Genomic DNA, 56,335 nt, shown 5'->3' with positions numbered 1-56,335 from the left:
TGCGCTGGTCGGTGGCGCTGCATAATTGATCCTCGCAAGCTGCGGTTTTCCTCCGGCAAAGCCTATTTTTATGCTGCACCGCAGCGCGTCTTGCGCTATGGAAACGGCAAAAGAATTCCGCGCGGATCGATCCCAAGCGATCCTCGCAAAACGCCAGAACAGGAGACAAGACATGCTCGGCAAAAAAGTGCCCGCCGTAACCTTCCGCACGCGCGTTCGCGATGAGGCCGTCGGTGGCCCCAACCCGTTCCGTTGGCAGGACATGACCTCCGACGATTATTTCAAGGGCAGGAAGGTCGTTCTGTTTTCGCTGCCCGGCGCCTTCACGCCGACCTGCTCGACCTACCAGCTTCCCGATTTCGAAAAGCTGGCGGGCGAGTTCCGCGCGCTCGGCGTCGATGACATCTATTGCCTGTCGGTCAACGATGCTTTCGTCATGAATGCCTGGGCAAAGGGCCAGAACCTCGAAAACGTCAAGGTCATTCCGGATGGTTCGGGTGAGTTCACCCGCAAGATGGGCATGCTGGTCGCCAAGGACAATCTCGGTTTCGGCATGCGCTCCTGGCGTTACGCCGCCGTCGTCAACGATGGCGTCGTCGAGCAGTGGTTCGAGGAAGAGGGCTATTCGGACAATTGCGAATCCGACCCCTATGGCGTTTCCGCGCCGCAGAACATTCTGGAAAACCTGAAGGCACGCGCTGCGGCCTGATTTTGGTTTTGCGATTTTACGAAGGCCCGGCCGCAATGCCGGGCTTTTTTCGTTTTTTGGGACGTGATTGTCTTTCGCGGTGCCGCCTCATCCGCACACCGTCATCCCGGACTACTCTCACGGCGCAGACGCGCCGTGGCTGGATGCCGGATCCAGTCCGGCATGACGGAGGAGAAGTTGCCGGACGCCTCAAGTCTTTCTGCCTGCAATGCCGGCCTTTTTCATGCCTTGCATTCATTCACCTTGAAATCACCCCGCCTATCCGGCAAAAATCGGACCCCCAAGACTGTTTCTGAAACGGATCATCCCATGCTGCGCGTCACCTCCTATCATCCGGCCGGAACTCCTGCCGACGAAGCTTCCGGTTATGTCACCCTGGCGCATGACCAGCGGCATCTGCGCCGCAAGCTGCTGCATCTGCAAAATGACGAGATGGTGATGCTGGACCTGAAGGAAGCCGTGCTGTTTGCCCATGGCGATCTTCTGGTGGTGGAGAACGGCGACTTGATCGAGGTCCGTGCGGCGGATGAAAAGCTGTTCGAAATCAAGGCGAAGGACCGCCTTCACCTGATCGAGCTTGCCTGGCATCTGGGCAACCGGCATCTTTCCGCGCAGATCGAGGAAGAGCGTATTCTCATTTTGCGCGACCATGTCATTCGCGCCATGCTGGAAGGTCTGGGCGCCACCGTGCGTGAGGTGGAAGAGCCATTCCAGCCGGCGCGCGGCGCTTACCACGCCCATGGCGGCCATTCCCATGGTCATGACCACGGGCATCACCATCACGATCACGGCTGAGCCGTGAGCGAAGATCGCGGCGTCGCCGCGTTGCTACGGCTGATGGCCTGGATGTCGCCGGCTTTTCCCGTCGGCGGTTTTTCCTATTCCGGCGGGCTTGAAAAGGCGGTGGAGGATCGGCGCGTCGGCGATGCGGCAGCCCTGCGCGACTGGCTCGAAACGCTGCTGCGCCACGGCAGCCTGTGGAACGATGCGGTGTTTCTGGCGCATGCCTGGCGCAGCGCCGGGAACGCGGCCGTCTTGAGCGAAACGGCCGATCTGGCGCGGGCGCTGGCCGGTTCGGCGGAGCGATACCGCGAGACGGTGCTTCTGGGCGATGCTTTCGTTTCTGCCGCCGGGGCATGGCCGCATGCGGTTCTGGACCTGCTGCCGAAAGACGTTCCCTATCCCATCGCCGTCGGCGCGGTCGCTTCCGGCCATGCGGTGCCGCTCAGGGAAACGATTGCCGCCTTTTTGCATGCCGGGGCCTCGCAGATCGTTTCAGCGGGCATCCGCCTCGGGGTCGCGGGACAGAAGGATGGCGTTACCATTCTGGCCGCAAGCGAGGCGATCATCACGGCGATGGCGGCGCGGGCGATGCAATCCACGCTCGACGATCTCGGCAGCGCGACGATCATCGCCGATACGGCAGCCATGCGCCATGAAACGCAGGGCACGCGGCTTTTCCGCTCCTGATCGCGCTGCATGACGATCGTATTGAACGAGCGGATGCCGCTTGTTTCTTCTCCCCGCCGGGGAGAAGAAACTCGCGGCACGATCCTTGCATATATTGAAGCGTCCCGCTGAGGGACTATGTGAGACAATAGCAAAGCATATCGAAGGGAACAGAGTGATGAAATCGGGTAATGGGCCGCTGCGCGTCGGCATTGGCGGGCCGGTCGGTTCTGGCAAGACGGCGCTGACGGAGAAGCTCTGCAAGGCGATGAGCGCCGATTATTCCGTCGCGGTCGTCACCAACGATATCTACACTAAGGAAGATGCCGAGGCGCTGGTGCGCATGCAGGCACTGCCGTCCGAGCGTATCGTCGGGGTCGAGACGGGCGGTTGCCCGCATACGGCCATTCGTGAGGATGCGACGATCAATCTGCAGGCGATTGCCGGGCTCAATGCGCGCTTTCCCGATCTCGACGTGGTCTTCATCGAATCCGGCGGCGACAATCTCGCGGCGACCTTTTCGCCCGATCTGGCCGATATCACCATCTATGTCATCTCCGTTTGCCAGGGTGAGGAAATTCCGCGCAAGGGCGGGCCGGGCATCACCCGCTCGGACCTTCTGGTCATCAACAAGAAGGACCTTGCGCCCTATGTCGGCGCTGACCTCACCGTCATGGACAGCGACGCGACCCGCATGCGCAACGCCATGCCCTTCGTTTTCACCGATATGAAACGCGGCGACGGCGTGGATCGCATCGTCGGTTTCCTGAAAGAGCAGGGCGGTCTCTGACATATGGCTATCTCCCGCCGTTTCGGCGCTTATGAGGTTTCCCGTTTTGTCGACGGTGTCTACAAGGCGCCCGTCGGCCATCTCATCCATCGTCAGGGCGCTGAAGCGCTGGCTGCGGCCCTTGCCGGCCATCAGGGCGAAACGGTGGACATGGATGTCAACTGCTTTGCGCTGTCCGGGCCTGACGGCATCTGGCTGATCGATGCCGGTTGCGGCACAGCCTGGGGTGCAGCCTATGGCCATGCCCGCGCGGCGATGATTGCCGCCGGGATTCAGCCGGCCGATGTGAGGCGTGTCATCCTCACCCATATTCATGGCGACCATGCGCTTGGCCTCATCGATGGTGACCAGCCTTATTTTCCCGATGCCGACATATGGGTGCCCGAGGCCGATCTCGGCTTTTTCAGCAGCGCGGAGGCGCGCAAGAACCTGCCGCCCGCCCGGCAGGGCGGTTTCGACCTTGCCGCGCGGCTGCTCGACATTTGCAGCCCGATGCTGCGGCCGATCCCCATGGGCGTGGTTGCCGAGGGTATCGAGGCAGTCGCCATGCCCGGCCATACGCCGGGGCATACCGGTTATCTGATCGGCAGTGGCGATGAGCGGCTGTTATTATGGGGCGACGTGCTGCATGTCAGCGCGTTGCAGGTGAAAGATCCCGGCGTCGGTTTCGTCTACGATATCGATTCCGCGCTTGCTTATGAAACACGCCTCAAGGCGCTGGCCGAGGCCGCCGATCATGGCTGGCTGGTTTCCGGCGGTCATCTCGGCGGATTTTTCCGTGTCGAGCAGCAGGGTGACAGCTTCCGCTTCGTGCCGCAGCCGGACTGATTTTCCGATTTCGGACATGCAGAAGGGCGGAATGACTGATGGCATCCCGCCCTTTCTCCTCTCCCGGTATTTTCAGATCTGCTTCAGCGCGGCGACGTCATTGACCTGCACGATGCGTCCGCGCACGGTAACGCCAGCCTTTTTCAGCGCCGAAAAGGCGCGCGACAGCGCTTCCGGCGCGAGGCCGAGTTTGCCGGCGAGCAGGCTTTTCTGGAATGGCAGCCGCAGCGAAAAGGATGTCGCATCGCGCGGGCCCTGATTGATGAGGTAATGGGCGACACGTTGCGGCGCCGTCTGCAGCCGGTCGTTGGCAATGCAATCCATGGTGGCCAGCAGGCTGTTGGACAGGCAGCGCATGACGGCCTTGGCGATCGCCGGCTCCTGATCGATCAGGCTGCGGATTCTCGCAAGTTCGAACCGCGCCACGGTGCAGCTTTCCGCCGCCTGCGCGCTGTAGCGATAGGTATCGCTGCCGAAAATCAGGCATTCGTTGAAGGTATCGCCGGGGCCGCTGACGCGCACATCCGCCTCGCGCCCGTGCCGGTCCAGCCGGTAAAGCCTGATATAACCCGACAGCACGCAGTAAAAATGCTGCGCCGCTTCGCCTTCCTTGAAGAGCACATGGCGGGCGTTCACATTGGTGATGGCCGCCGCCTCCATCAGCTTCAACGCTGCCGCATCATCCGCTATCCCGATCAAGGGTGCACGCAGCAGAATATTCCTGTCCCTGTTGCTCAGCTTCACGGTCTTGTTCACGTCCATCCGGCTCCCGCTCATACCTTTTGCCGGGCTGTCCGAAGCGATACGAAACCGGGGATGTTCGTGTTCCCGCACGCCTATCTGAAAAGAGCTCATCGCATTATCCTTCGACCGGCAATTCCCGATGCGAGGGAGATTAGCAGTTCACCTGGAAAGCGAATTGATTTCGATCAAACAGGATTGCAGTCGTTACGGGGAGGAAATGACTGGGCCATTCGTGCTTCAAAGCACGGTGGAGCAGATGGAGCGGGCGAGTGCCACATATTTCTTCTCCCCGAGGGGGAGAAGGTCGCGGCAGCGGGATGAGGGGGCGAGGGTTGAGATGTTCGGAGAAGGTACCCCCTCATCCGACCCTTCGGGCCACCTTCTCCCCCTCGGGGAGAAGAAACAGGCGGCGACGTTTTGCCCTTTAAGCATCCCCCAAAAGAAAACGCCGGGCACAGGGCCCGGCGTTTCAATCGTTATTCTGCAAGCTTCACTCCGCAGCGAGCGGCGGTAGCCGTAATATGTTGCTGCCCTTGTCCGCGGCCTTGTCGCCGGTGCCCTTTTCCATGCTGGCGACGCGTACCTCCAGCGAGGAGAGCGCCAGGCTGTTTTCGCGGGCGATCTCCGAGAGTTTCTCGTTGGAGAGGGCCTCTTCCTCCTCTTCCTTCTTGCCGACGAAGCGGCCGAAGAGGTGGGCGAGCAGGCGCGACAGGTCGTCCATGATGAGGAAGAAGGCCGGCACCACGATGAGCGACAGCACCGTCGAGACGATGATGCCGCCGATCACCGCAATCGCCATCGGCGCGCGGAACGAACCGCCTTCGCCGACGCCGAGCGCGGAGGGCAACATGCCCGCCGACATGGCGATGGAGGTCATGATGATCGGGCGGGCGCGCTTGCGGCCGGCCTCGACCATGGCATGTACCCGTTCCATGCCGTGACGGCGCATTTCGATGGCGAAATCCACCAGCAGGATGGCGTTCTTCGTCACGATGCCCATCAGCATCAGGATGCCGATGAGAACGGGCATGGACAGCGCGTTCTGCGTGATGATGAGCGCGACCGCCACGCCGCCGATGGCAAGCGGCAGCGAGAACAGGATGGTGAAGGGCTGGATGACATCCTTGAACAGCAGGATGAGCACGACCAGCACCAGCATCAGACCGAGCAGCATGGCGTTGACGAAGCCCTGCTGCATTTCGCCCTGCACCTTGGCGTCGCCGCTTTCGGCAAGGCGAACGCTTGCCGGCAGGTCGGTTTCCGACACGATGCGCTTGAACTCGGCCGTCGAGGTATCGAGCGCCGTGCCGAAGGGAACGTCGGAGCCGATGGAGACCACGCGGTTGCGGTCGTTGCGCTTGATCGAGCTTGGACCTTCCGAATAGTCGATATCGGCAACGCTGTAGAGCGGTACCAGCGACCCGGAGGCGGTCTTGATCTTCAGCGCGCGGATGGTGGCGAGATCGCGGCGGGTATCGAGCGAGGCCTGCACGCGGATCGGAATCTGCCGGTCATCCAGCGAAATCTTCGTCAGCTGCGCATCGATATCGCCGATGGTGGCGACACGCACGGTCTGCGAAATCTGCTGCGGCGTGATGCCGAGACGGGCGATTTCATCCTTGCGCGGGCGGATTTGCAGTTCGGGGCGGGGCAGGGCACCTTCCGAGCTGACATTGGCAAGGATGGGCGAGGCGCGCAGGCGGCTCTCGAGAATACCGACGGCGTCGTTCAGATCCTTCTCGTTCGTCGAGAGGAAGTTGAAGGAGAGCTCGCGTTCCGCACGGTCGTTCAGCTTGATGATGCGGACATCCGGAATGCCGCGCACCTGCGCGAAAATATCCCGTTCCACATCCCATTGCGGACGTATGCGGCCCTTTTCCTCCACCTTCGGCAGATATTGGCCGATGAGCGGAATGGAGCCCAGCCCCTTGTTGACCACCAGCTTGAGCAGCGAATGATCGATGTGCTGGAGGATGACGTTGACGGTGGCGCGGCGAAGCTCCAGATCGCCCTTGGGCGAAGCGCCGCCGAGGATGAAGACGCTTTCGACGCCGTTGATGTCACGCAGGGCATGATAAATCTGGGTCGTCGTGCGGTCGGTTTCGTCGAGCGTCGCATTGGGCGGCAGTTCCACCGAAAGCGTCACGCGCGAGGCGTCGTCCGGCGGCAGGAAGCTGCCCGGAACGCCGGCAAGCAGAATGACGGAAGCGACGAGGAAGCCGATGGCGCCGAGCAGTGTCAGATAGCGCGCCCACCATTTGCGGGTGGTGGCGGTCACCATGCGCGTATAGGCCTTCATCAGCCGGCTGTCATTGTCGTGGTGATCGTCCATCGCATCTTCGGCGCGCATCAGATAGGCCGCCATCAAGGGTGTGATGAGACGGGCCACGGCGAGCGAGAAGAACACCGAGAAGGCGACGGTGAGGCCGAACTGGATGAAGTACTGGCCGGGAATGCCGGGCATGAACGACACCGGCACGAAGACGGCGATGATGGTGAAGCTGGTGGCGATGACGGCAAGGCCGATTTCATCTGCCGCTTCGAGTGCCGCCCGATAGGGCGTCTTGCCCATCTTGATATGGCGGGCGATGTTCTCGATTTCCACGATGGCGTCGTCCACGAGAATACCCGTGGCGAGCGTGAGCGCCAGGAAGCTGACGAGGTTGAGCGAGAAGCCCATAATATCCATGATCCAGAAGGTCGGGATCGCGGAAAGCGGCAGCGCCACGGCGGCAATCAGGGTTGCGCGCCAGTTGCGCAGGAAGAGCAGGACGACGATGACGGCGAGGATCGCGCCTTCGATCAGCGTGTCGAGCGCGGCCTTGTAGTTGCCATAGGTGAAATAGACGGCGTCATCGACCATTTCAATCGACACATCCGGATGATTCTTGCGCACCTCATCGAGGCTTGCCGCCACGGTTTCGGCGACCGATACCTCGCTCGCACCCTTGGAACGGAACACCGCGAAGGTGACGGCGGGGTTGCCGTTGAAGCGCGAGAAGGATTTCTGTTCCTGATAGGTGTCGGTGACCGTGCCGAGCTCGGAGAGCTTGACGAAGCGGCCGTTGGAAAGCGCAATCGTGGTGTTGGCGAGCTGGCTCACATCGCGCGTGTCGCCGAGCGTGCGGATGGTCTGCTCGTTGCCGCCGACCTGGCCGCGGCCGGAACCGAGATCGATATTGGTGCCGCGCAGCTGGCTGTTCACCTCGGTTGCGGTGATGCCATAGGCGTCGAGCTTTTCGGGGCTCAGCGATACGCGCACCTCGCGGTCCGCGCCGCCGTAGCGGTCGACCTTGCCGATGCCGGACTGGCCCTGGAGCGAACGCTTGATCGTGTCATCCACGAACCAGGACAGTTCTTCCAGCGTCATGTTGGGCGAAGAGACGGCGAAGGTCTGGATCGCCTGTCCCTCGACGTCGATCTTGCTGACGACGGGCACTTCGATATCGGCGGGCAGATCGCTGCGGATCTTGTCGATGGCGTCCTTGGTGTCCTGAACCGCTTCTTCCGTCGGCTTTTCGATGCGGAAGACAACCGTTGTCGTCGACTGTCCGTCGACCACGGTGGACTGGATTTCGTCGACGCCGCTGATGGCGGCGACGGCGTCCTCGATCTCCTTCGTCACCTGCATTTCCAGCTCGGACGGCGAAGCGCCGCTCTGGGTGACCGTGACGGCCACGACGGGAACGTCGATGTTCGGAAAACGGGTGATGGGCAGGGTGTTGAACGCCTGCATGCCGAGGATCATCAAAAGCGCGAAGCCGAGCAGCGGCGCAATCGGGTTACGGATTGACCATGCGGAAAAGTTCATCTCATTCCCTCAGTCAGTTGGACGCAGCCGTCTGGGCTTCCACCGGTCTTATCCGGTCACCATCACGCACGAATGCTCCAGCTTTCTCGACAACCTTGTCTCCAGCGGCAAGACCGCTGACAATCTCGATAAAACCGCCGTCTTCGATGCCGGTCTCGATCTTCACCTGCTTGACGACGTCGCCTTCCACCTTGCGGGTGGTCGAGCCTTCACGCCCGGAGGTGACGGCCGACAGCGGCAAAGCGAGCGCATTCGTCTCCTCGACGATGATCGCCGCGCTGGCATACATGCCGGAACGCGCCGGGCTGTCGGTCGGCAGAACCACATGCACGGAGCCGAGGCGCGTCGTCGGGTCGACGGTGGGTGAAACGAGGCGCACCTTGCCCTCTATTTTCTCAGCTCCGCCGGCAACCGTCAAATAGGCTTTCTGGCCTGCCTTGACCTTCTGGATATCGGTCTCGGAGAGATCGGCGACGAGTTCTATCGCGCCGTCCTTGATGACGGTGAACAGCGGATTTCCCGCACCGCTGGCGATTGCGCCAACCTTGGCGTTCTTGGCGGATACGATGCCGGCGACCGGGGTTTTCACGCCGGTGCGCGTCAGCTTCAGATCGATGTCATCGATCTGCGCGTCGACGACCTTGATGTCGGCTTCGCCGGCGGAAACGGCCTGTTTGGCCGCATCGAGGCGGGCCTGCGCCACCTGAGCGGCCGCTTCGGTCTTTTCCGTCTCGGAGACGGAGCCGGAGCCGCTCTGGCCGAGCTTGGCGGCGCGGTCGCGCTGGCGAAGGGCGTCATTGAGATTGGCCTGCGCTTCCAGCACCTGCGCCTTCGACTGGGTGACGGAGGCTTCGGCCTTGGCCTTGTTGGCCTCAAGCTGGCTCTTTTGCAGCACGAGGCTGTCGGAGGACAGCACGGCCAGAACCGCATTCGCTTCCACCCGGTCGCCGATATCGGCGTTCAGCGTGTCGATCGACAGGCCGTCGACCAGCGGCTGGACGTAGATCTCGTCCACGGGGCGGATCGTGCCGGTGGCGATGATGCGGTCCACGAGATCGCGTTTTGCCGCATGGGCGACGATGATGGAAGGCAGGTTCTGCTGTTTGACCGGCGCCTGCGCCTCTCCCTCGGCGGCTGCGGAGAGGGGAAGCGCCGTTGCGGAAAGAAGAAGGAATACAAAGCGGTTAAACGTGACTTTATGCTGCATGTGTCTTGGCTCGCGCAATATCCGATCGCATGTCCTGCAGCCCCAGGGCTCATTTTTAAAAGGTCATGCGATAGCGAATGTGAAACAAGGGATCACAATACTTCCTTTTCGATCCTCCCGATTCAAACGCCCCTCAACGCGAATCTTAAGCACCTTTGCCCTGTGCTTATTTTACAAGATCAAATTTGGCAGTCTTGTGGGCGGGACTGTAATTCTTGTTGTCGTACAAATCAATCCGCATAGCCGCGATGGTTGATATACATTTTTGTATAGGTCGGGATATTGTAATTCGTCAAATGGGTTACCAGTGGAGTGCATGTTCGCATTGTTCGTAAAGTTTCGCAAAATCTGTGCGTTTTGGCAAAACGTATCATCCGCATACCGTCACCCCGGACTAGATCCGGGGTCCAGCGCGATCAAGTCCTTGATCGCGAGAGACTCTTTTCACGGCGCAGACGCGCCGTGGCTGGATGCCGGATCTAGTCCGGCATGACGGAGGAGAGGTCTTAAATTTTCTTCGTGAATCCGAACGCGCGGAAATACCGCGCGTTCGGTGATTTGGCGGTCGGTCCGACTATTTCAGCGCCGCATCGGTGATTTCGGTGGTGAAGGCGCCAGTCGGTTCCTTGGTGATGACCGGATCGGAACCGCCGCCCAGCAGCGTCTTGACGGTACGGTCATAGTCCGCCTTGTCGAGTGCGCCCTTCGAGCCGGCGGTGAGTTTTGCCACTTCGCCCATCATGCGCTTCTGGTGTTTTTCGGTCTGGGCGCCGGAGGCGTCGTTTTCCAGCACGATGCCGGCGGCATCGTCCGGGTTTTCTTCCGCCCATTTCCAGCCCTTCATCGAAGCGCGGACGAATTTGACCATGTCTTCCTTGAACTTGGCGTCCTTCAGCTTGTCTTCCAGAACGTAAAGCCCGTCTTCCAGCGTCGCCACGCCTTCCGCCTCGTATTTGAAGGTGACGAGTTCCTCCGGCTTGATGCCGGCATCGATGACCTGCCAATATTCATTATAGGTCATGGTGGAAATGCAGGCGGCCTGTTTCTGCAGCAGTGGATCGACATTGAAGCCCTGTTTCAGAACGGTCACGCCGTCCGCCCCACCGGTGGTCGGGATTTTCAGGTGCGCCATCCACGACAGGAACGGATATTCATTGCCGAAGAACCAGACGCCCAGCGTCTTGCCCTTGAAATCCTCCGGCTTGGTGATGCCGGTTTCTTTCAGGCAGGTCAGCATCATGCCTGACGATTTGAACGGTTGGGCGATATTGACCAGCGGCACGCCCTTTTCGCGGGTGGCGAGTGCGGATGGCATCCAGTCGACGATGACGTCAGCACCGCCGCCGGCCAGAACCTGCGCCGGTGCAATGTCCGGGCCGCCGGGCTTGATGTCGACATCGAGGCCTTCGGCTTCGTAAAAACCCTTGTCCTTGGCCACGTAATATCCGGCGAACTGCGCCTGGGTGACCCATTTCAGCTGCAGGGTGATCTTGTCGGCGGCCTGCGCTCCGAAAGCGGTCAGGAGTGATGCGCCGGCAAGAAGCATGGATGCAAGTTTCATTTTCATCGCTGTTCCCTTTTTCATTATTACGTTCGTCCCCCACGGACGGACGGATGCCAGAAGGTGACGGCCCGCTCCGCGAGCGCCACGAGACCATAAAAGCCGGAGCCGGCGAGCGCGGCGACCGCGATTTCGGCCCAGACCATATCGACATTGCTACGGCCCATTTCCGCCGAGATGCGGAAACCCATGCCGACGATGGGCGTGCCGAAAAACTCCGCGACGATGGCGCCGATCAGCGCCAGCGTGGAATTGATCTTCAGCGCGTTGAAGATGAAGGGCCAGGCGGCGGGCAGGCGCAGCTTCACCAATGTCTGCCACCAGCCGGCGGCATAGGTGCGCATCAGGTCGCGCTCCATGTGGCTGGAAGCGGCAAGCCCCTGCACCGTGTTCACCAGCATGGGGAAGAAGGTCATGATGACGACGACGGCGACTTTCGACTGCCAGTCGAAGCCGAACCACATGACCATGATCGGTGCTACGCCGACGACCGGCAGAGCCGAGACGAAATTGCCGATGGGCAGCAGCCCGCGCTGCAGGAAAGGCGAGCGGTCGATGAGAATGGCGACGAGGAAACCGAGGCCGCAGCCCAGCACATAACCCGTCAGCACCGATTTGATGAAGGTCTGGCGGAAATCGGCCCAGAGGATCGGCAGGGAGCCGGCGAGCCGTGCGAGGATGGCGCTTGGGGCCGGCAGCAGGATGGGCGGCACGGAGAAACCGCGCACCACGCCTTCCCAGAGTGCGAGGATCGCCAGTCCGAAGAGGAGCGGCACGGCGATGCGGCCGATACGTTTTGCCGCTGGTGTGGAGAAACGGCGGCGCACCAGCCATTCGTTGAAGGCCCAGGCGGCAAGCCAGAACAGGATCGCGCCGAAAAACCAGCCGGGATGGGTCATGGCCGGGCTCCCATTCTCTTGAGGACGGCGGCATGGGCGATGCCGATGATGGACACCAGAAGGGCAGCCACACCGGCGGCCATGAACAGCGCCGCCCATATCTGCACCGTCTGGCCGTAATAGGAGCCGGAAAGCAGGCGCGCGCCGAGCCCGGCAACGGCGCCTGTCGGCAATTCACCGACGATGGCGCCGACCAGCGCGATGGCGACGGCGATCTTCAGCGAGGTGAAGAGATAGGGCAGGGCTGCGGGCCAGCGCAGCTTCCAGAATATCTGGCCGGGCGAGGCATTATAGGTGTGCATCAGGTCGAGCTGGATCGTCTCCGGGCTTCTGAGGCCCTTCACCATGCCGACGACGATGGGGAAGAAGGAAAGATAGGTGGAGATCAGCGCCTTCGGCAGCAGCCCGGAAATGCCGATGGAATTCAGGACGACGATGATCATCGGCGCGACGGCGAGGATCGGAATGGTCTGGCTGGCGATGATCCACGGCATGACGGAGCGGTCCATGGCGCGGTTATGCACGATGGCGACGGCAAGCAGGATGCCGAGCGCCGCACCGATGGCGAAACCGAGTAGCGTGGCCGAAAGCGTGACGCCGGCGTGATAGATGAGGCTGCGTTTGGAGGTGATGGCCTTGTTGACCGTGGTGTCCCACAGTTCGGCGGCAATCTGGTGCGGGGCGGGGAGAACCGGGCGTTCCTGGGCGAAGGTTTGCGGCAGGAGTTCGAAGAAGCCCGGCGTTTGACCGGCGCGGGTGGCCTGGTCGCGGGCGAATGGCATGTTGAGGTAGACGACCGCGAGGTGCCAGAGGATGAGGATGGCGAGGAGGACGGTGAGGATGGGGAGGATGCGGTGGCGGAGGAGGGTCATTGCGGTGCCCTCGGTGGGTGGGGGTTACGTTTGCTCCGAGGGTGCGGTTTACCCCCCTCTGTCCTGCCGGACATCTCCCCCACAAGGGGGGAGATCAGCAGGAGGCTCGCTCGCCGTTTTGCCCTCAAGCCTCGAGATGGGCGATACCTCGCCGCAGGTCGATCTCCCCCCTTGTGGGGGAGATGCCCGGCAGGGCAGAGGGGGGTAACGCTTGCCGCAACGGCGTCTTTTCCAGCCTCACCCCTCATAGCTATGCCCCGCCTTCAACCCCTCACGCACCCGATGCGCAATCGCCAGAAATTCCGGTGTCTCGCGAATCTCGAGCGGCCTTTCCCGTGGCAGCGTCGATGTGATCACATCCGTCACCCGGCCCGGCCGGGGCGACATGACGACGATCTTGGTCGAGAGATAGACCGCTTCGGGAATGGAATGGGTGACGAAGCAGATGGTCTTGCCGGTCGTATCCCAGAGTTTCAGAAGCTGTTCGTTGAGGTGATCGCGAACGATCTCGTCCAGCGCGCCGAAGGGCTCGTCCATCAACAGCAGGTCGGCATCGAAGGCGAGTGCGCGGGCGATGGAGGCGCGCTGCTGCATGCCGCCGGACAGTTGCCATGGATATTTCTTGCCGAAACCGTTGAGGTTGACGAGATCGAGCGTGCGCTCGATGCGCTCGCGCTGCTCGGCCTTGGTATAGCCCATGATTTCGAGCGGTAGCGCAATGTTCTTTTCGATGCTGCGCCAGGGATAAAGGGCGGCGGCCTGAAAAACGTAACCGTAAGAGCGGTCCCGGCGGGCGTTTTCCGGCGTCGTGCCGTTGACGGTGATGTCGCCGGATGTGTGCTTTTCCAGATCGGCGATGACCCGCAGAAAGGTGGTCTTGCCGCAGCCGGAAGGGCCGATGAAGGAGACGAAATCGCCCTTGCCGACCTCCAGGTCGACATTGGAGAGTGCGTGCACCGGGCCATCGCCCGTTTCAAAGGTGAGGCCGAGATTTCTGGCTGAAACGACGGAATAGGGGGAGGCCTGGTTCATCTGGGCTTGGTTTCGCTTTCCGTCAGGGCCGCGCGCGCCAGCGGCAGCATTTGGGTTTCCGTAAGCCTTGCGATCGTTATGCCGGTGTGGCGGTCGAGATCGAGCCAGCGCACTTCCTCTATTTCCGCCTGCGGGGCGACCTCTGTCTGAAGTTTGGCGATGAATGTATGGGCGACAACGTCGGCCCCCGTCTCATTGGCGGCCTCCTCGCGAAAGACGCCTTCATAACGGGCGGCATTTTCGGGAAGTGTCAGGCCGATTTCCTCGGCAAGTTCGCGGTGAAGTGCCTGTTCCGGCGTTTCGCCCGGATCGATCTTGCCGCCCGGCTGCATGAATTGCGTGGTGCCGCGCTTGCGCACGACAAGCATCTGCCGTCGCTCATTGAGGAGAACGGCTGCGGCGATGACGATTTCGCGTTTCGGCCCGGCGCTCACGGTCATACACCCGATGCCGGGATGCCGCTGCGCTCCACCTTGCGCGGCGCGACGAGTTCCTTCCAGGTGGAAAGCGCCCGGCTGACGGCCGGATAAGGATCGCGGGCGATGAACTGGCCGTGGCCCGGCTGCGTTTCGATGGTGGCCTCCTCGATGCTGACGAGACCGCGCGACAGGGTGTAGCGCGGCAGGCCTTTGACCTTCTGCCCTTCGAACACGTTGTAATCGATGGCCGATTGCTGGCTCGCCGCGCTGATGGTCTTTTCCAGCGCCGGATCCCAGACGACGATATCGGCATCGCTGCCGACGAGGATCGCGCCCTTTCTGGGATAGATGTTGAGAATCTTGGCGATGTTGGTGGAGGTGACGGCGACGAATTCGTTCATCGTCAGCCGGCCGGTCGCCACGCCATGGGTCCAGAGCAGCGGCATGCGATCTTCCAGCCCGCCGGTGCCGTTCGGAATCCTGCGGAAATCGCCAAGGCCGAAACGTTTCTGCTCGGTGGTGAAGGCGCAATGGTCGGTCGCCACGCATTGCAGCGAACCGGAGGCGAGGCCCGCCCAGAGGCTGTCCTGATGCTGCCGGTTGCGAAAGGGCGGCGACATCACCCGGCGGGCGGCGTGATCCCAGTCGGCATTGGCATATTCGCTTTCATCGAGGATCAGGTGCTGGATCAGCGGTTCGCCATAGACCCGCATGCCGTTTTGCCGGGCGCGGCGGATCGCCTCATGCGCCTGTTCGCAGGAGGTGTGGACGACATAAAGTGGTGCGCCGGCCATATCGGCGATGATGATGGCGCGGTTGGTGGCCTCGCCTTCCACCGAGGGCGGGCGGGAATAGGCATGCGCCTCCGGCCCGACATTGCCTTCCGCCATCAGTTTTTCCTGCATCTGTGCGACGATATCGCCGTTTTCCGCATGCACGAAGGGGATGGCGCCAAGCTCGGCGCAGCGCGAGAAGGAGGCGAACATCTCGTCGTCATTCACCATCAGCGCGCCCTTATAGGCCATGAAGTGCTTGAAGGAGTTGATGCCCTTTTCCCGAACCACCGTCTTCATCTCGTTGAAGACCTGCTCGCCCCACCAGGTGACGGCCATGTGGAAGGAATAATCGCAATTGGCGCGCGTCGCTTTGTTGTCCCATCGCTGCAGGGCATCAAGAAGCGACTGGCCGGGCTCCGGCAGGCAGAAATCCACCACCATGGTGGTGCCGCCGGCAAGCGCCGCGCGCGTGCCGCTCTCGAAGTCATCGGCGGAATAGGTGCCCATGAAGGGCATTTCCAGATGCACATGCGGATCGATGCCGCCGGGCATGACATAACATCCGGTGGCATCGAGTACCGTGCCGCCCGTCAGATCGGGCCCGATCTCGGTGATCCTGCCGCCTTCGATCTTCACATCGGCCTTATAGGTGAGGTCGGCGGTGACGATGGTGCCGTTCTTGATGATGGTGGCGGTCATTCCACGATCTCCGCAGTCTCCAGCACCGCATGCAGCAGCACGTCGCAGCCGGCAGCAGCCCATTCCGGCGAAATCTCCTCGGCCTCATTGTGGGAAAGCCCGTCCACGCAGGGGCAGAAGATCATGGTGGAGGGGGCGACCCGTGCCGTCCAGCAGGCATCGTGGCCGGCGCCGGAGATGATGTCCATGTGGCTGTAGCCGAGTTTTTCGGCGGCAGAGCGCACGCGGCCCACTAGAACCGGATCGAAGGTGACGGGATCGAAATGGCCGATGGCCTCGATCGAGCAGCCGACGCCGAGTTCTTCGGCGATCTGCGGCACCTCGCGTTCGAAGATGGCGCGCATGCTGTCGAGTTTCGCCTGTGAGGGGGTTCTGAGGTCGATGGTGAAGACCACCTTGCCAGGCAGCACGTTGCGGGAATTAGGCGTTAAGATCATCTGGCCGACGCCGGCGACGGCGCCCGGCTGGTGGGCCATGGCCACTTCCTGCACCTTTTCGAGAATGCGGGCGGCAGCTAAGCCGGCATTGACGCGCATGGCCATCGGGGTGGAGCCGGTATGGGCTTCCTTGCCGGTTAGCGTCACTTCCAGCCACCACAGGCCCTGGCAATGGGTGACGACGCCGATCTGTTTGCTTTCCGCTTCCAGGATCGGCCCCTGTTCGATGTGATATTCGAAATAGGCGTGCATTTTGCGCGCGCCCACCTCTTCCTCGCCCAGCCAGCCGATGCGTTTCAGCTCTTCGCCATAGGTCTTGCCGTCGGTATCGGTACGGCTGTAGGCATAATCGAGATCGTGAATGCCGGCGAAGACGCCGGAGGCCAGCATGGCCGGCGCGAAGCGCGCGCCTTCCTCGTTTGACCAGTTGGTGACCGTGATCGGGTGTTTGGTTTTGATGTTGAGGTCGTTCAGGCTGCGCACCACCTCCAGCCCGGCCAGCACGCCGAGCACGCCATCGAACTTGCCGCCGGTCGGCTGTGTGTCGAGATGGCTGCCGATATAAACGGGAAGCGCGTCCGGGTCCTCGCCGGGGCGGGTGGCGAACATGGTGCCCATGCGGTCGACGCCCATCGTCAGCCCGGCCGCTTCACACCAGCGCTGGAACAGGCGGCGGCCTTCCGCATCCTCATCCGTCAGCGTGCGGCGATTATTGCCGCCGGCAATGCCGGGGCCAATCTTCGCCATATCCATCAGACTGTCCCACAGACGGTCGCCATTGACCGTCAAGTTCTTACCCGCCGCCATGAAGTGTCGTCCTCACCTGTTTTGTTTTTATCGAAGCAAAGCTTGTGCCGTTCCCTTTTTTGCCGGTTAAGATAACAGCCATTGCCTTGTGATGGCGATGGGGGATAAATTGACCGGCTGGTAAACATTGCAAATTCGCGGTGGCGTCAGCAAGGGATTTTCGTGACGAATCGCAGTAATTTTGCCTAAACTGTACGCGTAGATTATTTTTTAAGCATACTGTAACGGCAATTGCATGGAAAAGAAACAGAGAGCTGAGAATGGCCATACCGCGCGCAGCGAAAACACAGAAGCGGACCCGTATTCAGGAAGAAAAGCAGGAAGCGATTCTTGAAGCCGCGCTCAGTGTTTTTTCCACAAACGGGTTTCGCGGCTCCACCATCGATCAGATTGCCGAGGCGGCCGGCATGTCGAAACCGAACGTGCTTTATTATTTCCGCACCAAGGAGGCGATGCATCGCGCGCTGATCGAGCGGGTGCTGGACACATGGCTCGACCCGCTGCGCGCTTTCGATGCCGAGGGAAATCCTGAAAGCGAGATTCGCTCCTATATTCGTCGCAAGCTGGAAATGTCGCGCGATTTCCCGCGTGAAAGCCGCCTATTCGCTAATGAGATCCTACAGGGCGCGCCGCATATCGAAGATGAGCTGAAAGGGCCGCTGAAACAACTGGTGGATGAAAAGGCCGAGGTCATCCGCGCTTGGGTGAAGGCGGGGCGAATGGCCAAATGCGATCCCTATCACCTGATTTTCTCAATCTGGTCGACTACCCAGCATTATGCGGATTTCGATGTGCAGGTGCGGGCGGTGCTGGGTGAGAAGAATGGTGGCGAGGGTCGTTTTGAGGATGCGGCCCGGCATCTGGAGCAGCTTTTCATGGGCGGATTGCGGATAAACGGCTGAACGGAACCGTTCTCGCGAATATGTGATCGATTCTTTATGTCAAAACATGAGGAAAATTATCACCTTTATACTTTACTCCAAAACTCATCTTTATTATGGTGCCGGCATCCCGAACGTCCGGGGCATTGAAAAATCAACCGGCAGGTGAGGGAATGGCACGCAAGGAAAAGAAGAAGGCCGAACGCGGCGGCAAGCAGGGCAAGGGCGCGCCACAGACCGAAAAGGACGTGGCCGAACAGCAGCTTTCCGGTCCGAAAAGCTTTCTTTATGTCGGCGGCCGTGACTGTCAGGTTGCGCATCTTCGCCAGATCGCCAGCAATTTCGGCGCCGAGCTCATTCATCACGATGGCGGCCTGCGTGAGGCCGTCTCGCGCATCGATACCGTGCTTCCCTCCGTCGACTGCGTTTTCTGCCCGATCGACTGTATCAGCCACGATGCGTGTCTGCGGGTGAAGTCCGGTTGCAAGAAATTCGGCAAGACGTTCATTCCGCTGCGCAACGGCAGCAAATCCAGTCTGGAGCGGGCGCTGCAGACGATGAATGAACGGACCTCCAGCGATGAGCGACGAGCGCAATAATTTTAAGGGTGAAGAGCCGGCGGCGGAAGCCTGCCGTGTGGAACTGCACAAGATGGCCGAGCAGGCTGCCGATCCGGCCCTGACGGATATCTATGAAATCATCGGTGAACGCGAAAGGCGCAACCGCCTTGCCAGAAGCGGCGGCAATGTCGTGACCTTTCCCTATCTGCGCACCCGCCAGCCCGGTGAAACGCCGTCCTTCGAAATCGGCGCGGCGGCCGAAGAGGGCCGCAATATCCTCTCGTTTCGCTGGACGCGGCGTAAGGGCTAAAGCTGAAGCATTTCCAGTCAAAGTGCGACGCGGTTTTACGTCCGGAAAATGCGTAAAACAGAGAGGTAGGGCACGTCCGACGGTTCGGTTTAAACCGGACGCGCTCTAGCCCTTCGGCTTCAGAAATGCCCCGGCGCACAGTACCAGCCATCCGGCGATCATGCCGAGGCCGCCCGTGGGTGCGGCGTAGGGAAACAGGCTGTGGCCGGAAAAATGCCGGGTGACGAGATCGCCGACAAAGACCGCGGTGCCGAGGCCGAGGATCAGGCCCGCGGGAATGGCGGTTCTGATACGATCCGCGCCGATATGAAGCGCCACCAGCACCGGCGCATGCGCCAGCGCCATGGCCGAGGCATTGCCGAGCATATAGGTTTCGCCGGTATGGGTGGCGGCGGCAGCAAGCATGACGCCCGCAGCACCCAGCAGGCCGCCCAGCAACAGAATGAAGGCCCGCAATCTTTCGCGCGGCAGGCTTGCGATGGTCGCGCTCTGCGTGGTCATTGGCTGTCCGCCTCCTGGTTCTGCATGTGAAAGGCCAGCCGCTCCACCGGCGTCCAGATGATCTCGCGCAGCTTCGGATTTTCGATGGTCTCGTCCATGGCGCGGCGGAAGCAGAGCAGCCATTCATCCCGCTCGGCGGGGCCGATGGGGGCGACGAAGTGGCGCCGCCGCAACATCGGATGGCCGTGTTTCTCGACATAAACGGGCGGTCCGCCAAGATATCCCGTCAGATAATCGTAAAACTTCGCCTCGCTGCCGGAAAGATCGGCGGGATGGATGGCGCGGCAATGCGCCGCTTCGGGCAGGGTGTCCATCAATTCATAGAAACGCCGGGTCAGCGCCCTGACGGTCGCATCGCCACCTATCGCTTCATAAAGGGTAATGGTCTCGCCGCTCATAATCCGCCTCTCGTGGCCCTCCGGTCCTTATCGCTCCGTGGAGCCGGAAGAGCAACAGGGCACGGGCGGGGTGCGACATTTGGGACAAGTCAAGGAGGACAGATGCCGGGCAAGCCCGGCATCGCGCAAAGCGTCACCCAAAATTACGGATGAGATCGAGTCCCTTGTTCAGAAGCGTTTCGGCCTCATCCTGATTGGCGGCTTCGACGTAGCAGCGCATTTCGGGAGCATTGCCGGAAGGGCGGAAATGGATGGTGCTCCCATCGGTAAGCGCCACGCGCAGGCCGTCGATGTCGCTCAGCGCCTTCACGGTGCCGACCGGTGCGAGAAATGCCTCGAGATTGCTGCGCGAAGCGCGCAGATGCGTCATCAGGGCGGCGCTCTTTTCCTGTGCGAAATTTTCCAGGCGGTCGGCGGCGGCGACCGGCAGGTTATAGGCGGCGGCGATCTGCGACAGCGGCTTTTTCTGTTCTGCCGAGAGAAGCAGCACGGCGAGAACCGGCAGGAAGCTGTCACGCGTCGGCAGCGGCGAAAGCGCCCGGCCGTTAAGTGTGAAGGCGGAGGCCGTCAGCAGGCCGCCATTGGCCTCGAAGCCCATGACGCCGTTCTTGCCGGCGGCGAGCGCTTCAGCCATGCCCGCGATCACAAAAGGGGAGCCGACTTTGGTGCGGACGACGTCGAACGAACCGCTCGCCTCGATGCCGGAATTGGAGGTGACGGGGGTCACGACCACGCCGGCGCCGAGGAAATTGGCGGTGATCAGGCCGATGAGGTCTCCGCGCAGCGGCACGCCGTTTTCATCGGTCAGCAGGGGACGGTCGCCGTCGCCATCGGCAGAAACGATGGCGTCGAGACCGTGCTCCGGCGACCATTTTTTAAGAAGGGCCAGCGTTTCCGGCGAGACCGCTTCGGTATCGACAGGGATGAAGGTTTCGGAGCGGCCGAGCGGAACGACATCCGCACCGTAATGGGCAAGCACGTCGACAAAGAGATCGCGCGCCACGGTGCTGTGCTGGTAAACGCCGATCTTGAGGCCGGAGAGCGCCTTTTCCGGCAGCAGCGCGATGTTGCGTTCGTAGAAAAGTTCGGCTGCGGTGGCGGAATGGTCCTCGGCGGTCGCCGCCTCGTCACTGATGCCTTCCGCTTCGATTTCGGCGGCAAGAGCGGCAATCGCCGTCTCGTCCTGCTTGTCGATTTCGCCGTCCGGGCGGTAGAACTTGATGCCGTTGCGGTCGGCCGGGATATGCGAGCCGGTGATCATCAGCGCGCCGGCCTTGAGCGACAGGCCGTAAAGCGCCAGCGCCGGTGTCGGCACCGTGCCGCAATCGAACGGGGTCAGGCCGGCTTTTTTGAGCGCGGCGATGCAGGTGGCGGAAACATCCGGGCTCGAATCGCGGAAATCGCGGCCGACGAGAATGGGATCGCCCGCCTTTGCCTGGCCCGATGTGAGAAGGTGCCTCGCAAATGCCGTGGCATAAACGGCCGAGGCTTTTCCTTTCAGATCGACGGAGAGGCCGCGAAGGCCGCTCGTTCCAAATTTCAGGCTCATTCCAAACTCCGTTTCGATAAAATCTTTGAGGGTCAAATGGATAATGCAAAAATATAACGGTTGAAAGAACCGTATCGATCCATTCGAGTCAATCATCCCTTTCAACGCGGACGCGAATAGGCGATGATGGCGGGACTGATGCGGGTAACCTAAAATTCACCCGTCATATTTAAACTTGTCCGTCGATAGCGGCTCTGGCGACGATGGGAACCCTCTGTTGCCGGCCTTTTTGTGGTTCGTTCGAGTTGGATTGGCTGATGTACAGGCTTCAAAAGGCGGGACATAAGCAGGTACGTCCGCTCGATGAAAAAACGGCGCCTGCCGCGAGAACCCATGGTTCCCTGCTGGACGATCTGGTGGATGAGGACGAAGTTTTCGAGCGCACGGTGCTGAAGGAGCATCTGGAGCCGAAACCGGCGAAGACCGTCGCCGAGCCGGCTGCGGCCGAGACGCCGGTGAAGGCGGCTTCGCCGAGCGGCAGTCTCGCGGCTGCGCTGCCGGGCCTGAAACATCTCGACAGGATCGGTGTGGATGACGTCATCCTCTGGCTTCGCAAAGGCATCGTCTGGATCGTGCTGGCAATCGTTCTCTGCGTCGCCGGCGCGCTGACTTATGCCTCCATGACGCCGCCGCGTTACAAGGCCTATACGGATATCGTCGTTAATCCCTCCAACCTGAATGTCGTCAATGACGGGGTGTTTTCGCCCAACCAGCAGCGCGACACGCAAATCCTCGAGGTGGAAAGCAAGCTGCGCACCATCACCTCGCGCAACGTGCTGGCGCGGGTGGTGGACGAGTTGAAGCTCGATAAGGACCCTGAATTCATCAGTCCGCCGCCGCTCGCCCGGCTGAAGGCGATGTTCTCATCGAAACCGGAAGATGACGACAACCGGGTCGGCGCGCTTCGTTCGCTCGGCGACCGGGTGGCGGCGGAACGCGACCCGCGCTCCTTTGTCGTGACGCTTTCGGTCTGGACCAATGACGCGGAAAAATCGGTGACTGTCTCGAAGGCCATCGTGAAGGCTTTCGAAAGCGAGCTATTCCAGACAAACTCCGACAGCAGTCAACGCGTCGTTGACGATCTCAAGAAGCGGCTCGAGGAAATGCGCGAGAATGTGACCGCCGCCGAAAAGCGCGTGGCTGATTTCCGCCGCGAGAACGGCCTGCAGGAAAATAACGGCCAGCTCGTCAGCAATCTGGCTTCCGGTGAGCTGAACGCTCAGGTGCTCGCGACCCAGCAGCGCCTCATTCAGGAAGAATCGCGCCTCAAGCAGATGGAGGCGGCGATTGCGCAGAACCGCACCCAGAGCGACGCCATATTTGACAGCCAAACGATGAATACGATCCGCGCGCAATACAGCACGCTGCAACAGCAGATCGGTGCGATGACGCTGACCTATGGCGCGCGCCATCCGCGTCTTGCGACCGCGGGTGCGGAGCGGGCGATGCTGGAACAGGGAATGGCGGATGAGGCGCGGCGTATCCTTCAAGCGGCAAAGATCAATGTCGCGGAGGCGCGCTCCTCACTCGATGCCCTGCGGCTGAAAGCGGTGGCGGAACGCGCCAATGTCTTTACCGACAATGAGGCGCAGGTGCGGCTGCGTGATCTCGATCGTGACGCCCGCTCGGCGGCGGCGATCTATGAAACCTATCTGACGCGCTCGCGCCAGCTTGCCGAACAGCAGTCGATCGATTCTACCAATGTGCGGGTGATTTCGCAGCCGGTTGCGCCCAATTCCAGAAGCTGGCCGCCGGGCAAGCTGACGTTCCTGATTGCCGGCGGTATGGGCGGCCTGTTCCTTGGTCTGGCAATTGCCGTGGCGCTCGGCCTCTGGGGTTATCTTCGCCGGGACGATCACGCGGATGTCGCGGCGCGGTAAGACAAAGCGGCTGCGCGTCGCCTTATTCTTCCGAAATCAGACCGTCATAAACTTCGAGCAGGGCGGCGGCGATGGCCGCGCCCAGCGCATTGCCGGCATCGCGAATGCCCGCTTCGTCACCGTCGCGAACCGAAATGGCAAGATCGGACGCCTCGTTGGCGACGATTTCTTTCGCCCGTTCTATCGCCCAGAGGCCGAAATCGCCGCGATTGTCGATCGAGATTGTTTCCATGGCCGGAGCCCTTCCGTGGTTTGATTTCCGCGTCCCTTAACCCATCGGCTGGAAAACCGGAATAGGCGGAAAATGTGGCGCACAACCTTCAGGCGTGTAAAATGCCTGCCGCATACGGGGATTTATAAAAATATTAATGATAGTTCTTCGTAGTGTTTGAAGCCTTATACCCTAAGCATAAGCGTGAATATAACAATGAAACGATGCCTATCTTGGACACCGGACAGATTATGACAGGGAGAGAGATGCCGGATGCGGAGGGGACTGGTCAGGTCTGGCCGGTTATTCCGCTTGCGGCGTTGCCCATTACTGACGCGACTATCGACGAAACGGCGCGGGATTTCATCCTGCGCGCGACGACGGCGCGTGCGGCCGGTGCAAGACCGTTTTATTCGACATCGGCAAACGGTCAGGTCATCGCGCTCTGCCATCACGACCGGGAATTCGACGCCATGCTGCGGCAGGCGGACCAGATTCATGCGGACGGCATGTCGCTGGTGATCTTTTCCCGCAAATTCTGCCCGAAGGCATTGAGAGAACGGGTTGCGACCACGGATCTCGTTCATGCGGTTGCGAAGCGCGCCGAAGAGACGGGCAGCCGGTTCTATTTCCTCGGCGGCTCCGAAGAGGTGAACCGCGCGGCGGTCGAGGAAATGCAGAGGCTTTATCCGCGCCTCATATTTGCGGGGCGGCGCAACGGTTATTTCAGCCGGGCCGAGGAAGAGGCGATCCTCGCCGATATCGCGGCATCCGGGACGGATATTCTCTGGGTTGGCTTCGGCATACCGCTGGAGCAGCGTTTCGTCTCGCGCAATCTGGACAGGCTTTCCGGCATCGCCGTAATCAAGACCTGCGGCGGCCTTTTCGATTTCCTCGCCGGCAAGAACAGCCGGGCGCCGCAATGGATGCAGGATATGGGGCTGGAATGGCTCTACCGGGCCATGCTCGAGCCGAAGCGGCTCGGAAAACGTTACCTGCTGACCAATCCTATCGCCATATATTCGCTGCTGAAGTATCGCTTCGGGGCTTCGGGACAAGGTCGCTAGATCATCGCGACAAGCTGCTGCTACGCGAAGAATAAAGCGCGCGTGCGCCTCCCGCCCGACAATATAAGATTTTCCTAACTTATTGAATGGATGCGCTGCGTCGCTGAAATCCGTTGCAACTGCGAACATCTGCGCTACACTGCATCAATATTACAAATTTATTCGAATCATAGATTTATTGAGGCCACCAATGGTGATTACGTCCATTTCTCTTTTCATATATGGAATTGGCACCGTTACCTCTCTCGCCATGACCTATATCGAAGGCGCCCGCCGCGACAAGGACTGGGATTTTTATCGCGTCACCGGGATTGTCCTTTGTTTCTTCTGGCCGGTGCTCGTGCCGCTCCTCGTCCTTGCGACGGCCTTGGCGTCGTTCGGTTTCCAGAAACGGTTCACGAATACGATCGCGCTCGGCAGGCAAAAAACCCTTAGCTGAGCCGAAGCTATCCCGCTTCAGCTCTTCTTCGCCGGCGCCTTGTAGGGCGTGAGCGTAATGCCGAGGCTTGCCATCACGCGGCCGATGGACATCAGCGGCGGATGCGTGGCTGGCAGCAGGGTTCCGGTTTTCACGAAGGCGGAAACGGCGCGCACCACAGACAGGCACAGGCTGACGGCGTTTTTGGCGGCAAGCAGCAGCCCGCCTTTCAGGCCGGGGCGTCGGGCGCGGTCGATGCTGTAATTGATGATGCCGGTTCGGAGCGAGCGCTCCATGATCCAGCGTGGCGCCATGCGGTTTTCCGGCACATATTCGATGATGAGCGCTTGCGCATTCCAGGCGAATTTGAAACCTGCCTTGCGGCAGCGGGTGAAGAAATCCATGTCGCCGCCGCCGAGGAAGTTGAAGCGCACGTCGAATTCCGGTTTCGCCAGCGTCTCGAAAACCCGCCGTGAGATCAGGCAGTTGCCCGATCCGTGGATTTGCTCGACGGGGCCGGTCGGCGCTTCGATGGAGCCGAACAGCGGATGCGAGAGAACCGCCTTCGAAGCCGGTGCGTCGAATTCCCGGTTGACCGGGCCGCCGACGATATCGACGCCGAAGGATTTCGCCGCCGAAACCATTTCGGCAAGCCAGACGGGGGAGGCGGCCTCGTCGTCATCGATCATCAGGAACCACTCAGCCGAAGCATAGCTTTGCCGGGCGGTACGGAAGGCCGTGTTAATGGCGTAACAATTGCCCTGCGTCGGTTCGACCAATGCCTCTCCGGTCATGCCGCTTTCGGCGAAAAAAGCGCGCGCGACCGCAAGACCCGCCTGGCCTGCGCCGTCATTATCGACCACGACGATGGCGAAGGGAAAATCGACCTTCTGGGCTGCGAGTGACCCAAGCGTCTTTTTCAGGCCTTCCGGCCGGCGGAAACTCGGAATGCACACCACCGCTTCCGGCATGATTTCGGACATGGAAACTCCTAAATTCCGGCAAGCGCTGCGGCGGAAAAAACGACGGCCCTGAGGCTCTGGCGCGGGCGATTGAGGAAGGTATCGGCCAGCGCCGAAAAGGCCTCGCGGTAGCGGCGGGCGCGGAAGGCCTGCGCCACGGTATAGGCATTCATGTGGTTTTCGGATCGGCGGCGAAGCCGCCGCAGCTCCGGCGGCGAAACGGCAGCGACGATGGCCGGGTCGGAAAACACGGCCTCGATTGCCGGTTCGCAATCCCGGAAGGTCAAAAGCCGGTTCATCATCACGCTCGTTCTGTGCACGCGGTAATCCAGCACATGGCAGCCGGGCAGGTAAACGAAACGGCCGGCGGCGGCCAGCCTGCACCAGCCATACCAGTCTTCTGCATAACGCAAAGTCTCGTCGAAACCGCCGAATTCCTGAAAGATGCGGGTCCTGACCAGCATGATGCCGCCATTGACGATGAAGTTGCCGCCGAGCAGCGGCTGGAGAATGAAACCATCGGGTTTTTCCCGGCGGCGAATGAGATTGCGCCGGCCGATCTTGACGCCATTTTCATCGATGCGCTCGTAATCGCCATAAACGGCGACGACATCCGGCCCGGAAATGCCGGCGCAAAGGGTCGCGATGGCGCCCGGTTTCAGGCGATCGTCGGCATCGAGAAACATCGTCCATTCGCCGCGCGCCTGCGACAGGCCGAAATTGCGCACGGCGGAAACGCCCTGCCTTCCCTGCGGCCGGGCCAGCAATTTGACGCGAGGGTCGGAAAAACCTTCCACCTTTTGTGCGGTGGTGTCGGTGGAGCCGTCATCGACCACCAGCACTTCGCCGATGGTCTCGCCCTGCAGCAACACGCTTTCGATCGCTTCCACGATGTAACGCTCGCCATTGCGAACGGGAATGACAATCGAAACGGAAACCAAGACTTCAAACTCCATGCGGCGTAGGCCAAGAATTCGCACAGCGAAGTTACTACCGCATTAAGCGGGTCTGGCCAATTATGACGTGGTATAACGTCGGTTAACCTTGCAAATCTTTAATATCCTTTTCCTATGATCGGAATGTTATGTTTTGGGAATAAAGGTTGCGGAGGCGGGTACATGCGGATCGGGCGGCGGAATTTTATGGGCGGTGCGGCAAGCGCTGGCCTGCTGCATGCCGTGGCCGGCCCGGCCTTTGCCGCGCAGAAGAAAGCGGCGAGCAAAACCGCCCCGTATGGCGCGGCCGTTTACCTGCCGGATCTCACTGCCGATAGCCGCATCGGCGAGGCGGTGGTGAAATATTGCTCGCGCATCACCCCCGTTACCGAAATGAAATGGGAGGTCCTGCGGCCTTCGGCGGAGGCGTTCGATTTCGCCGCCGCCGATGCAATCGCCAATTTCGCCCGCCAGCACAAGCTTTCCATGCACGGTCATCCGCTGATCTGGTATGCCTCCAACGCGCCCTGGCTTGCGAGCATCGGCGGTGGCGTGAAGGTCGAGAAGCTGATGGAGACCCATATCGTCACGGTGATGGAGCGTTATAAGGACGTGATCCATAGCTGGGACGTGGTCAATGAGCCGATCCCCGACGTGCCGGGCAATGTGCGCGCGCGGCGCGATGCCTGGTATTACGGCGCCGGGCCGGACGCCATCAAGAAAGCTTTCGAGATCGCCCATGCGGTCGATCCGAAGGCGCAGCTCGTGCTCAACGAATATGACGTGGAATTTGCCGCCGAGAAATCGCCGGCCAAGCGCGCGGCCTTCCGCAATCTCATTCTCGAACTGCTGGAGAAGGGCGCGCCGATCAACGCCGTCGGCCTGCAGGGGCATTTGCGCGGCGGCTGGCCGATTGCCAAGGACGAGCTTGCCGCCTTCACGGCGGAAATGCGCAGTTACGGTCTTGCTGTTCTGGTGACGGAGCTGGATGTGATGGACCAGACGCTGCCCGCACCGGAATCCGAGCGCGATATGCTGATCAACGGCCAGGTCCGCGAGTTTCTGGAGGCTGCCTCGGCGGGCGGCGCGCTTTCCTCCATCACCACATGGGGCATCTCGGATCAATATAGCTGGATTCGCTGGGCCTATCCGCGCCGGGATGGCACCGCCAACCGGCCGCTGCCGCTGGACTGGAGTTTCAACCAAAAACCCATGATGGCCATCATCAATGAATTCCGGAACCGTGGTGCATGACTATGAATGCTGAAATGCCGCTTCCTCCCGTGCAAAAGGCGCTGCAAATCAACCTGCACCCCTTCGATGCCCCGCACGCGGCCCTGACCCTGCCGCATCAGCTCAGGGTCTGGGGCGGACAGGTGGACCGCATTCTCCTCACCGTCGATACGGGCCAGGTGGGGGCCGGTCGCTACAAGGGCAACGGTTTCGATGCGGCGCGCCAGCGTCTCTTCGACATGCTGGAGGAAATGCAGACCAATTATCCGCATCTGCATGTGGATATCGTCGATTACAGCGATGCGGCGCGCAACGCCGTGACGGAAACCTTCTTTCCCCGCTCGCCGATCCCCTATCCCGCCAAAGCTTTCGATGGTGGGCCTTTCCATGTCTATTTCTATGGGCTGAAACGCGCCAATGCCCGTTATGTGTTGCATATGGACAGCGACATGATGTTCGGCGGCGGCAGCCAGAGCTGGTTCGGCGAGGCCATCGCGCTTCAGAAGGCCAATCCGGATGCGCTGTGCATCACGCCCTTTTCCGGGCCGCCGACGGTGCGCGGCGATCTGGATATTTCCCGCCATGTCGGCATGCCCGGCGTGAAGAATATTCCTGCGCCGCGCAAGCTGCCGTCGCGCATTCCCACCTGGCGTTTCGCCACCGTGTCCACCCGGCTCTTCATGATCGACATGGAACGCTTTGCGAAACGCATCGGCTCGCTCGAACTGCTCAAGCCCGATGTCAAACGGCGCATCCGCTCCTATGCCTATAACCAGCAGCCTGTCTCGATGCCCGCCGAGGAGGTGCTGAGCACGAACATGATGCGCACGGGTGTTTATCGCCTCGATTTTCTGGGCACGGGCAAGGGCATGTATTCACTGCATCCGCCCTATCGCTCGCCGGAATTTTATGCGGCGCTCGCCTCCATCGTCGAGCGCATCGAAAAGGGCGATATTCCCGAAGGCCAGCTCGGCGATTTCGATATTAACGGGTCGATGGTGGACTGGACCAGCGCGCTGGCGGCCAAGACGCGCTCCAAACGTTATGCGAAAGCGCTGCGCCATCTCATCTCGGCCAATGTCGGACGGTTCGGCAAAGCTTGAGGGTTTCGATCCGTTTTCCGTGGTGAGGCGGGGCAGGGGCTCAATAGTCGGTGATGAGCTTACTCCAGCTCTCCGAGCACAGTCCGCCAATATAGATATCGCCGGCCAGCGCCCTTTCCCGCAGGGCGTCATCGCGCGTCGCCATGCAGAAATAGCCGTCGTGGCGGAAGCTCATGTGGTTCTGGCGGTAAAGCGCGTTGATGAGAAAGGGCTGCGCCATGCCGGTGACATGGGCATAATTCTCGTCATCGAAATGGCGGAACAGGGTGTTGAGCACGTCGTTTTCGCAACCGGCATCGCAGACGAGATTGAGCACATAGGCCGTTCTCCCCCGCTGGCCGAAAAACAGCGCAGCACCCATGGCATGGCCTTCGGCATTCTCGATCAACACGCCTTTCAGTTCGCCGAGGCTTTCATTGGCCCTGCTCATCTCGATCAGCCAGTGGAATTCCTCGTGAGACCATTCCGGGCGAATGGAAAAACGCTCGATCATCGCGAGCGCCCTGCGGCGGAAGGTTTCGTAATCCACGGTTTTCACCGTGGCGCCGGCGGCCTCCTGCGGCCTCAGACCCTTTTTCCACCGTCGCAGGATTCCATCCACAAATCCGAGCGCGGCGAGCGCCAGCGTGGTCTTGGCCAGTTTCGAACGGCGCGGCATGCGCAGCGCGATGGTGCAGAAGGGCTTGAGCGCCTTGTGCCATTGCAGGCTTTCAATCGGCAGCATGTTGCCGCCGGTCGCCACCCAATGATCGGCGCTGACGGGTGAAGCCGTATCCGAGAACAACATGTCGTGTTTGGAGGCCCGCATGCCGCGGGACAGGCGCGCCGCGCCGAGTGCGCCGCGTTTCCCGTCCGATGCGAAGGCGCAGAGCAGCCGTGCGGTAATGGTTTTTCCATTCGCAACGAAGCGCATGGGCACGGCGAGGATGACGCTGGTGACCCCGTTCTCCCCGGCATCGTAGACAACGCTGCCGTTTTCCGGATTGAAGGCAGGACTGCCGAAAAACAGTTTTTCGATATAGGAGCCGAAATCGAAGTTCCGCTCCTGCCCGGTCTTCCTGAAAGCGCTGTTGAGCACGGCCTCGACAGCCGGAACGTCTTCCTTGCGCATGGGGCGGATGCCGGACACACCGATTTGAACCGGGCGTTGTGTCAAGTGACCGCTATCGCCATCGTCCATATGGGTGTGTATCGGAACGTCCACCGTCGGCCCCCACCTTTTGTGCATTGACGAAATCAACCATAGGCAGCGTATATTTGAATGTATTAATATAGATATAAAACCTGCAATCCGGTGGGATCGAAAGTATCGGATTTGGAATAAATCATATTAATATCAAGATATTAATCTGTATCAACCGCCTCGGTTGAGGTTAACAAAATACGCTCAAGCAAGCAACCTTTGGATGAAATATGGATAAATTTTTGTAGGCGATTTTTTGGGGTCTGGCGTCAATTTTGGCAAGCTTCCGTCTTGTCCTTTGTCTCCGGGCTCCGCTTTCCCGAGGAAAAGCGCACAATCGCGGTGCTATTTTCCCGTGCATCATGGATGACTAAAAATGGGATTTGCGCAGACCACCCCGGTGGAGGACGAGGTGGAGGCGGAACAGGAGAGACCCGGCGGCGGAGCGGGCATCGCCCCGACGTCCTTGCAAGGGCGTTCGCTCCAGGTGATATTTTGAAATGATTTTTCGTTGCAAATATGTAAAAGAGCCGATTGTTGCGCGCGTCTGCGGCTATTTTCGCTAAACATGCGCGGCTCAAGTCTTTGTTATTGTGCACGTCGCACCGCGAAACCCCGGCTATTGGCGCGGCGGCACTCAAAAAACGGATCGGCTAGGTCAATCGATGGCAGATACAGGCGCCTGCGCGCTCGAGGCGGATGACATCCACAAGAGCTTCGGCACGCATGAGGTTTTGAAGGGCGTTTCGCTGCAGGCCCATAAGGGCGATGTCATCTCGATCATCGGGTCCTCCGGTTCCGGCAAAAGCACCTTTCTGCGCTGCATGAATTTCCTCGAAACGCCGGATCGCGGCCGCGTCATCGTCAATGGCGAGGAAATCGCCACGAAAACCGGCCGGGACGGCAAGGCCGTGCCGAAAAGCTGGCGGCAGGTGGAAAAACTGCGCACTGGCCTTGGCATGGTGTTCCAGAATTTCAATCTCTGGGCCCATCGCACCGTTCTCGAAAACGTCATCGAGGCGCCCGTTCATGTTCTCGGCGTCAGGCGGCAGGAGGCGGTCGAAAAGGCTGAAGCCCTGCTGAACAAGGTCGGGCTTTATGACAAGAAAAACGCCTATCCGGCATTCCTGTCCGGCGGGCAGCAGCAGCGCGCCGCCATTGCGCGTGCGCTCTGCATGGAGCCGGCGGTGATGCTGTTCGACGAACCCACTTCGGCGCTCGATCCCGAACTGGTGGGCGAGGTTCTGAAGGTCATCCGCGATCTGGCCGAGGAAGGCCGCACCATGCTGCTCGTTACCCATGAAATGCGCTTTGCGCGTGATGTGTCCTCGCAGGTCGTGTTTCTGCATCAGGGCCGGGTGGAGGAGGCGGGGCCGCCGGCGCAGGTGTTCGGAAACCCCTTGAGCGCCCGCTGCCGGGAATTTACCGGCGCGCTCGCCAATTGACCCTTTTGCCTGACAGTCCGTTTTAACAGGAGAGACTTGAATGAAATTTTTCGCCACGCTGCTTGCCGGAACGGCATTTGCGTTTTCCGCCTTCACCGCCAGCGCCGACGTGCGCTTCGGCATCATGAACGAGGCCTACCCGCCCTTCTTCGCCAAGGATGCCAGCGGCAAGTGGCAGGGCTGGGAAATCGACCTCATGGATGCCGTCTGCGCGGAAATGAAGGAAAAATGCTCGATCGTGGAACTGTCATGGGATGGCCTCATCCCGGCGCTGCAGACGAAGAAATTCGACGTTATCTGGTCCTCCATGTCGAACACGGAGGAGCGTCAGAAGATCATCGATTTCACCGACAAATATTACAACACGCCGAGCAAGCTGATCGGCGCCAAGGGCGAAAAGGCGGGTGCGACGGCCGAGGACGTCAAGGGCAAGACCATCGGCATTCAGGTGGCGACGATCCAGTCCGAATATTACAAGAAATATTTTGCCGGTGTCGCCGATGAGAAGACCTACCAGACGCTGGACGAGGCGTTTCAGGATCTCGCGGCCGGCCGCATCGACTACGTCTTCGGCGATTCCATTGTTCTCGACGCTTTCGTGAAGAGCGATGCGGGCAAGGATTGCTGCGCCGACATGGGCGATGTCGCCGACGACAAGGAAATCCTCGGTCTCGGCGTTTCGGGCGGCCTGCGCAAGGAAGACACCGAACTCAAGGCCAAGCTGAATGCGGCAATCGCCGCCGTGCGCGCCAGCGGCAAATATGACGAGATCACCAGGAAGTACTTCAGCTTCAATATTTACGGACAGTAATTCGGTCTGATCGGTCACGCATATGGCAAGCCTTGAAACCACGTTGCAACTTCTGTCTCCCTATCCTCCGGGATGGGGCGGCACCCTGTTGAAGGGTGCGGCGTCGACGCTTGCCATTTCCGCCGGCGCCTATCTGATCGGCCTTGCCATCGGCATGGCCGGGGCGCTCGGCAAGCTTTCGGGCAACAGGCCGCTTGGCCTGCTGCTCAACCTCTATACCACTGCGATCCGTGCGGTTCCCGAGCTGATCCTCATCGTCGGGCTTTATTATGCCGGGACTGACGGCCTCAACCGGCTGCTGCTGCTGGCCGGCATGCCGCCGCTGGAGGTGAACGGTTTCGTCGCCGCCGTTGCGGTTCTGGGTTTCGTGCAGGGCGCCTATATGACCGAGGTGCTGCGCGGGGCGATCCTTGCCATTCCGAGCGGCCAGATCGAGGCGGCGCGCGCCTTCGGCATGTCGCCGGCCTTACGGTTCCGCCGGGTGGTCTTGCCGGCGCTTTTGCCGAACGCCTTGCCGGGGCTCGGCAATCTCTGGCTTGCGGTGACCAAGGACAGCGCCCTGGTGGCGGTCGTCGGTTATCAGGAACTGGCGCTGGCGACGCGTCTCGCCGGGGCCAGCACCAAGCAATATTTCCTGTTCTTCCTCGCCGCCGCCCTGCTTTATCTCGCCATCACGCTTGTTTCGAACCTCGTTTTTTCGCTGATCGAGCGCCGCGTGCGGCGCGGCCAGCCGGCCCTGGCCTGAGGAGGGGACGGCATGGATTTCTCATGGGTCGCAAAATATTGGCCGCTGCTTCTTTCGGGTGCATGGCAGACAGTGGCGCTGCTCACCATCTCCGTCAGCATCGGCTTTCTTCTGGCCATCGGGCTTGCGTTTGCGCAGGTGAGCGGCGGGCGGGTGACGAAAATCCTGGCGCGGGCCTATTGCACCTTCTTCCGGGGCACGCCGCTGCTCATCCAGCTCTGGCTGCTTTATTACGGCGTCGGCTCGCTTCTGCCGATGATCCCCGGCCTGCGCCAGAGTTTCATGTGGCCGGTGCTGCGCGAAGGGTTCTTCTTTGCAGCCGTCAGCTTCACGCTGAATTATGCGGCCTATGAGGCGGAAGTTCTGCGCGGCGCGCTGCTGGCGGTGCCGAAAGGCGAGCTGGAGGCGGGCAGGGCTTTCGGCATGGGCCGTTTCACCCTCATTCGCCGCATCTGGCTGCCGCGCGCGATCCGCATCGCGCTGCCGACCATTGCCGGCGAGGTGGTGATGCAGCTTAAAGCCACGCCGCTTGCTTTCACCGTGACGGTGATGGACCTCTACGCCGTCGCCTACAAGGTGCGGCAGGATACGCTTCTGGTCTATGAGCCGCTGATCGTCGTCACCGTTTTTTATCTCATTCTCACCGCCATCATCGCCCGCTGTTTCGGCCTTGTCGAACAGCAGGTGCCGGTCAGGCGATAAACATTCAGGGAGTATGACCATGAGCACAATCCGTATCCTCGACGGCGGCATGAGCCGCGAATTGCAGCGGCTCGGGGCCGAGCTGAAACAGCCGGAATGGTCGGCGCTGGCGCTTATCGATGCGCCCGATATCGTGCGGCAGGTGCATGCGGAATTCATCGAAGCCGGCGCCGATGTCGTCACCACCAATTCTTATGCGCTGGTGCCCTTCCACATCGGCGAAGAGCGTTTCCAGAAGGATGGCGCATCGCTGATCGCCCTTTCGGGCAGGCTGGCGCGCGAGGCGGCGGATGCTTCCGGCCGCAAGGTGCTGGTGGCGGGTTCGCTGCCGCCGATTTTCGGTTCCTATGAGCCGCAGAATTTCGATGCCACGCGGGTGCAGGCCTATCTGAAGGTGCTGGTCGACAATCTCGCGCCCCATGTCGATGTCTGGCTCGGCGAGACGCTCAGCTTGATCGCCGAGGGCGAGGCGGTGCGCGAGGCCGTTGCCGCGACCGGCAAACCGTTCTGGATTTCCTTCACGCTCAACGACGATGCGGCTGCGGCCGGCGGCGAGCCCGCGCTTCGCTCCGGTGAAACGGTCAGGGCGGCCGCCGAATGGGCGGCGCAATCGGGTGCCGCCGCGCTTCTGTTCAATTGCAGCAAGCCGGAAGTCATGAAGGCCGCCGTCGAGACGGCCGCCGCCGTCTTCGCGGAAAAGGCTGTGTCGCTGGAAATCGGCGTCTACGCCAATGCCTTCGAAGGAGAGCAGGGCGATTCCGCCGCCAATGAAGGGCTGCATGGCACGCGCGCGGATCTGACCGGCGATGTCTATTCCCGTTTTGCCTGCTCCTGGGCGGATGCGGGCGCGACCATGATCGGCGGCTGCTGCGGCATTGGTGCGGCGCATATCCACAAGGTTGCGACAGCGCTGCGGCGCGCCGCGGCCTGAAGCACCCCACGCCACTGCGAGAGACGATGCGGCAGGTTTTGAACCTGCCGCTTTTTTTCTGCACGGCTATTGACCTCAACTATAGTTGAGGAATTATCAGGACATGGAACACACTGTTGAAGGACGTTCCATGAGCGACAATACACTTTCCATCCGCATCATCTTCGGCAGCGCCCGCAATCCGCGCTTCTGCGATGTTATTGGCAAATGGCTGCTGGAGCGGCTGGAGACCCGGCCGGGACTGGAGCTTGCGGTCATCGACCCGCGCGAACTCGATCTGCCGCAGGATCACGCGCCCGAGCGGGCCGCGGTGCGGGAGCTTCGGCAAAGCCTCGATGGCGCCGATGCCTTCATCGTCGTCACACCGGAATATAACCGCAGTTACCCCGGCGCGCTGAAGGTGCTGATCGATTCCGCCTATGACGAATGGGGCGCCAAACCGGTGGCCTTCGTATCCTATGGCGGGATTTCCGGCGGCCTGCGCGCCGCCGAACAGCTTCGTCCCGTCTTTGCGGAACTGCATGCGGTGACGATCCGCGATGTCGTCAGCTTCGCCAATCCCTGGGATCGTGTCGATGCTGCGGGCCAGTTCGACGCCGGTGTGCCGGCGGCGGGCGCGCTGGAGACGATGATGAACAAGCTCGGCTGGTGGGCGCGTGCGCTGAAACAGGCGCGGTCCGCAACGCCTTACAAGGGGGCGTGAGATGGCCGAAAAATCCTTCGCCTTGAAAGTGACGCTGCTGTTCGTCGCCACGCTTACCATCATGGCCGGAACCACGGTCGCACCTTCGCTGCCGGCCATTGAGCAGACTTTCCTGTCGACGCCGCATGTGGATATCATGAGCCGCATGGTGCTGACATTGCCCTCGGTTTTCGTGGCTTTCTGCGCGCCCATTGCCGGGGTGCTGGCGGATCGCTTCGGCCGCAAGCGGCTGCTGCTCGGCGCGATCCTGCTCTACAGCCTTTCCGGCATGTCCGGCCTTTTTGCCGATAGCCTTGTCGGCCTGCTCGTCGGGCGCGCTTTTCTGGGGCTGGCGATCGGCGCCATCATGACGATCGGCACGGCGCTGGTGGGCGATTATTTCGAAGGCCCGGCGCGGGAGCGTTATCTCGGCCTGCAACAGGCCTTTACCCAGATCGGCGGCGTGGTTTTTGTGGTGGCGGGCGGTTTGCTGGCGGATCTGCACTGGCGCGCGCCCTTCGCGGTCTATGCCGTCGCCTTGTTCATTCTGCCGGCGGCCCTGTTCTTCCTGACGGAACCGGTGAGGAGCGACAGCCGTATAAAAGCCGGCGGCGACCAGGACTTTGCGGTCAACTGGCTGCTGGTGGGTGTGCTGGCGCTGGCGGTATTTCTCGTCAACGCCCTGTTTTACACCATCCCCTCGCAATTGCCGTTCTTCCTGCGGGAGCTCGGAGTGTTTTCCGGCAGCATTGCGGGATACGCCATCGGCATTTTCAATCTGGCCGGGGCGCTGGCGGCGCTCAATTTCGGGCGATTGCGGGCAAGGGCCAGCGTGACCGCCATCATTGCCGCCGGGCTGGTGTCGATGGCGACGGGTTTTGCGCTGCTCGCCATGGCCGAGGGGCTGGTCGCCATGCTGTCATCGCTTGCGGTGGTGGGGTTTGGCCTTGGCGTGGTTATGCCGGGCATCATGTCCACCACCATCATGCTGGCGCCGCTCAGACTGCGCGGGCGTATCGCCGGCATCGTCACCGCTTCGATGTTTCTCGGGCATTTCATCTCGCCGCTGGCAAGCCAGCCATGGATTGCCCGCTTCGGTTTTGCCGCCGCCTATCGCGACATCGCCATGATATTTGCCGCCATGGCCGGACTTGCCGTCATGGCCGCCATTTTGCAGCGATGGGCGGCCACGCGAAGGGCGCGGCCCTTTGCGCCGGGTGGTTGACGACCGGTCTGCGGGGGCAAAAAACACCCGTGCTTTGCCCACCGTGGCGTGAAGGAATTGTAAAGTTTTTGACTATAATCATTTTACTGGAAAATGACCGGGAGCGACGGCTGAAAATTCGCTCGCTTCCGCTTTTTTCAGGGAATTCGGCCTGGCGTTTCCGCCTGCTGGCGGGCCGCCGCGCCAACCGTGGTGAGCGGCCTCCCGTATTGGAAGGGACAGGCGGTTTTCTGCGGCGCATGCATGATGCAGATGCGGCCAGAGCCTATGATGCGGCTAGCGAAGTCTCGATGATCGGGGCGTTCGACGTGCAATGTCAGTCTTGCCGAACACCTCCGGCACGGGGAAGGAGCGGTTTTTTTATGACGTGAGGCTTTCCGTGTCTTTTCTTCAAAACGCCAGTATCCGCACCAAAATCCTGTCGCTCATTCTTCCGCTCTGCATCGTCGGCCTTGGCGCCACGGCCTATATGGCCACCCATTACAAGCAAGCGGACACGGCCTACTCGTTTTTTATCGCCAATGACAACGCCGCTCTGGTGGAGCTTTCCCGGGCAAACCGTAACCTGCAGGCCATGGCCTATGGCGCCTATCAGGTCATGGCTTATGACGCCGACATTCCTGACTTCAAGGTCGTCAAACATGAATATGAGACGGACAGGACAGCGTTGATATCGCGCCTGAAAGGGGTCAAAACCATTTTCCCGGAGGAAGCGCCGGCGCTGGACAAGCTGTTGAGCCAGGCTCAGGGCATTATCGCCTTGACCGACAAGGCCGTGGAATTCGGTTCGGCCAACCGGAATGCGGAATCCGCCGCCGAACTCCTGAAGGCCGACATCGTGATCCGCTCGACCGGAAACGAAATCGCCGCCCTCCTGGAAAAACTCGCCAAGGGCGTCGTCGAGGGAAGCGACGAACTGACGGACCAGACCAATTCGACCATCTTCACCTCGCTGGTGGTTGTCGGCATCGCTTTTGCGGTCGGCATCATTCTGGCGCTGTTCGTGGCGTCCCGCGGCATTACAACCCCTATCGCCCGCCTGCGCGAGCGGATGGTGTCGCTTGCCGGCGGCGAGACGGCAACGGAAATCGACGGCATGGCGCGCCGGGATGAAGTGGGCCAGATGGCGAAGGCCGTGCAGGTCTTCCGCGAAAACGCCATCGAGCGCATTCGTCTCGAACAGGAAACCGAAGCCAATCGCAGCCTCTCGGAGAAAGACCGGATCGAGCGCGAACAGCAGAAGGCAAGGGAAGCGGCCGACGTCAAGTTCGCCGTCGACAATCTCGCAGCCGGTCTCTCCAAGCTTTCGGAAGGCGATGTTTCCTATCGCATCGGCCAGCCGTTCACCGCCACGCTCGACGCCGTTCGTAACGATTTCAACATGTCTGCCGAAAAGCTGCAGGCGGCCCTGACCAAGGTGGCCCAGAACGCCAGCGGCATCGGCGCGGGTGCGGATGAGATCAAATCTGCCGCCGACGATCTGGCCAAGCGCACCGAGCAGCAGGCTGCGGCTGTCGAAGAAACCGCCGCCGCTCTGGAAGAAATCACCACGACGGTCAGGGATTCCACCAAGCGTGCGCAGGAGGCGGGCCTGATCGTCAGCCGCGCCAAGGCGGGCGCCGAACAATCCGGCGATGTGGTGCGCCGCGCCGTGGTCGCCATGGAGCAGATTGCGAAATCCGCCAATGAGATCAGCAATATCATCGGCGTCATCGACGAGATCGCCTTCCAGACCAACCTTCTGGCGCTGAATGCCGGCGTGGAAGCCGCGCGTGCGGGTGAGGCCGGCAAGGGTTTTGCCGTCGTCGCACAGGAAGTGCGTGAGCTTGCCCAGCGCTCCGCCCATGCCGCCAAGGAGATCAAGGCGCTGATCAACACCTCGAACGATCAGGTGCAGCAGGGCGTTCAGCTGGTGGGCGACACCGGCAAGGCGCTGGCGACCATCGTTTCGGAAGTGCAGGAAATCAACCGGCACGTCGTCTCCATCGTGGAGGCCGCGCAGGAACAGTCTTCCGGCCTGCAGCAGATCAATACGGCGGTCAACCAGATGGATCAGGACACGCAGAAAAATGCGGCCATGGTGGAAGAAACCAATGCCGCAAGCCACAGCCTCGCTAAGGAAGTGGCGTCGCTCAACCAGCTGCTTTCCCAGTTCCGGCTTGCTGACGGTGCCTATCAGCCAAAGAGCCAGCCTGCACCGGTCCGCAGCGCCGGTGGCAGCGACAAATATGTCGCCTCTCCGGTCCGCGCGCTGGGACGCAAGATCGCCTCGGCGTTTTCGGGCAACGCTGCTGTGGATACGGCAAAGGGCGACTGGCAGGAGTTCTGAGCGGCGATCCGCTTCCAGCATGCGTTTCGGCGGGGAGGCATCCCCGCCGGCGTTCAACGACGATGTGGCGCAATCGAAAGCCGTTCTGGCAAAATCGATGTCCACCGTGCGAAACGCAACATCTTCGCGACGGCTGGATCATCCGCATCGGCAACTATCGCCATGGGGTTCCCCGACACCGGTTCACGCGCGAAAACATCCATCCGATGAGATCTGAAATTTCCGCTGCCCGACCGGCGGGCGCTTACGGGCCGCTGGGGCCCTTTTCCTTCTTCGCCTGATCGTGATGCCACTTGATGGCGAAGAACATGCCCGTGCCCAACACGATAATCTTGAACGGAAAGAAGACCAAGGGGAACAAATCTACCCAATCCCAATCCATCATTTGAGTATTTCCAGTCTGTTACTTGATACAATCTATCGAGGATAGGGCTACCTCAAACCGGCTGCTTCAACAACGCCAATTCATGCACTCGGGCAGGGGCCTTTTGACGCAGCCCCAGCCGGATCGTTTCATCCGGCACTCTCAATCTTACCCGCGAAACCGCAGGGTCTCGACGAACAGGCTGAAGGCGGCGGATGGGTGCCGCCGGTGGGGATAATAGAGGTGATAGCCCGGCAGGTCGGGCGTGAACTTGCCGAGCACCCGCATCAGTCGGCCTGCATCCAGATGCGGCTGAACCTGATCGAGCGGCAGATAGGCGAGGCCGTGCCCGTCGAGTGTCGCGTCGAGAATAAGGTCGATGGTGTTGAGGACCAGAGGCCCGTCGATGCGAACGCGCGTCTCCCGGCCGCCGGGTGTGAGACGCCAGCCGTTCAGCGTGCCGGATGTCGGCAGCCGCAGATTGATCGCACGATGATCGACGAGTTGCGACGGCGACGTTGGCGCCGGATGCTTCTGAAAGTAATCGGGTGAACCGGCAATCGCCATCGGCGTGTCCGGTCCGATGCGCACAGCGATCATGTCCTTCGCAATGTCGCCGCCGAGCCTGACACCCGCGTCGAAGCGGTCGGCAACGACATCGGCCAGACCGTAGTCGATGGTGATTTCCACCTTGATGTCGGGATTGTCCGGCAACAGCCGCTTCATTGCCGGAACGATGATTGTCTTGGCTGCGTGCTCCACGGTCGTGATGCGGATCGTGCCCGACGGTCGATCCCGCAGATCGCCGAGCGATGCGACGGCCACATCGAGATCGTGCAGCATGGGACCGAGCGTCGCGATCAGCCGCTCGCCCGCTTCGGTCGGCGCGACGCTCCGTGTCGTGCGCGACAAAAGCCGCACACCCAGCCGTTCCTCGATCCGCCGCACGATCTGGCTGAGGGCGGACTGCGCCATGCCGAGACGCGCCGCCGCCTTGGTGAAGCTGCGCTCCTCGGCGACGACGACGAACGCCGCCAGATCGGCAATCTCATCCCGCCTCATTCATCACTCCAGTGATAGGCCCAATATGAATTCCCTGTCTAATCGACACAATCTTTCTGACGTAGATTACCTCCATCGGCAAGTGGATACCCGGAAAGAATTTCAAACCGCCGCTGGCTCAACAGAAGGAGACTGGAAATGGGCAAGATCAGCTTCAACAATTCCAACAACCCGACCATCGTGATGTCGGCCGTGATCAATTTCCCCGAAGGTTTCGATGAAACGAAAACCTGGCCGGCTGTCGTCGTTTCGCATCCCGGCGGCGGCGTGAAGGAGCAGACCGCTGGCACCTACGCCAGCAAGCTCGCCGAACAGGGCTTCGTCACCATCGCCTTCGACCGTTCCTATCAGGGCGAGAGCGGCGGCGAACCGCGCCAGCTCGAAAATCCCTATGTCAGCACCGAGGATATCAGCGCCGTCATCGATTATCTGACCACGCTGCCTTACGTCGCGAAGGATCGGATCGGCGCGATGGGTATCTGCGCCGGTGCGGGCTACACCGCCAATGCCGCCATTCAGGATCGCCGCATCAAGGCGGTCGGCATGGTGAGCGCGGTCAATATCGGTTCGATGTTCCGCAATGGCTGGGAAAACACCGTCAGGTCTATCGACGCGCTGCCCTATGTCGAGGCGGGATCGAACGCCCGCACGACAGACGCCGCAGGCAAGGGTTACGCCACCATGCCGCTCGCGCCGCTGACCGAAAAGGACGCGCCGAACGAAGAGCTACGGCAGGCCTGGGAATATTACCACACGCCGCGTGCCGAGTGCGCGACCGCGCCGGGCTTCGCAACGCTGCGCAGCCTCAATCAGATCATCACCTACGATGCCTATCACATGGCCGACGTCTATCTGACCCAACCGATCCAGATCGTCGCCGGCAGCGTGGCGGGCAGCAAGTGGATGAGCGACGATCTCTTCAACCGTGCTGCGAGCACGGACAAGGCGTTTCACATCGTCGAAGGGGCCAATCACATGGATCTCTATGACGGGCAGAAATTCGTCGATGAGGCGGTTTCGGTTCTGGCGCCGTTCTTCAAGGCGAAGCTCTCCGCCACCGCCACGGCTGCGCAGGCTGCCGAGTGACGAAACTGACGTGCATCAGGACGCCGCTTAGGCCCGATGCCGCCCTCACCGAGAGGAAACGATCATGGAATCCGTGAAAATCCAGAACCGCGATATGGCCTGGCACATCGCCGCCAACATCCAGTTCCCGCCGAATTTCGATGCAGCCAGGAGCTGGCCGACGATCGTCGCCGTTCATCCATTCGGAAGCTGCAAGGAGCAGACTTCAGGCAATGTCTACGGCAAGGCGCTCGCCGAACAGGGCTTTGTCGTCATTGCCTATGACGCGAGCTTCCAGGGCGAATCCGGCGGGGAGCCGCGCTGGATCGAGGATCCGACGCAGCGGGTCGAGGACATCAGCCACATTATCGACTATGCGGTTACACTGCCCTATGTCGACGCCGACCGGATCGGCGTGATCGGCATCTGCGGCGGCGGTGGCTATGTGCTGAACGCCACGCTGACCGAAAAGCGCATCAAGGCCGTCGTCGCGATCACCCCGGTCAATATCGGCCGGCTGTTCCGCGAGGGCTTCAGCAACTACGATCCGCTCGGAGCGCTTGAAGCGATGGCAGCGCAGCGAACCAAGGAAGCGCGCGGCGGCGAATTGCAGGTCAACGAACTTCTCCCCGCCAGCCCCGATGCGGCGCGGGCCGCTGGCCTTACTGAACGCGACGTGTTCGAGGCGACCGACTATTACAAGACGCCGCGCGGCCAGCAGCCCGGCGGCTGGACGCGCATGCTGTTCAGCCATGCCCAGAACACGCTCGGTTGGGACGCCTTCGCCTTTGCCGAGATGCTGATGACCCAACCGATGATGGTGGTGATCGGCCAGAAGGTCGGCGCCTTCGGCGCCTATCGTGACGGGATGGAAATCTACGGCCGCGCCACAGCCTCAAAGGACCGGCAGATCGTATCGCTGGAGAACTGGTCTCACTACGATCTTTACGACAAGCCCGAGCCCGTCGACCTCGCACTGCAAAAGCTGGTGCCGTTCTTCAAGACGCATCTGAACGGGGCGGCAGGGCAATGACCAAAACTCTCATTCTGGGGGCGAGCGGCCAGATCGCTCGCCACGTCATTCAGGATATTGCGGGCGATGATGGTATCGGCATGACACTGTTCATACGCGATGCCGGCCAATCCTCGCGTCAGCGCACCGGTACGGCTTGGTCTTGCCGGCGCGGCCCGCTGCCATACCTGCGTCTGAAAAGCTTGATCAGCGGCCGTTCGAACAGGAAATGCGCAAAGACCGACACCGTCAGCGCAACGATGATAATGACGACTCCTGCGAGAAGTCCGGGCGCCAGTATCTTATGGACGATTGAAATCACCAGGCCATGCAGAAGATAAAGGGCGTAGGATGAATCCCCGACAATCTCGATGGGTTTAAACAGGCGTTTTGGCCACAATCCGGCGTTCTCAAGCCACACGCATCCGGCCACAAGGAAAAAGGCAGGCACGCCCCACGTCATCAGGCGCAGCATTCCGGATTGCTCGCTTATCAGGGCTGCGGCAACGAAACCCGTCAATGATACGACAAGCGCAGCGATACCCGCTTGCATTCCCTGGAACATGAAGCGCGACAGCAGGAGGCCGCCAAGAAATTCCAGCAAAAGCGGTGATGTCCAGGTCTGCATGAAGGGGGATTGCCAGTTGAAAACCTGTCCTGCCAAAGCCATGGCGGACAGGATGCCGACCGTCACAGCCAGCGGCGCGCGCAAAGCAAGTCCAAGCGCAAAGACAATATAGAAAAACATTTCCAGATTGAGGGTCCACCCCACGACCAACAGGGGAACCACCTCGCCGTTGTCGCCTGCATATGGAATAAAAAACAGCGATTTCCATAAATGTTCGAGCGTGAAGGTGAAGGTTGAGAAAACACCCGCCATCGCACCGACACACATTACCAGGGTCACGGCCCAGTATAGGGGCACAATACGGACCAGCCTATGATATAAAAACGCTCCCGGCCCCGCCGTCGCCGCGAACGATCCCATGATGAGGCCGGAGATGACAAAAAAGACATCCACACCGGCCGCTCCAATCGTAAACGGTTCGCCGATTATATGAAACAGCAAGACCGAAAACGCCGCGAGCGCCCTCAGAGACTGGATGGAATAAACCTTTTGCATTGCCACTCCTGAAGTACTCAACCGTTCACGTCCTTCGCCTCAAATGCAGACAGAGGCAACGCGGTGCATCATGTCGAAAAAGTCACCGGATTATCGTAGTTTCGATGCTCACAAGAATTTATGATGTATACGTTCAAAAAATACCTAAAATCTGAAGAACACGTGATTAGAGTTGTTCTTCCTGGATACAGCCATCGCACGTGTCATTGAATAGACGTACCGGTCATGGACGTTTATATGCCGCGACATAGTCGATTTTGACAGTGTTGGGATAATCTGCGGGATCTGGTGTCCCCGGCCAAGCGCCTCCCACCGACTGGTTCAATATAAAGTAGAACGGAACATTGAATGGCTCTGCCCCGGTGTAAAGTCCTGAACTGTTGGGCAGGGGAAACGTGACCTTTTTGACAAAGGTGTCATCGACGAAGAACGAGATGCCTGTCGTATCCCATTCAGCCGCGTATACCGTCCAACGGTCGACGCTGGGAACAACATTTGCCGAACCGGAGTCCTGTGTATGCCCACCAGTCGATGTACCCCAGTGCAAAGTACTGTGCACTGTTTTGTCTTCAGTGGCATTGGTCGTGGAGTTGAGTTGCCCCACATATTCAAGAATGTCGATTTCGCCTCCGCAGGGCCAGTACATGCCACAGGTTCCCCAGTTCTTTTGCAATTGCGGCATCATCCAGAACGCTGGCCAAGATCCCCTTGCGACTGGCATTCTGATCCGTGCCTCCAGACGGCCAAAAGCCTGCGAAAAGCGATCCTTCGAAATGACAAGTCCGCTGAGCCACGATTTGGTGATCCCCAGGCAGCTCACGGACTGCTGCTTTGCGGTCAACTGTAGCGATCCGTTTTGGATCGCTACTTGCGAAGCGCTATAGCACTCCGTTCCCCAGGTCTCGCCAAAACCCTCCGTGCTAGATCCGTATGTTGGGCCCGTGGTGATTGCCACCCACTTTGCGGGATCAAGTGTACCATTCGAGAATTCATCAGAAAAAGTCAGAGCCCAACCATCGCGAACGGGAACAGGTACGTTGTCTGGCTGCGTTGGGGGGGAGGCGGCGATGCCTGGATTCAGCATGACATCGTCGACCAGCACCGAGACCGCACCGCCGTCCTGTCTTTCGGCTGTAATACCGATCAATGTTGTATTCGGCATGGGAACGTCAATAACGACGCGCGTCCAGGCCGTTGAAGAAACGGCAATCGGGCCGGTGTTGGTATCCCATAGTGTTTCGTCAGTTACCTGATCGACGAGTTTTGTGTGAACAAGAGCGCTTCCCGTCTCCGCTCGGACATAATAAGCAACTCGGGTTAATGGCTGAGGGCATTCGCCGGGGCTTATATCTCGCTTGGCGGTGCCATATGGAGAACCGCTCAGTTTGAGTGACCAGTTATCTGTTCGTCCGGGGGAGGTTCTGGCCACCGCATTGCCGCTCCACCAAACCACAAACCCGCCCGTGTCTTGCGTGAAAGACTGGTTTGCGCAGGCATCATTCGCAACGACGACATCATCAACATAAACTGTTGTGTTGGTTGCCGGCGAAACCGGCTCGGCGGTAATGCCAATGAGTGTCTCATTGGTGATCATGGCGGGAATCGAAATCCTTGTCCAAGTCGTCCCCACAATGGTCGGTCCGGCGTTGACCGAATCGTACAGGACGGCGTCGGTCACCTGATCAACGAGCTTTGTGTAAATACGAGCGCTACCCGTTTGGGTGCGCACCCAATAATTCACATAAGCGATGCCGAGCGGGCATTCGGTGGGCAATATGTATCTGCTTGCCGTGCCAGGACCGCCCTGTAAGCGCAAAGATTGTGAATCCGTGTGGCCGATGGACGTGTCCACGACCGGAGCTGACCCGCTCCACCATGGTCCCCAGCCTCCGAGCCCGGCCGAAAATGACTGGTTCTCTCCGCAGTCTATACTTACAGCCTGAGCTGGAGAGCCCACAGCGTACAAAACCATGGCAAGCAGCCAGGCTAATAATGAGCCCTTCACGATACCCCCGAATAAAAACATCCCCTAGTTGAAATCCAATAAGCCCGAACTGATATCTTCCAGTCAAGTGATGAGTTGGGAGTTCGTCGCAAAGGCGCCACTTTTTATTTAGAGGCCTAAAAGGGCTAACTCGACTCCTGATCTGCACACTGTTTGATTGCAAGAAAGCGCCTGCTTCTCCGCTTACGCTCCTTTCTTTCATGAAGGCATTGCTATTCATCCGTGCATTCGGAATAACTAAAAAATAGGATTTTGGCGGGATATTCATGTTACCGGAATGAAGCATCGGGTACGATGTGGCACGCATGAAAAAAGACAGAGAAGCCCCCCTTATGGCTGCAGCGCACGAAGAACAGGCGCGTGGATATTGGCGGAATACACTGTTCTATGTGACGTTCCTTTATTTCACGGTCGGCTTCTCGCCCTATGTTTCGCTTTCCTCGACCTATCAGGGCTCCGCCATGGCGGCTGGGTCCAACCTGCTGAACCAGCTCACCGCGATCATTCTGCTTTTCAGTTTCATGGTATTCATGGCGAGGGAACGTTCGCTTTCCCTCGCCTTCACGCCGCGCCTGCTGATGGCGGCGATTTTCGGCTGGTTTGTCTTCACCTCGCTGGTGGGCGAGGCGCCGGCGTTTTCGCTGCGGCGGCTTGCCATGTGCGCCATCATCTGTGTGCTTGCCGGCGGCTTTCTGCAATTGCCACGCACGGAGCGGCATTTCACCACGCTGCTTGCCGGGTGCGTGATGATTATCCTGTTTCTGTGTTACTTCGGCGTCATCGTCCTGCCATCACGATCTATCCATCAGGCAAGCGACGCGCTGGAGCCGCTTCTGGCGGGTAACTGGCGCGGAGTCTTCCAGCACAAGAACGAGGCCGCCTCGGTCATGGCGGTGCTGATTATCGTGGCGATTTATCTCTGCCGGCGCTGGTCCTTCGTCGGCGGCCTGCTGGTGCTGTTGTTATCGCTGTTCTTTCTGATCAAGTCAGGCGGCAAGACGGTGCTCGGCCTGATGCCGATCGTCGTCGCGGCGGGCTGGTTCATCGTGCACTGGCCCCAGTGGCGTTATGTTGTCTTGGCCCTGCTTCTGTTGGTCTTCACCGTCGTGACCGTCGGCACCACGGTCGACCCGGTGTTTTCGCAGATGCTGACGAGGATGGGTGTCGATGCCAGCTTTACGGGCAGAACCGATATCTGGGTCGTCGCCATCGAGTACATCCGCAAAAGTCCGATCCTCGGATACGGCTATCAGGCCTTTTGGCGCAGCGACGCCCTGATGTCGAGCTTCACCGAAAACAATACCTGGGCGACGACCGCGCCGGCTTCCCATAGTGGCTATTTCGACCTGCTGCTTGCAGGCGGAATTCCGGGGCTTGGGCTAGTGCTGATGTGGATTTGCCTGCTGCCGCTTCACTATCTCGGCAAAATGGATGACACCACGCGCAACAGCCCGCTGACGCGGCTTTATGTCGGCGTCTGGCTTTATGTCCTGCTCTACGGCTTTCTAGAAACGCTATTCTTGCTCAGCTCGGGCTTCGTCTGGTTTTTTCTCCTCGTGGCGGTGATGGGCCTGCATCTGCAGGCAAACGCCAGCCTTGCCGAAGACGAGGTGGAGGCGAACCCTGTCCTGACCGGCGGCGATGTGGTCACGTAATTAAAAGCTCGATCCACAAAAAAGCGAAGAATGTTCTCAATGTCGCCTGGATCCCGGTGCGGTTTCGAGCAGATGCGACCCATCGGCTGTGTCGAGCGCGTGCAGTAAATGTACGATCAACGATGTTGCCTGAAGCCATATGGCGATGTCTGAAATTGCTTATACCATGGCCTCAGAAGCGTTGGCTTCCGGGCGTATCGAAGAGCAAGCTGCTCAAGGCTTCATGCTTGGTTACTCGAAAATCAATAGATAGTTGATTTTAATGGCGCACCCGACAGGATTCGAACCTGTGACCTTTGGAATCGGAATCCAACACTCTATCCAGCTGAGCTACGGGTGCAGCGGTCACGCTTGAATCGCGTGCAGCGGTTGGTTCATACCCCAGCTTTGTTTTCGCATCAATGTCTAAAAATCAGAGATTTGCGAAACGTTGCCTGTTTTTGGGCGGAGCCCGGCGTGGGGCCTGTTTTGGGGTGGTCGCGGGCCTTTCAACGGCGGCAGGGCGATGCGTCGTTTGACGTATTGTCTTTTTGCCGCAATAGGGTTTCCCTTATAAGTAGTATGTTATTGCCGGGTCGGGCCGCTGTTTTGTCGCTTTCACGAAGGGGCGGTCGGATGAGGGCAACGCCTTTCAAATACGGCGCGGGACGCGATTTTATCCCCTCAAAATTGGCGGGTAAATAGTCATACTTTTTTCGTTCGCCGGGTGGCGATCCGGAGTCCGGGTTTGCTTTGCCGGCGATTAACTGTCAAATTATTATACAATATTAGTATCATCTACATTTATTTGGGATACAGTTTCGTGACGTTGTCGGTTATGATTTCGACAAGGTAAAGGAACGAATCAGGCGGGGGATCGGATGGCTTTGCGATTGGCACACAGCAACGGGCCGCGGACGGAAAAGGCCGAAAGCGGCAGCGCGGAAGCGGCGCATATCACGGCTATCGACTATGGGTTGCTGACGACTGCGATCAGCTATCATTTGCGGCACTCGCAACTTGCCGTGGCAAACGGTTTTGCCGATGTGCTGGCGGAGCAGGGATTGCGGCCGGCCGATTTTTCCGTTCTCGTCATCGTCGGCGGCAATCAGGGCCTCAAGCAGAGCGATGTGGCGGAAGCGCTCGGCATACAGCGCGCCAATTTCGTCGCCATCGTCGACAGCATGGAAGAGAAGGGACTGCTCGTCCGCCGCAAATCGGAAGAGGACAGGCGCGTCCATTTCCTCGACATGACGGAGGAGGGCAGCAGCCTTCTCGACCGGCTTTCCAACACCTGGCGGGATCGTGAGGAAAAGCTGATCGACAGGATCGGCGGCAAGAAGGCCCGCGATCAGCTTCTGGCGCTGCTCGGACGCCTGCGCGACTGACCTTCGACGAGAGCGGCAATCCAGATGCGGGTCGCCGCAGGGTGCGGCCTATCCGCAGATGTTCCGTCTTCCCATTGCCTGCGGCATCGGCGACGGTCTTCCTGCGCTGGTCTTTCACGCCAGCCTGATCGGCAGCGGGGCTGAATTGCGTTGCAATTTTCCTGTGAAACCGCCAAGACGCATAAGCATCTTCACGCCTTTGGGTGTGGAACCGCAATCATGCGATCGACTGGAAAGGCCCGGGACGGGAACGCCATGCTGAATATCGATACGAGTCATCCGCTTTATCGTCCCCTGTGGGTCCGGTTGCTCATCGTCGGCTTTTGCGCCGCATGGGCCGTCATCGAATTCGTCAATCGCGAGTTTTTCTGGGGAACCATCGTTGCCGGCATCGGCGCTTATGCGGCCTATGAATTGCTGCTGAAGTTCAAACCCGCAAGCGATGCTCCCAAAAGCGGAAACGGCGCGGATGAGCCTGCCGCCGAAAGCGCGCCCACCGACAAGAACGATGCGGGCTGAAGCGCCTCCTGTCTTTCGTTTCATGTATTTTGCGAGATAAGGCTGTCCGGCACTTTTACCGGAAATGCTCCCGCGCCCGCAGCATCCGGATCGCCTGGTCGATCAGGAGATTGGCCGCTGTCATGCGCAGCGTCGCATTGTGCCGGAACTGCGGTTTCACCCGGTCGGGATGATTGAGGCGGGCAAAGGCGCGGCGCTTTTCCGCAAGCGTTGCGGCCGTGTCGGCGTCGTGGATCGCCAGTTCCGCCGAAACATCGGCAAGCGACGTCTTTTCGAGATGGGCCGGCATCGGTTCCGGTTCGGGCTCCGGCTCCGGTTCCGGCGGTGGCGCGGGGTCGGCCAGGAAGGCGAGATAGGCATCGAGATTGCCGTTCGCGGGCGGCGGCGTTTCAATATGTGTATCGATAACAAAGCCCGAGCTGAAACCGGCAATGCGGTGGCCGGCGGGCGGTGGCGGCGCCGTACCTTCCTCTTCCGTTTCTTTTTCGTGTTTCAGCCTGTCGACGACCGACTGGAAGACGGATTGTCCGAAGAGCATGCGGCTTTTCCCTCGCCGGTCTGACTATCCGGCCTTTATGGATCATGAAGGTGGTGTCTGGCTTACCGCCGTCACGGGCCGGTCAGCTTGCGGCTTTCATCCAGAACCAGATCGTAAAGCAGGCGGGCGCTGGGCGGCAAAACACGGCCCTTGGTGGTGATGATGCTGTATGGCTTTACGACGAGTTCGAAATCCGTCGGCAATATCCGGGTTCGGCCGATATCGGCCTGCTGGCCGGCAACGAATTCGGCCATGTCCTGCGCGATTGGGGCGATGGCGTCCGTATTGCAGACAAGCGCAAGGGTGAGCACCACGGATGGCGTATTGATGACGTTGCGCGGCATGGCGACGCCATGGGTGAGGAACACATCCTCCATGGTTCTGCGCAAAAGCGCGCCGGGCGGCTGGAAGACCCAGTCGTAACCGGAGAGATCTTGCAGGGTCACGGGCTCGCCGCGAAGCAGGGGGTGGCCTTCGCGCACCACCAGACAGGCGCGCTCTATGCCGATTTCATGGATGGAAAAGAGGCCGGGATCGAAATCGTCCGGTATCCGGCCGATGATGAAATCGTGCCGGGCCGCCAGCAGTTCGCGGGCCAGCACGTTGCTGCTTTCCACCTGCACGTTGATTTCGATGCCGGGATAGGTGTCCATGGCGCGCCTTATGGCGGGAACCACGAGGCTGATGGCAGGCGCGGTGACGGCGCCGATATAGACCGAGCCGCCGCTGCCGGATTTCATCTGGTTCAGCTCGCGGCTCGCCTCGCGCAGTTCCAGCAATATGGTGCGCGCGCGCCGCGCCAGCGCCTCGCCGAATTTCGTCAGCACCACGCCGCGCGAGGCTCGCTGACAAAGGGGTGATTTGACGATCGCCTCCATTTCCGAGAGCATGCGCGAGGCTGCTGGCTGCGTCATGTTCATGGCGGCGGCGGCCGCGCTGACCTGCCCGTGCTCCTCGATCATGACCAGCATGCGCAGGTGGCTCATCTTCAATCCGGCCCGCAGCAAAGGGTTGTCCTCAAAGACGAAAAGGGCATCCGTTGTTTGCGCCTGCTCATACACTTTTTGGTTGTTCATCCGTGGTTTTATACCCCTCATCGGTTTTTGTATCGATTTAATATATCATAATTGATATATGGAAACTGATTTATTCTATTTGACAGTTATATGGATTCAGAACAATTTGCGGAATGCCGGGGAGGAGCGGCAGCTGTTCCATTTCGCAATTGCGAAATCGGAATGAGCGCAATGCGGCTTCTTCCTCTGACGGCATGAATTTCATGGTGCACCGCAGCATGCGGGCTCCAGAGAAGGGCTCAAGGGAGAGAGTTAATGAAGTCCATTATTTCGCTGATGGCAGCTTGTGCCATCGGTGCTGCTTCTTTCGCAGTGCCGGCTTTCGCACAGGACAAGGGTTCCGTTGGTATCGCCATGCCGACCAAGTCGTCCGCACGCTGGATCGACGACGGCAACAACATCGTGAAGCAGCTGCAGGAAGCCGGTTACACGACCGACCTGCAATATGCCGATGACGATATTCCGAACCAGCTTTCCCAGATCGAAAACATGGTCACCAAGGGCGTCAAGGTCCTCGTGATCGCATCGATCGACGGCACGACGCTGTCGGACGTCCTGAAGCAGGCCGGCGAGCAGGGCATCAAGGTCATCGCTTATGACCGCCTGATCCGCAACAGCGGCGACGTCAGCTACTACGCCACCTTCGACAACTTCCAGGTTGGCGTTCTGCAGGCGACTTCGATCGTCGACAAGCTCGGCCTGAAGGACGGCAAGGGCCCGTTCAACATCGAGCTCTTCGGCGGCTCCCCGGACGACAACAACGCCTTCTTCTTCTATGACGGCGCGATGTCGGTTCTCCAGCCTTACATCGACAGCGGCAAGCTCGTGGTGAAGTCCGGCCAGACCGGCATGGACAAGGTCGGTACGCTGCGTTGGGACCCGGCAACGGCCCAAGCCCGCATGGACAACCTGCTGTCGGCTTATTACACCGACGCCAAGGTTGACGCCGTTCTGTCGCCTTACGACGGTCTCTCCATCGGCATCATCTCCTCGCTGAAGGGCGTTGGTTATGGCACGAAGGACCAGCCGCTGCCGGTCGTTTCCGGTCAGGACGCTGAAGTTCCTTCCGTCAAGTCGATCATTGCCGGCGAACAGTACTCCACCATCTTCAAGGACACCCGCGAACTCGCCAAGGTGACCGTGAACATGGTCAACGCCGTTCTGCAGGGCAAGGAGCCGGAAGTGAACGACACCAAGACCTATGAAAATGGCGTCAAGGTCGTTCCCTCCTACCTGCTGAAGCCGGTTGCAGTGACCAAGGAGAACTACAAGCAGGTTCTCGTCGATGGCGGTTACTACAAGGAAGACCAGCTGAAATAAGCTCGACACACATGCGGGGATGGCTTGGCGTCATCCCCGTTTTTCCATAAAAATAAAAACGCCGGAATTAATCGGGCGCTGGATTGCGATATGGCCAATACCATTCTCGAAATGCGGAACATCACCAAGACGTTTCCGGGCGTGAAAGCGCTTGAGAACGTCAACCTCAAGGTTAAAGAGGGTGAGATCCACGCACTCGTCGGTGAGAACGGCGCGGGGAAGTCGACCTTGATGAAGGTCCTTTCCGGTGTTTACCCCGCCGGCACCTATGAGGGCGAAATCCACTATGAAGGCGCAGTGCGGAATTTTCGCGCCATCAACGACAGTGAAGATATTGGTATCATCATCATTCACCAGGAGTTGGCGCTCGTGCCGCTCCTGTCGATTGCGGAAAACATCTTCCTCGGCAACGAGGTCGCTTCGAGCGGCGTCATCAGCTGGCAGCAGACCTTCAACCGTACCCGCGAACTTTTAAAGAAGGTGGGCCTGAAGGAATCGCCGGAGACGCTGATCACCGATATCGGTGTGGGCAAGCAGCAGCTGGTCGAAATCGCCAAGGCGCTGTCGAAGAGCGTGAAGCTGCTCATCCTCGATGAGCCGACGGCTTCGCTTAACGAAAGCGATTCCGAGGCGCTGCTGAACCTGCTGATGGAATTCCGCAAGCAGGGCATGACCTCGATCATCATCACCCACAAGCTGAACGAAGTGCGCAAGGTGGCCGACCAGATCACCGTTTTGCGCGACGGCATGACGGTGAAGACGCTCGACTGTCATCAGGAAGAAATCAGCGAGGATGTCATCATCCGCAACATGGTGGGGCGCGATCTCGAGGATCGTTATCCGCCGCGCGACGTGCCGATCGGCGAGACCATTCTCGAAGTGAAGAACTGGAACGCCTATCACCAGCAGCACCGCGACCGCCAGGTTCTGCACGATATCAACGTTACCGTGCGCAAGGGCGAAGTCGTCGGCATTGCCGGTCTGATGGGTGCCGGGCGCACCGAATTCGCCATGAGCGTGTTCGGCAAGTCCTATGGCCACAAGATCAGCGGCGAAGTGCTGATCGACGGCAAGCCGGTCGATGTCAGCACCGTGCGCAAGGCCATCGATGCCGGTCTGGCCTATGTCACGGAAGACCGCAAGCATCTCGGTCTCGTGCTTAACGACAACATTCTGCACAATACCACGCTTGCCAATCTGGCCGGCGTGTCGAGTGCCAGCATCATCGACGACATCAAGGAAATGAAGGTGGCGAGCGATTTTCGCACGCGCCTGCGCATCCGCTCGTCGGGGATTTTTCAGGAAACGGTCAATCTTTCGGGCGGCAACCAGCAGAAGGTCGTGCTCTCCAAGTGGCTGTTCTCCAATCCCGACGTGCTGATCCTCGATGAACCGACCCGCGGTATCGATGTCGGCGCGAAATACGAAATCTACACCATCATCAACCAGCTCGCTGCCGACGGCAAAGGCGTTCTGATGATCTCATCGGAAATGCCAGAACTGCTCGGCAATTGCGACCGCATCTACGTCATGAACGAAGGCCGCATCGTCGCTGAATTGCCGAAGGGAGAGGCGAGCCAGGAAAGCATCATGCGCGCTATCATGCGCTCAGGGGAGAAGAACTCATGAGTTCGGCAAACACAACAAACGAAGAAAGTAACGTCATCTCGGTCGGGTCGTATATTCGCTCCAATATCCGCGAATACGGCATGCTGATCGCGCTCGTCGCCATCATGGTTTTCTTCCAGTTCTACACCGGCGGCATCCTGTTCCGCCCTGTGAACCTGACCAACCTCATCCTGCAGAACTCGTTCATCGTCATCATGGCGCTGGGCATGCTGCTCGTCATCGTGGCCGGGCATATCGACCTTTCGGTCGGCTCCATCGTCGCCTTTGTCGGCGCGATAGCGGCCATATTGACCGTGCAATGGGGCATGAACCCGTTCCTTGCGGCGCTGATTTGTCTCGTCATCGGCGGCATCATCGGTGCTGCACAGGGTTACTGGATCGCCTATCACCGCATTCCGTCGTTCATCGTGACGCTGGCGGGCATGCTGGTGTTCCGCGGCCTGACGCTGTTCGTGCTCGGCGGCAAGAACATCGGTCCGTTCCCGACCGATTTCCAGATCATCAGCACCGGCTTCCTGCCCGATATCGGCGGCATTGAAGGTCTCAACACCACCTCGATGATCCTGACGGTACTGATTACGGTCGTGCTGTTCTATCTCGCATGGCGCCGTCGCGTCGTGAACGTGAAGCACGGTATCGATGTCGAGCCTTTCGGTTTCTTCATCGCCCAGAACCTTTTGATTTCGGCCGCGATCCTGTTCCTCGGCTACCAGCTTTCCACCTATCGCGGCCTGCCCAACGTGCTGATCGTGATGCTTGTTCTCGTTGCGCTCTATAGCTTCGTGACCCGCCGCACCACCATCGGCCGTCGCATCTATGCGATGGGCGGCAATGAAAAGGCGACCAAGCTTTCCGGCATCAATACCGAGCGCCTGAGCTTCCTCACCTTCGTCAACATGGGCGTGCTGGCCGGTCTTGCCGGCATGATCATCGCGACACGCCTCAACTCGGCGACGCCGAAGGCGGGTGTGGGCTTCGAGCTTGACGTTATCGCGGCCTGCTTCATCGGCGGCGCTTCGGCATCCGGCGGCGTGGGCAAGATCACCGGCGCGGTCATCGGCGCCTTCATCATGGGTGTCATGAACAACGGCATGTCGATCGTCGGCCTCGGCATCGACTTCCAGCAGATGGTCAAGGGCCTCGTGCTGCTCGCCGCCGTGTTCTTCGACGTCTACAACAAGAACAAGGGCTGATTGCCCAACCCACATAGCAAGTCAAAAAAGTGGCCGGTTTCCGGCCACTTTCATAAGGTGCAGGCGTTATGCGCCGCTTAGAAGAGACAAGGCGCGTTGCGCCGGAGGAAGGAAATCCCGTGCTTATTTCACAGATCAAGGATGCCAGTGGCAAGATCATCGTAGCCGTTCGCGAAGAAGGCGGGCAGGCGCAGGCCGTCAAGGGTGCGGCGTCGGTTTATGCGCTCGCCATGGAAGCCGCCAATGGCGGCAAGAGCCTTGCCGATGTCATTTCCGCCCATGGTCTCGGCGATGCCGTCGATCTCGAAAAGGCCTATGCCGAAGGCCGTTTCCTGCCGCCGATCACCCATCCCGATCCGGCGCATCTGCATCTGACCGGCACGGGCCTTACCCATCTGGGTTCGGCCGCGACCCGCGACAGCATGCACAAGAAGACCACGGAAGCCGCCGAGGAAAGCCTGACGGACTCCATGAAGATGTTCCGCATGGGTCTCGAAAACGGCAAGCCCAAGGCCGGCGAAAAGGGCGTTCAGCCCGAATGGTTCTACAAGGGCAACGGCCATGTGGCGGCAGCACCGGGTGCGGCTCTCACCTCTCCCTCCTTCGCGCTCGATGGCGGCGAAGAGCCGGAAATGGCCGGCATCTATGTGATCTCCGACAAGGGCGAAGCGGTGCGCATCGGCTTTGCCGTCTCGAACGAGTTTTCCGATCACGTCACCGAGCGGATCAACTATCTCTATCTCGCCCATTCCAAGCTGCGCCCGGCAAGCTTCGGTCCGGAAATCCGCGTCGGCGCTCCGCCGTCCGATATTCGCGGCACCTCGCGCATCCGTCGCGGCGACAAGGTCATCTTCGAAAAGCCCTTCGTTTCGGGTGAGGACAACATGTCCCACACCTTCGCGAACCTCGAATATCACCACTTCAAATACGGCCTGTTCCGCGCGCCCGGCGACGTGCATGTGCACATGTTCGGCACCGCGACGCTTTCCTTCGCAGAAGGCATCAAGCCGGAAGCGGGCGACGTCTTCGAGATCGAAGCCGCCGGTTTCGGCCTGCCGCTGAAGAACCCGCTGGCCGTGGATGCGGAAGAAGAGATCACCGTTCGGCAGATCTGATCTGCGGACCGGACATGCTAATGGTCGAGGGGGCAATTTTGCTCCCTCTATCCGTCATACCGGCCTTGTGTGGACTTATTGTGGTTTACTTGATGCATAGGCCGGGATGCGCATCCCGGCCTATGCAGGCAGGTGGCCGTATTTCCGGACTGGTTTACGCAGCCGAGATCAAGCAAGGCCCTGCCTGCTCC

General features: G+C 60.1%; 54 protein-coding genes, 1 tRNA gene and 1 pseudogene (1 of these 56 cut by a window edge). 32 read left to right on the top strand and 24 right to left on the bottom strand.

The annotated features are described in order from the left end of the window. The 6 genes from I3J13_RS22550 to aidB all read left to right on the top strand — a co-directional run. On the top strand, window positions 1-29 hold the 3' end of the coding sequence (locus tag I3J13_RS22550; RefSeq protein ID WP_196380291.1) for a TIGR02117 family protein. It extends 655 nt beyond the left edge of the window; the window shows 29 of its 684 coding nt (coding positions 656-684); the start codon falls outside the window, past its left edge; it ends in the stop codon at window positions 27-29. A gap of 143 nt (window positions 30-172) precedes the next feature. Next, on the top strand, window positions 173-709 hold the full coding sequence (locus I3J13_RS22545; protein WP_196380290.1) for a peroxiredoxin: 537 nt from the start codon (window positions 173-175) through the stop codon (window positions 707-709). Between the two features lie 309 nt (window positions 710-1,018). Then, the gene (ureE, locus tag I3J13_RS22540) at window positions 1,019-1,504 is read left to right on the top strand and encodes an urease accessory protein UreE (RefSeq protein ID WP_003520598.1); all 486 of its coding nucleotides are present in this window, start codon (window positions 1,019-1,021) and stop codon (window positions 1,502-1,504) included. A gap of 3 nt (window positions 1,505-1,507) precedes the next feature. Beyond that, window positions 1,508-2,179, top strand: a complete 672-nt coding sequence (locus I3J13_RS22535) for an urease accessory UreF family protein (RefSeq protein ID WP_196380289.1) — start codon at window positions 1,508-1,510, stop codon at window positions 2,177-2,179. Window positions 2,180-2,336: 157 nt separating this feature from the next. Beyond that, on the top strand, window positions 2,337-2,948 hold the full coding sequence (gene ureG, locus I3J13_RS22530) for an urease accessory protein UreG (protein ID WP_003520595.1): 612 nt from the start codon (window positions 2,337-2,339) through the stop codon (window positions 2,946-2,948). Between the two features lie 3 nt (window positions 2,949-2,951). After that, window positions 2,952-3,776, top strand: a complete 825-nt coding sequence (gene aidB, locus I3J13_RS22525; RefSeq protein WP_196380288.1) for an AidB family quorum-quenching N-acyl homoserine lactonase — start codon at window positions 2,952-2,954, stop codon at window positions 3,774-3,776. A 72-nt stretch (window positions 3,777-3,848) separates the two neighbouring features. Here the strand turns inward: aidB and I3J13_RS22520 are convergent, their stop codons facing one another. From I3J13_RS22520 to I3J13_RS22475, 10 genes are all read right to left on the bottom strand, one after another. Beyond that, window positions 3,849-4,538 carry a Crp/Fnr family transcriptional regulator gene (locus I3J13_RS22520; RefSeq protein ID WP_196380309.1) on the bottom strand — a complete coding sequence of 230 codons (690 nt, stop codon included), beginning with the start codon at window positions 4,536-4,538 and terminating at the stop codon, window positions 3,849-3,851. A gap of 472 nt (window positions 4,539-5,010) precedes the next feature. Beyond that, window positions 5,011-8,331: an efflux RND transporter permease subunit gene (locus I3J13_RS22515; protein WP_196380287.1), complete on the bottom strand. Its 3,321-nt coding sequence runs from the start codon at window positions 8,329-8,331 to the stop codon at window positions 5,011-5,013. Window positions 8,332-8,344: 13 nt separating this feature from the next. Then, window positions 8,345-9,538, bottom strand: coding sequence for an efflux RND transporter periplasmic adaptor subunit (locus I3J13_RS22510; RefSeq protein ID WP_003520590.1), 1,194 nt, complete (start codon window positions 9,536-9,538; stop codon window positions 8,345-8,347). A gap of 574 nt (window positions 9,539-10,112) precedes the next feature. Beyond that, on the bottom strand, window positions 10,113-11,105 hold the full coding sequence (locus I3J13_RS22505) for an ABC transporter substrate-binding protein (protein WP_196380286.1): 993 nt from the start codon (window positions 11,103-11,105) through the stop codon (window positions 10,113-10,115). A gap of 20 nt (window positions 11,106-11,125) precedes the next feature. Then, a complete protein-coding gene (locus I3J13_RS22500) occupies window positions 11,126-11,998 on the bottom strand; it encodes an ABC transporter permease (protein ID WP_020813654.1) in 873 nt (290 codons plus the stop codon). Beyond that, window positions 11,995-12,870 carry an ABC transporter permease gene (locus I3J13_RS22495; RefSeq protein WP_174039598.1) on the bottom strand — a complete coding sequence of 292 codons (876 nt, stop codon included), beginning with the start codon at window positions 12,868-12,870 and terminating at the stop codon, window positions 11,995-11,997. Before I3J13_RS22495 ends, I3J13_RS22500 begins: the two co-directional genes overlap by 4 nt. Before the next feature lie 237 nt (window positions 12,871-13,107). Next, complete coding sequence (locus tag I3J13_RS22490; RefSeq protein ID WP_003520586.1) at window positions 13,108-13,902, bottom strand: ABC transporter ATP-binding protein; 795 nt, start codon at window positions 13,900-13,902, stop codon at window positions 13,108-13,110. Then, window positions 13,899-14,342 carry an NUDIX hydrolase gene (locus I3J13_RS22485; protein WP_196380285.1) on the bottom strand — a complete coding sequence of 148 codons (444 nt, stop codon included), beginning with the start codon at window positions 14,340-14,342 and terminating at the stop codon, window positions 13,899-13,901. The genes I3J13_RS22490 and I3J13_RS22485 overlap by 4 nt, the downstream gene beginning before the upstream one ends. Beyond that, window positions 14,339-15,796: a dihydropyrimidinase gene (gene hydA, locus I3J13_RS22480; RefSeq protein ID WP_196380284.1), complete on the bottom strand. Its 1,458-nt coding sequence runs from the start codon at window positions 15,794-15,796 to the stop codon at window positions 14,339-14,341. Before hydA ends, I3J13_RS22485 begins: the two co-directional genes overlap by 4 nt. Beyond that, a complete protein-coding gene (locus I3J13_RS22475) occupies window positions 15,793-17,040 on the bottom strand; it encodes a Zn-dependent hydrolase (protein ID WP_196380283.1) in 1,248 nt (415 codons plus the stop codon). Before I3J13_RS22475 ends, hydA begins: the two co-directional genes overlap by 4 nt. Before the next feature lie 260 nt (window positions 17,041-17,300). On the opposite strand from I3J13_RS22475, the gene rutR reads away from it, so the two are divergent. The 3 genes and pseudogenes from rutR (at window position 17,301) to I3J13_RS22460 (ending at window position 18,791) form a co-directional block, all read left to right on the top strand. Then, window positions 17,301-17,942: an HTH-type transcriptional regulator RutR gene (gene rutR / locus I3J13_RS22470; RefSeq protein ID WP_003520582.1), complete on the top strand. Its 642-nt coding sequence runs from the start codon at window positions 17,301-17,303 to the stop codon at window positions 17,940-17,942. 254 nt (window positions 17,943-18,196) lie between these two features. Beyond that, window positions 18,197-18,520, top strand: a pseudogene (locus I3J13_RS22465) (DUF2325 domain-containing protein); the annotation flags it as partial. Beyond that, window positions 18,501-18,791: a hypothetical protein gene (locus tag I3J13_RS22460; protein ID WP_020813661.1), complete on the top strand. Its 291-nt coding sequence runs from the start codon at window positions 18,501-18,503 to the stop codon at window positions 18,789-18,791. The pseudogene I3J13_RS22465 and the gene I3J13_RS22460, both read left to right, overlap by 20 nt. A gap of 105 nt (window positions 18,792-18,896) precedes the next feature. On the opposite strand, the gene I3J13_RS22455 is transcribed toward I3J13_RS22460, so the two are convergent. The 3 genes from I3J13_RS22455 to uppO all read right to left on the bottom strand — a co-directional run bounded on the left by I3J13_RS22455 (window position 18,897) and on the right by uppO (window position 21,239). Continuing rightward, entirely contained in the window at window positions 18,897-19,292 is a 396-nt protein-coding gene (locus I3J13_RS22455; RefSeq protein ID WP_196380282.1) for a DUF423 domain-containing protein, read from the bottom strand. Continuing rightward, window positions 19,289-19,690 (bottom strand): group II truncated hemoglobin, encoded by a 402-nt coding sequence (locus tag I3J13_RS22450; protein WP_059754443.1) that lies wholly within the window; start codon window positions 19,688-19,690, stop codon window positions 19,289-19,291. The genes I3J13_RS22455 and I3J13_RS22450 overlap by 4 nt, the downstream gene beginning before the upstream one ends. 133 nt (window positions 19,691-19,823) lie before the next feature. Then, window positions 19,824-21,239, bottom strand: a complete 1,416-nt coding sequence (uppO, locus tag I3J13_RS22445; RefSeq protein WP_196380281.1) for a polysaccharide biosynthesis phosphomannomutase UppO — start codon at window positions 21,237-21,239, stop codon at window positions 19,824-19,826. Between the two features lie 257 nt (window positions 21,240-21,496). On the opposite strand from uppO, the gene uppM reads away from it, so the two are divergent. Continuing rightward, window positions 21,497-23,119, top strand: a complete 1,623-nt coding sequence (gene uppM, locus I3J13_RS22440) for a polysaccharide biosynthesis protein UppM (protein WP_196380280.1) — start codon at window positions 21,497-21,499, stop codon at window positions 23,117-23,119. Between the two features lie 22 nt (window positions 23,120-23,141). Here uppM and I3J13_RS22435 read toward each other — a convergent pair whose 3' ends face one another. Further along, the gene (locus I3J13_RS22435; protein ID WP_003509414.1) at window positions 23,142-23,351 is read right to left on the bottom strand and encodes a hypothetical protein; all 210 of its coding nucleotides are present in this window, start codon (window positions 23,349-23,351) and stop codon (window positions 23,142-23,144) included. Between the two features lie 245 nt (window positions 23,352-23,596). Here I3J13_RS22435 and uppL point away from each other — a divergent pair, with 245 nt between their 5' ends. Both uppL and I3J13_RS22425 read left to right on the top strand, forming a co-directional pair. Further along, a complete protein-coding gene (gene uppL, locus I3J13_RS22430; protein WP_003520571.1) occupies window positions 23,597-24,397 on the top strand; it encodes a polysaccharide biosynthesis UDP-hexose transferase UppL in 801 nt (266 codons plus the stop codon). Between the two features lie 190 nt (window positions 24,398-24,587). After that, on the top strand, window positions 24,588-24,836 hold the full coding sequence (locus I3J13_RS22425; protein ID WP_196380279.1) for a hypothetical protein: 249 nt from the start codon (window positions 24,588-24,590) through the stop codon (window positions 24,834-24,836). 17 nt (window positions 24,837-24,853) lie between these two features. Here I3J13_RS22425 and uppJ read toward each other — a convergent pair whose 3' ends face one another. Together uppJ and uppH are read right to left on the bottom strand one after the other, a co-directional pair. Continuing rightward, the gene (uppJ, locus tag I3J13_RS22420; RefSeq protein ID WP_196380278.1) at window positions 24,854-25,798 is read right to left on the bottom strand and encodes a polysaccharide biosynthesis UDP-hexose transferase UppJ; all 945 of its coding nucleotides are present in this window, start codon (window positions 25,796-25,798) and stop codon (window positions 24,854-24,856) included. Between the two features lie 8 nt (window positions 25,799-25,806). Continuing rightward, window positions 25,807-26,718, bottom strand: coding sequence for a polysaccharide biosynthesis endo-1,4-beta-xylanase UppH (gene uppH, locus I3J13_RS22415; RefSeq protein ID WP_236001094.1), 912 nt, complete (start codon window positions 26,716-26,718; stop codon window positions 25,807-25,809). A 177-nt stretch (window positions 26,719-26,895) separates the two neighbouring features. On the opposite strand from uppH, the gene uppI reads away from it, so the two are divergent. Together uppI and uppG are read left to right on the top strand one after the other, a co-directional pair. Further along, window positions 26,896-27,966 carry a polysaccharide biosynthesis UDP-hexose transferase UppI gene (gene uppI / locus I3J13_RS22410; RefSeq protein WP_196380276.1) on the top strand — a complete coding sequence of 357 codons (1,071 nt, stop codon included), beginning with the start codon at window positions 26,896-26,898 and terminating at the stop codon, window positions 27,964-27,966. A 2-nt stretch (window positions 27,967-27,968) separates the two neighbouring features. Continuing rightward, a complete protein-coding gene (gene uppG / locus I3J13_RS22405) occupies window positions 27,969-29,048 on the top strand; it encodes a polysaccharide biosynthesis glycosyltransferase UppG (RefSeq protein WP_196380308.1) in 1,080 nt (359 codons plus the stop codon). A gap of 40 nt (window positions 29,049-29,088) precedes the next feature. Here uppG and I3J13_RS22400 read toward each other — a convergent pair whose 3' ends face one another. Then, a complete protein-coding gene (locus I3J13_RS22400; RefSeq protein WP_196380307.1) occupies window positions 29,089-30,159 on the bottom strand; it encodes a GNAT family N-acetyltransferase in 1,071 nt (356 codons plus the stop codon). A gap of 737 nt (window positions 30,160-30,896) precedes the next feature. On the opposite strand from I3J13_RS22400, the gene I3J13_RS22395 reads away from it, so the two are divergent. From I3J13_RS22395 to I3J13_RS22360, 9 genes are all read left to right on the top strand, one after another. Further along, complete coding sequence (locus tag I3J13_RS22395) at window positions 30,897-31,676, top strand: ABC transporter ATP-binding protein (RefSeq protein WP_020808861.1); 780 nt, start codon at window positions 30,897-30,899, stop codon at window positions 31,674-31,676. A 40-nt stretch (window positions 31,677-31,716) separates the two neighbouring features. Next, window positions 31,717-32,487, top strand: a complete 771-nt coding sequence (locus tag I3J13_RS22390; RefSeq protein WP_080815993.1) for a transporter substrate-binding domain-containing protein — start codon at window positions 31,717-31,719, stop codon at window positions 32,485-32,487. A 22-nt stretch (window positions 32,488-32,509) separates the two neighbouring features. After that, on the top strand, window positions 32,510-33,232 hold the full coding sequence (locus tag I3J13_RS22385) for an ABC transporter permease (RefSeq protein ID WP_078051708.1): 723 nt from the start codon (window positions 32,510-32,512) through the stop codon (window positions 33,230-33,232). A gap of 12 nt (window positions 33,233-33,244) precedes the next feature. Then, window positions 33,245-33,934, top strand: coding sequence for an ABC transporter permease (locus I3J13_RS22380; protein WP_196380275.1), 690 nt, complete (start codon window positions 33,245-33,247; stop codon window positions 33,932-33,934). 19 nt (window positions 33,935-33,953) lie between these two features. Next, window positions 33,954-34,865 carry a homocysteine S-methyltransferase family protein gene (locus tag I3J13_RS22375; RefSeq protein WP_196380274.1) on the top strand — a complete coding sequence of 304 codons (912 nt, stop codon included), beginning with the start codon at window positions 33,954-33,956 and terminating at the stop codon, window positions 34,863-34,865. Window positions 34,866-34,995: 130 nt separating this feature from the next. Then, window positions 34,996-35,568 (top strand): NADPH-dependent FMN reductase, encoded by a 573-nt coding sequence (locus I3J13_RS22370; protein ID WP_196380273.1) that lies wholly within the window; start codon window positions 34,996-34,998, stop codon window positions 35,566-35,568. Between the two features lies 1 nt (window position 35,569). Continuing rightward, window positions 35,570-36,772 carry an MFS transporter gene (locus I3J13_RS22365; protein WP_196380272.1) on the top strand — a complete coding sequence of 401 codons (1,203 nt, stop codon included), beginning with the start codon at window positions 35,570-35,572 and terminating at the stop codon, window positions 36,770-36,772. 68 nt (window positions 36,773-36,840) lie between these two features. Continuing rightward, complete coding sequence (locus I3J13_RS25685) at window positions 36,841-37,143, top strand: hypothetical protein (RefSeq protein WP_206696289.1); 303 nt, start codon at window positions 36,841-36,843, stop codon at window positions 37,141-37,143. Between the two features lie 8 nt (window positions 37,144-37,151). Continuing rightward, window positions 37,152-39,101, top strand: a complete 1,950-nt coding sequence (locus tag I3J13_RS22360) for a methyl-accepting chemotaxis protein (RefSeq protein ID WP_196380271.1) — start codon at window positions 37,152-37,154, stop codon at window positions 39,099-39,101. A 244-nt stretch (window positions 39,102-39,345) separates the two neighbouring features. Here the strand turns inward: I3J13_RS22360 and I3J13_RS22355 are convergent, their stop codons facing one another. Further along, window positions 39,346-39,486, bottom strand: a complete 141-nt coding sequence (locus tag I3J13_RS22355) for a hypothetical protein (RefSeq protein ID WP_020808870.1) — start codon at window positions 39,484-39,486, stop codon at window positions 39,346-39,348. Between the two features lie 147 nt (window positions 39,487-39,633). Beyond that, complete coding sequence (locus I3J13_RS22350; RefSeq protein ID WP_020808871.1) at window positions 39,634-40,527, bottom strand: LysR family transcriptional regulator; 894 nt, start codon at window positions 40,525-40,527, stop codon at window positions 39,634-39,636. A 138-nt stretch (window positions 40,528-40,665) separates the two neighbouring features. Here I3J13_RS22350 and I3J13_RS22345 point away from each other — a divergent pair, with 138 nt between their 5' ends. Both I3J13_RS22345 and I3J13_RS22340 read left to right on the top strand, forming a co-directional pair. Next, window positions 40,666-41,613, top strand: coding sequence for an alpha/beta hydrolase (locus I3J13_RS22345; RefSeq protein ID WP_206696284.1), 948 nt, complete (start codon window positions 40,666-40,668; stop codon window positions 41,611-41,613). A 64-nt stretch (window positions 41,614-41,677) separates the two neighbouring features. Then, entirely contained in the window at window positions 41,678-42,625 is a 948-nt protein-coding gene (locus I3J13_RS22340) for an alpha/beta hydrolase (RefSeq protein ID WP_196380270.1), read from the top strand. Window positions 42,626-42,743: 118 nt separating this feature from the next. Here the strand turns inward: I3J13_RS22340 and uppZ are convergent, their stop codons facing one another. Then, window positions 42,744-43,727, bottom strand: a complete 984-nt coding sequence (uppZ, locus tag I3J13_RS22335) for a polysaccharide biosynthesis acyltransferase UppZ (RefSeq protein ID WP_196380269.1) — start codon at window positions 43,725-43,727, stop codon at window positions 42,744-42,746. Window positions 43,728-43,950: 223 nt separating this feature from the next. After that, on the bottom strand, window positions 43,951-45,501 hold the full coding sequence (locus tag I3J13_RS22330; protein ID WP_196380268.1) for a glycoside hydrolase family 16 protein: 1,551 nt from the start codon (window positions 45,499-45,501) through the stop codon (window positions 43,951-43,953). A 563-nt stretch (window positions 45,502-46,064) separates the two neighbouring features. Between I3J13_RS22330 and uppW the strand changes: the two genes are divergently transcribed. Beyond that, window positions 46,065-47,387: a Wzy-type polysaccharide biosynthesis protein UppW gene (gene uppW, locus I3J13_RS22325; protein ID WP_196380267.1), complete on the top strand. Its 1,323-nt coding sequence runs from the start codon at window positions 46,065-46,067 to the stop codon at window positions 47,385-47,387. A gap of 263 nt (window positions 47,388-47,650) precedes the next feature. Here the strand turns inward: uppW and I3J13_RS22320 are convergent. Then, window positions 47,651-47,727: transfer RNA gene (locus I3J13_RS22320), tRNA-Arg, on the bottom strand. Between the two features lie 520 nt (window positions 47,728-48,247). On the opposite strand from I3J13_RS22320, the gene I3J13_RS22315 reads away from it, so the two are divergent. Both I3J13_RS22315 and I3J13_RS22310 read left to right on the top strand, forming a co-directional pair. After that, window positions 48,248-48,754 (top strand): MarR family transcriptional regulator, encoded by a 507-nt coding sequence (locus I3J13_RS22315; RefSeq protein WP_196380266.1) that lies wholly within the window; start codon window positions 48,248-48,250, stop codon window positions 48,752-48,754. Window positions 48,755-49,009: 255 nt separating this feature from the next. Then, window positions 49,010-49,273 (top strand): hypothetical protein, encoded by a 264-nt coding sequence (locus I3J13_RS22310; protein WP_020808914.1) that lies wholly within the window; start codon window positions 49,010-49,012, stop codon window positions 49,271-49,273. Between the two features lie 55 nt (window positions 49,274-49,328). On the opposite strand, the gene I3J13_RS22305 is transcribed toward I3J13_RS22310, so the two are convergent. Beyond that, complete coding sequence (locus I3J13_RS22305; protein WP_196380265.1) at window positions 49,329-49,811, bottom strand: hypothetical protein; 483 nt, start codon at window positions 49,809-49,811, stop codon at window positions 49,329-49,331. A 71-nt stretch (window positions 49,812-49,882) separates the two neighbouring features. Then, window positions 49,883-50,887, bottom strand: coding sequence for a LysR family transcriptional regulator (locus I3J13_RS22300; RefSeq protein ID WP_020808912.1), 1,005 nt, complete (start codon window positions 50,885-50,887; stop codon window positions 49,883-49,885). A gap of 255 nt (window positions 50,888-51,142) precedes the next feature. Here I3J13_RS22300 and chvE point away from each other — a divergent pair, with 255 nt between their 5' ends. From chvE to araD1, 4 genes are all read left to right on the top strand, one after another. Beyond that, entirely contained in the window at window positions 51,143-52,207 is a 1,065-nt protein-coding gene (gene chvE, locus I3J13_RS22295; RefSeq protein WP_003520542.1) for a sugar ABC transporter substrate-binding protein ChvE, read from the top strand. Between the two features lie 90 nt (window positions 52,208-52,297). Beyond that, window positions 52,298-53,836 carry a sugar ABC transporter ATP-binding protein GguA gene (gguA, locus tag I3J13_RS22290; RefSeq protein WP_003520541.1) on the top strand — a complete coding sequence of 513 codons (1,539 nt, stop codon included), beginning with the start codon at window positions 52,298-52,300 and terminating at the stop codon, window positions 53,834-53,836. Beyond that, window positions 53,833-55,029, top strand: a complete 1,197-nt coding sequence (gene gguB, locus I3J13_RS22285; RefSeq protein WP_059754318.1) for a sugar ABC transporter permease GguB — start codon at window positions 53,833-53,835, stop codon at window positions 55,027-55,029. Before gguA ends, gguB begins: the two co-directional genes overlap by 4 nt. A 119-nt stretch (window positions 55,030-55,148) precedes the next feature. Next, window positions 55,149-56,144, top strand: a complete 996-nt coding sequence (gene araD1, locus I3J13_RS22280) for a 2-keto-3-deoxy-L-arabinonate dehydratase AraD1 (RefSeq protein ID WP_196380264.1) — start codon at window positions 55,149-55,151, stop codon at window positions 56,142-56,144. The last annotated feature ends 191 nt before the right edge of the window (window positions 56,145-56,335 follow it).

Source organism: Agrobacterium leguminum, assembly GCF_015704895.1.
Lineage (GTDB): Bacteria > Pseudomonadota > Alphaproteobacteria > Rhizobiales > Rhizobiaceae > Agrobacterium > Agrobacterium leguminum.
Note: the sequence above shows the minus strand (reverse complement) of the source record. Positions and strands in the feature narration are given on the sequence as shown.

Bases quoted from the DNA above. Each gene is read 5' to 3' on its own strand.
- I3J13_RS22545 (WP_196380290.1), top strand. From the start codon at position 173: ATGCTCGGCAAAAAAGTGCCCGCCGTAACCTTCCGCACGCGCGTTCGC.
- ureE (WP_003520598.1), top strand. From the start codon at position 1,019: ATGCTGCGCGTCACCTCCTATCATCCGGCCGGAACTCCTGCCGACGAA.
- ureG (WP_003520595.1), top strand. From the start codon at position 2,337: ATGAAATCGGGTAATGGGCCGCTGCGCGTCGGCATTGGCGGGCCGGTC.
- aidB (WP_196380288.1), top strand. From the start codon at position 2,952: ATGGCTATCTCCCGCCGTTTCGGCGCTTATGAGGTTTCCCGTTTTGTC.
- I3J13_RS22520 (WP_196380309.1), bottom strand. From the start codon at position 4,538: ATGGACGTGAACAAGACCGTGAAGCTGAGCAACAGGGACAGGAATATT.
- I3J13_RS22515 (WP_196380287.1), bottom strand. From the start codon at position 8,331: ATGAACTTTTCCGCATGGTCAATCCGTAACCCGATTGCGCCGCTGCTC.
- I3J13_RS22510 (WP_003520590.1), bottom strand. From the start codon at position 9,538: ATGCAGCATAAAGTCACGTTTAACCGCTTTGTATTCCTTCTTCTTTCC.
- I3J13_RS22505 (WP_196380286.1), bottom strand. From the start codon at position 11,105: ATGAAAATGAAACTTGCATCCATGCTTCTTGCCGGCGCATCACTCCTG.
- I3J13_RS22500 (WP_020813654.1), bottom strand. From the start codon at position 11,998: ATGACCCATCCCGGCTGGTTTTTCGGCGCGATCCTGTTCTGGCTTGCC.
- I3J13_RS22495 (WP_174039598.1), bottom strand. From the start codon at position 12,870: ATGACCCTCCTCCGCCACCGCATCCTCCCCATCCTCACCGTCCTCCTC.
- I3J13_RS22490 (WP_003520586.1), bottom strand. From the start codon at position 13,902: ATGAACCAGGCCTCCCCCTATTCCGTCGTTTCAGCCAGAAATCTCGGC.
- I3J13_RS22485 (WP_196380285.1), bottom strand. From the start codon at position 14,342: ATGACCGTGAGCGCCGGGCCGAAACGCGAAATCGTCATCGCCGCAGCC.
- hydA (WP_196380284.1), bottom strand. From the start codon at position 15,796: ATGACCGCCACCATCATCAAGAACGGCACCATCGTCACCGCCGACCTC.
- I3J13_RS22475 (WP_196380283.1), bottom strand. From the start codon at position 17,040: ATGGCGGCGGGTAAGAACTTGACGGTCAATGGCGACCGTCTGTGGGAC.
- rutR (WP_003520582.1), top strand. From the start codon at position 17,301: ATGGCCATACCGCGCGCAGCGAAAACACAGAAGCGGACCCGTATTCAG.
- I3J13_RS22460 (WP_020813661.1), top strand. From the start codon at position 18,501: ATGAGCGACGAGCGCAATAATTTTAAGGGTGAAGAGCCGGCGGCGGAA.
- I3J13_RS22455 (WP_196380282.1), bottom strand. From the start codon at position 19,292: ATGACCACGCAGAGCGCGACCATCGCAAGCCTGCCGCGCGAAAGATTG.
- I3J13_RS22450 (WP_059754443.1), bottom strand. From the start codon at position 19,690: ATGAGCGGCGAGACCATTACCCTTTATGAAGCGATAGGTGGCGATGCG.
- uppO (WP_196380281.1), bottom strand. From the start codon at position 21,239: ATGAGCCTGAAATTTGGAACGAGCGGCCTTCGCGGCCTCTCCGTCGAT.
- uppM (WP_196380280.1), top strand. From the start codon at position 21,497: ATGTACAGGCTTCAAAAGGCGGGACATAAGCAGGTACGTCCGCTCGAT.
- I3J13_RS22435 (WP_003509414.1), bottom strand. From the start codon at position 23,351: ATGGAAACAATCTCGATCGACAATCGCGGCGATTTCGGCCTCTGGGCG.
- uppL (WP_003520571.1), top strand. From the start codon at position 23,597: ATGCCGGATGCGGAGGGGACTGGTCAGGTCTGGCCGGTTATTCCGCTT.
- I3J13_RS22425 (WP_196380279.1), top strand. From the start codon at position 24,588: ATGGTGATTACGTCCATTTCTCTTTTCATATATGGAATTGGCACCGTT.
- uppJ (WP_196380278.1), bottom strand. From the start codon at position 25,798: ATGTCCGAAATCATGCCGGAAGCGGTGGTGTGCATTCCGAGTTTCCGC.
- uppI (WP_196380276.1), top strand. From the start codon at position 26,896: ATGCGGATCGGGCGGCGGAATTTTATGGGCGGTGCGGCAAGCGCTGGC.
- uppG (WP_196380308.1), top strand. From the start codon at position 27,969: ATGAATGCTGAAATGCCGCTTCCTCCCGTGCAAAAGGCGCTGCAAATC.
- I3J13_RS22400 (WP_196380307.1), bottom strand. From the start codon at position 30,159: ATGCGCAAGGAAGACGTTCCGGCTGTCGAGGCCGTGCTCAACAGCGCT.
- I3J13_RS22395 (WP_020808861.1), top strand. From the start codon at position 30,897: ATGGCAGATACAGGCGCCTGCGCGCTCGAGGCGGATGACATCCACAAG.
- I3J13_RS22390 (WP_080815993.1), top strand. From the start codon at position 31,717: ATGAAATTTTTCGCCACGCTGCTTGCCGGAACGGCATTTGCGTTTTCC.
- I3J13_RS22385 (WP_078051708.1), top strand. From the start codon at position 32,510: ATGGCAAGCCTTGAAACCACGTTGCAACTTCTGTCTCCCTATCCTCCG.
- I3J13_RS22380 (WP_196380275.1), top strand. From the start codon at position 33,245: ATGGATTTCTCATGGGTCGCAAAATATTGGCCGCTGCTTCTTTCGGGT.
- I3J13_RS22375 (WP_196380274.1), top strand. From the start codon at position 33,954: ATGAGCACAATCCGTATCCTCGACGGCGGCATGAGCCGCGAATTGCAG.
- I3J13_RS22370 (WP_196380273.1), top strand. From the start codon at position 34,996: ATGAGCGACAATACACTTTCCATCCGCATCATCTTCGGCAGCGCCCGC.
- I3J13_RS22365 (WP_196380272.1), top strand. From the start codon at position 35,570: ATGGCCGAAAAATCCTTCGCCTTGAAAGTGACGCTGCTGTTCGTCGCC.
- I3J13_RS22355 (WP_020808870.1), bottom strand. From the start codon at position 39,486: ATGATGGATTGGGATTGGGTAGATTTGTTCCCCTTGGTCTTCTTTCCG.
- I3J13_RS22350 (WP_020808871.1), bottom strand. From the start codon at position 40,527: ATGAGGCGGGATGAGATTGCCGATCTGGCGGCGTTCGTCGTCGTCGCC.
- I3J13_RS22345 (WP_206696284.1), top strand. From the start codon at position 40,666: ATGGGCAAGATCAGCTTCAACAATTCCAACAACCCGACCATCGTGATG.
- I3J13_RS22340 (WP_196380270.1), top strand. From the start codon at position 41,678: ATGGAATCCGTGAAAATCCAGAACCGCGATATGGCCTGGCACATCGCC.
- uppZ (WP_196380269.1), bottom strand. From the start codon at position 43,727: ATGCAAAAGGTTTATTCCATCCAGTCTCTGAGGGCGCTCGCGGCGTTT.
- uppW (WP_196380267.1), top strand. From the start codon at position 46,065: ATGGCTGCAGCGCACGAAGAACAGGCGCGTGGATATTGGCGGAATACA.
- I3J13_RS22315 (WP_196380266.1), top strand. From the start codon at position 48,248: ATGGCTTTGCGATTGGCACACAGCAACGGGCCGCGGACGGAAAAGGCC.
- I3J13_RS22310 (WP_020808914.1), top strand. From the start codon at position 49,010: ATGCTGAATATCGATACGAGTCATCCGCTTTATCGTCCCCTGTGGGTC.
- I3J13_RS22305 (WP_196380265.1), bottom strand. From the start codon at position 49,811: ATGCTCTTCGGACAATCCGTCTTCCAGTCGGTCGTCGACAGGCTGAAA.
- I3J13_RS22300 (WP_020808912.1), bottom strand. From the start codon at position 50,887: ATGAACAACCAAAAAGTGTATGAGCAGGCGCAAACAACGGATGCCCTT.
- chvE (WP_003520542.1), top strand. From the start codon at position 51,143: ATGAAGTCCATTATTTCGCTGATGGCAGCTTGTGCCATCGGTGCTGCT.
- gguA (WP_003520541.1), top strand. From the start codon at position 52,298: ATGGCCAATACCATTCTCGAAATGCGGAACATCACCAAGACGTTTCCG.
- gguB (WP_059754318.1), top strand. From the start codon at position 53,833: ATGAGTTCGGCAAACACAACAAACGAAGAAAGTAACGTCATCTCGGTC.